This window comes from Neobacillus niacini (assembly GCF_048572935.1).
In the GTDB taxonomy this organism is placed as follows: Bacteria; Bacillota; Bacilli; order Bacillales; family Cytobacillaceae; genus Neobacillus; species Neobacillus niacini.
On record NZ_CP183883.1, the window covers coordinates 865,001 to 922,671 of the forward strand.

Sequence of the window (57,671 nt, forward strand, 5' to 3'; positions counted from 1 at the left end):
TTTTAATTCAGCAATTAGCTTTACTAAACTTTGATATTCTTCCTCAATTTTCTCCCTTTCTAAACCAGTTAAACGCTGCAAGCGCATATCAAGAATCGCTTGTGCTTGTTTTTCGGAGAGGTTAAATTGCGTCATTAAACCCTCGCGTGCAATATCCGTTGTCTGTGAGCTTCTAATTAAGCTTATGACGGCATCGAGGTTATCCAAAGCAATCCTTAAACCATCCAAAATATGAGCCCGTGCTTCTGCTTTACGCAGCTCAAATTCTGTTCTTCTGCGAATAACAACTATTTGATGGTCTAAATAATGGACTAAACATTGTTTTAAATTTAATACTTTTGGATGTCCATTTACAAGGGCTAGTGTATTGATACCAAAGCTAGTTTGAAGTGATGTTTGTTTATATAAGTTATTTAAAAGAACATTCGCATTAGCGTCTTTACGAACCTCAATTACAATACGCATTCCATTACGGTCAGATTCATCCCGTAAATCGGTGATGCCTTCAATTTTTTTATCACGATGTAATTCCGCAATTCTTTCAACTAATTTAGCTTTGTTTACTTGGTATGGTAATTCATTAATAATAATAACTTCTTTACCATTTGATTTTTGTTCAATTTCGACTTTCCCGCGTATAGTTATTGATCCTCTGCCTGTTTCGTATGCCTTACGAATACCGCTTCGGCCGAGAATGATTCCCCCGGTTGGAAAGTCTGGACCAGGAATAATTTCCATTAATTCTTGAATGGTGATTTCCGGATCGCGGGTAACGGCTAATACGCCCTCAATTACTTCACCAAGCTGATGTGGCGGGATATTCGTAGCCATACCAACGGCAATCCCCATAGAACCATTGACTAATAAGTTAGGAAATCTTGCGGGAAGAACTGCAGGCTCCCTTTCCTCACCATCATAGTTATCCTGGAAATCAATCGTATCTTTGTTAATATCCCTAAGTAATTCCATAGAAATTTTGGACATTCTAGATTCTGTATAACGCATCGCTGCTGCTGAATCACCATCTACTGATCCAAAGTTTCCATGACCGTCAACTAGCATATAGCGATAGTTAAAGTCCTGTGCCATCCGTACCATCGTTTCATACACGGCAGAATCCCCATGAGGGTGATATTTACCGATTACATCTCCAACGATACGAGCAGATTTTTTATATGGTTTATCTGCATGTATTCCAAGATCATGCATTGCGTATAAAATACGGCGATGAACTGGTTTTAAACCATCTCGAACATCTGGAAGGGCACGAGAAACAATAACACTCATTGCATAGTCGAGAAACGATGTCTTCATTTCTTGACTGATATTAATATCTCTCACTTGAGAATTTGGTGTTTCGGCCATATTAGTACCTCCTATTTTGGCGACGTCTGCCTTTCATCATCATCCACTAAAATTTAGATAAACGAAAAAAGGAGGATAGTGGTCACCCCTCTATCCCTTTTTGAAAACGGAAGCGCCTTGTCCAGGGGAAAAAGAAGTTCACTTTTCCTTGGGGCGACAGCTAGACAAATCTATATATCTAAATTCTTAACGTACTGGGCATTGGCTTCAATGAAGTTACGACGCGGCTCTACTTTGTCACCCATTAACATTTCAAATGTCTCATCTGCTTCAATTGCATCTTCAAGACTTACTTGAAGCATAGTTCGATTAGAAGGATCCATTGTTGTTTCCCATAACTGTTCAGGATTCATTTCTCCTAAACCCTTATAACGCTGGATATTAGGCTTTGGCTGACTAGGGAGCTCAGCGAATATTTTTTCTAGCTCTTTGTCATCATAAGCATACCTAACTTTTTTTCCTTGTTGAACTTTATATAATGGCGGCTGTGCGATATATACGTAGCCAGCTTCTAAAATTTTTCGGATATAACGGTAGAAGAAAGTCAATAACAGTGTTCGAATGTGTGCTCCATCCACATCCGCATCGGTCATAATGACTATTTTATGGTATCTAGCTTTAGCAATATCAAAATCTTCACCAATACCTGTTCCGATCGCAGTAATCATCGAGCGAACCTCATTATTTGACAAAATTCGATCTAAGCGTGCCTTCTCTACATTAAGAATTTTCCCTCTTAATGGCAAAATAGCTTGAAAATGACGGTCCCGTCCTTGTTTTGCTGAACCCCCTGCGGAATCACCCTCAACAATGTACAGTTCGCTGATTGAAGGGTCCTTTGAAGAACAGTCAGCTAATTTCCCAGGTAAACTAGAAACTTCTAAAGCACTCTTTCGGCGTGTTAGTTCTCTAGCTTTCTTCGCAGCTAGTCTTGCTCTAGCAGCCATTAAGCCTTTTTCAACGATTTTTTTACCTACTTGTGGATTTTCCAGTAAGAACTTTTCGAAATGACTCGAAAACAATGAATCTGTTATCGTTCTAACTTCAGAATTTCCGAGCTTCGTTTTTGTTTGCCCTTCAAATTGTGGGTCCGGGTGCTTAATCGAAACAATGGCAGTTAAGCCCTCACGAACATCCTCACCAGATAGATTTGTATCATTTTCTTTAATTAAACCATTTTTTCTTGCGTAATCATTAATAACACGGGTTAATCCAGTTTTAAATCCAGATTCATGCGTTCCGCCTTCATAAGTGTGGATGTTATTCGCAAAAGAGTAAATACTGTCCGTATACCCCTCATTGTATTGAAGAGCTACTTCAACGCTAATGCCATCGCGTTCTCCCTCAATATAGATTGGTTCATCATGAATAACCTCTTTTGTGCGGTTTAAATGTTCTACATAGGATTTAATTCCGCCTTCGTAGTAATATTCATTCTGTTTATTTTCCACACGATTATCTTTAATCGTAATTTTTATTCCGCGATTTAAAAATGCCAATTCACGCAGACGGGTTGCTAGAATATCAAATTCGTATTCCAATGTTTCAGTAAAAATTTCGCCATCTGGTTTAAAGTGAGTAATCGTACCTGTTTTATCTGTGGTTCCAACAACTTTTAATTCTTGAACTACAGCCCCGCGTTCAAACTTAATAGAGTAAATATTGCCGTCACGGTGTACTAATACATCCAAGTTTGTGGAGAGGGCATTAACAACAGAGGCACCTACTCCGTGCAGTCCACCAGAAACCTTATATCCTCCGCCGCCAAATTTACCTCCGGCATGAAGAACAGTCATGATAACTTCAACTGCAGGTCTGCCCATTTTTTCCTGAATTCCAACTGGAATACCACGCCCATTATCTTTAACGGTTATACTATTATCTTCTTCAATGATTACATTGATCTCGTCACAATAACCTGCCAATGCCTCATCAATACTGTTATCTACAATTTCCCATACAAGATGATGGAGACCTTTTCCACTCGTTGAACCAATGTACATACCAGGCCTTTTTCTTACGGCTTCTAAACCTTCAAGAACCTGTATCTGATCGGCACCATATTCTTCTTCCTGGACTACTTTTTGTTCCATTGTCATATCGTTCACCCCGCACTTTCATTCAAAAAAAATCACACTATTAACCTAAATGAAAAATAATAATATCAATATTCCTGCATTTCCTTTTGATTTGAACGTTTTTTTAATGTTCCAGAAGAAATTGGGGATAAATAAACCTTGTCATATGTGATTACGACAGATTTAAAGGGGTTTTTCGATAGGTTAACAAGCTTTTCCTTATGCTGTTCTAAGAACTCTTCGACTAAATTTGAAGAATTCACGCACCCTTTGTCAAGAATGGCGATGATATCCTTCGCCCTAATATTTAGGTCTTCCCCGACATGAATATACACACTTCCCACCTCAATTTACTTTATTGATAACACCATACTCCACTTCAAAAGTTGAAGCTTCTTTTAATGTTTGATGGTGAATTCCGTCAACACTCGTTGTTGTAACGAATGTTTGGACCTTCCCCTGGATGGTATTAAGCAAATGTGACTGACGATAATCATCCAATTCTGATAAAACATCGTCAAGGAGTAAGATGGGATATTCGCGAATTTCCGAATGAATTAATTCAATTTCGGCAAGCTTAACAGAAAGTGCTGTTGTTCTTTGCTGCCCTTGTGATCCAAATGTCGAAACATCCCGACCATTAACAAAGAATAACAAATCATCACGATGTGGACCAAACAATGTTGTCCCACGTTCTATTTCCCTTGCTCGAACTTTACTGAATTTTTCCTCAAAGCTTGCTTTCATTTTCGACAAATCTTGGTCTTCTAATACATCAACCGATGGTTTATAGACAATTTCCAACGATTCCAGCCCTCTAGAGATACCTTTATGAATAGGTTTAGCCCAATTTTCAAGCAAATGGAGAAACTCAAACCTTTTCAAAACAATTTTTACAGCCATATCAATAAACTGCTCAGTTAGAATTTCTAGCATAGTTTGGTCTGTTTGTTTTTTTATTTGCATCATTTTTAGAAAATGATTTCTCTGTTGAAGTATTTTTTGATATTGACTCATATCATGTAAATAAATGGGCGATACCTGCCCAATTTCCATATCAATAAACCGCCTTCTAACTTGCGGGCTGCCTTTTACTAAATTTAAATCCTCTGGAGCGAACATGACCACATTCATGTTCCCTACATATTGGCTTAATTTCTGCTGCTCAATATGGTTGCATTTAGCCTTTTTTCCTTTTTTGGAAATAATTAATTGCAACGGCAAAGAGCTATGCTGTTTTTGAACCCTACCCTCTATTTTAGCATATTCCTGGTCCCAGCGAATAAGATCTTTATCATTTGATGTCCGGTGAGACTTTGCCATAGCTAAAACATAGATGGATTCCATTACATTTGTTTTCCCCTGAGCATTTTCCCCAAGGATCACATTGACTTTATTTTCAAATTCAACCGATAGGCTAAGATAATTTCGATAATCTCTTAGTGCTAATTGTTCAATATACATGAAAACGACACAACCTTTAGTTACTCGTAATCAAAAACTCACCAAAGCCAGGAATTTTGATTGTATCTCCTGCTCGAAGCTTTCTTCCTCTTCGTTGATCTTGTTCACCATTAATAAAAATATCGTTTTCACTTAAAAACCATTTTGCCATTCCACCAGACTGGATGACATCAGCTAATTTAAGAAATTGACCCAATGTAATAAACTCAGTATTCAGCTTAATTTCTTCCGGCAATGTTTATCACTCATTTCTAAATGGTCTCAATACTTTATTTTACTAAAAAACAAAAAATAAAGAAAGTCACCAAAAAACATGGTGACTATTTGCAAGGGTATCCTAGTAGGTTCTTACAGGTAAAATCAACTGCAATGTTGTTTCATCATGCAGTGGTTTGATAACGAACGGGCGCATTGCACCAGTAAAACTCACCCTTATATCGGTGCCTTCGAGAGCTTTTAAGGCGTCCATCATATATTTAGCACTGAAAGAAATTTTTAATTCTTCTCCATCAATGGATTGACTTTGAATTTCTTCAACAACTTTACCAACCTCAGGTGTATTGGAGGAAATTTCTATTACACCGCCGTCAATCGTTGAAAGTTTTACAACATTGTTTCTTCCTTCACGAGCAAGCAAGGAAGCACGATCGATGGCTTGAAGGAATTCTTTTGTATTTACAATAATATCGGTTTTACTTTCACTCGGAATAAGTCTAGAAGTGTCGGGATAATTTCCTTCTAGCAGCCTTGAGAAAAATAATAAATGCTTCGCCTTAAACAAAATTTGATTTTCTGTGATAACAATATCTATTAATTCGTTTGAATCATCAATGATTTTACTCAGTTCATTCAAACTCTTACCTGGAATGACCACATTGTAACTCTCGTTATTTTCAAGTTCAATTTTTGCTTTTCTTAATGCCAGACGATGGCTATCTGTTGCAATACAGTTTAGTTCGCCGTTTTCAATCTTCCAGTTTACACCTGTCAAGATGGGTCTTGTTTCAGAGGTAGATACTGCAAAAAAGGTTTGGCGAATCATCATTTTTAGGAGGTCCGTGGCAATATGAAATTTGTTGTTTTCTTCTATTTGCGGCAGGTGAGGGTACTCTTCTGCATCTAGGCCGTTTAAATTAAATTCAGATTTCCCAGAGCGAATAACCGTTTGTAAAGATCCTAGTACTTCAATTTCAACTGAATCTGTAGGTAACTTCTTTACAATTTCACTAAAAAACTTTGCTTGAAGGACGATAGAACCCGCCTGTTTGATTTCTACAATTTCATTTCCGTCTTCCTCTTTTGGTATGAAAGATTCAATCGAAATATCGGAATCACTACCTGTTAAGGTTACTCCCTCGCTGCTAGCTGTTATTTTAATACCCGTTAAAATGGGAATAGTCGTTCTTGAAGTGATAGCCTTCATAACATCTTGGACACTTTGAACAAGACGGTCCCGTTGGATGATAAATCTCATTTCATAATCCTCCCAGCAATTTTTTTCCTAAGTACGCATAAATGAATTTTCTTAAACATATAATAATAAGTTTTTTAAATAAAAAACAGTAGAAGTACTAGTAGGGCCTGTTAGTATGTGGATAACTTATCTTTTACAATGGAAATACAGTCTATCCACATGTGGACAGACTGTGCATAAACTAGTCCAAGTTATTCACAATTATTTTAAACTCTCAACAACTCATTTAGCTCTTTCATTTGCTTTTGAAGCTGGAGATCAGTCTGTAATAGCTTTGATATTTTTTCATGAGCATGGATAACGGTGGTATGATCACGTCCTCCAAACTCTTCTCCTATCTTTGGCAAAGAATAATCGGTTAATTCGCGTGATAAATACATGGCAATTTGTCTTGGGAAGGCTACAGATTTTGTTCGCTTCTTCGCTTTAAAATCTTCAAGTTTCACACTAAAATGCTCACCGACAGTTCTCTGGATGTCAAGAATGGTAATAACCTTAGGCTTTGAGCTAGGAATAATGTCCTTTAATGCTTCAGAAGCTAAATCGGCGTTAATATCTTTATTGATTAAGGAAGAATAGGCAACGACACGGATTAATGCTCCTTCAAGCTCTCTGATATTTGTATCAATCTGATTCGCGATATAGAGCATAACCTCATTTGGTATATCTAATCCTTCTGCCTTTGCCTTTTTCCGTAAAATTGCAATTCTTGTTTCTAGATCTGGAGGAGTAATATCCGTGATTAATCCCCATTCAAAACGTGAACGCAGGCGGTCCTCAAGTGTTGGAATTTCCCTTGGCGGACGGTCACTTGAGATAACGATTTGCTTGCTTTCTTCATGAAGAGTATTAAAAGTATGGAAAAATTCCTCTTGTGTTGATTCTTTTCCGGCTAAGAACTGAATATCATCAATTAGTAACACATCAACATTTCGATACTTATTGCGGAATTCGACAGCCTTATTATCACGAATAGAATTAATAAATTCGTTCGTGAATTTCTCAGAGGACAAATAAACTACCTTGGCGTTAGGTTTGTGTTCTAAAACATAATGACCAATTGCATGCATTAAGTGTGTTTTGCCTAAACCAACGCCCCCATAAATAAATAAGGGATTGTATGCTTTTGCGGGTGCCTCAGCTACTGCTAGAGATGCAGCATGAGCAAACCGGTTACCCGAACCAATAACAAACGTATCAAAAAGATACTTTGGATTTAAAATGTTTTGCGGAAAATCATGTTGATCATCCTCTTTTTTGGCCTTTTTAGCAGGCAATAGTAAATCAGGGTCTTCCTCTTTTTGATTTTGCGGAATAATGAACTTAACAGAAAGCTCTTCTCCAGTAATTTCATACAGGATGCCTGCAATTAACTGGGAGTATCGCTCCTCGAGCCAATCTCGTGCAAATTCATTTGGAGCAGTGATCACAAGTAGATTGCCTTGAAGGGAATGGGCCTTTGTGGACTTCAGCCAGGTGTCAAAACTGGGCTTGCTAATCTTCTTCTCAATATTGGCTAGAGCAGCATTCCAAAGATCCGCAATATTCTCCAACGGGTTGTCCCTCCTTTTTTTATCTATCTATTATTCAAATGCATTTGCAGGTTCGTTTCTGTCTAAACTCCATATATATAGATATTTTTTCACAAAGAGTTATGAAGTATCCTCATGAAGCCACATAACAAATTCGATAACAGTTCCGTGAAAAAACAATGTTATACAAGCTGTACAACCTACTAATTTATAAATATACGAAACAATGGTTGTGGAAAAACATATTATAGGAAATAAAGTGGAGTTTCGACAATATCCACGGCTTGTGGACAAGTTTCTGCAGTATGCTAGAATAACTTGTCCACACCTTATCCACAATTTGTGGATAACATATTTTAGAGACGAAGTTATTCAGAGTGAAAACACAAATATAATATCAGATAAAAGACAGGTGTGCAATGCCTTTTCGCCGTTTATCCACAACTGTAACAATATGTGGTTAAAACTTGTCCACAAGTAGTGGCTCCTGTGCAAAAACTGTCAATATCTTGTGAAACGATGGAAAAAAAGTCGAAAAAAATATCCACAGGTAATTTTAAAAACGAAGATTGCGATTACCAAGTTTAATTCATGAAAGTGGATCTAGGCGTAAAGATTTTTTGACTGGGGAACAATATAGTAAGGGTAGTTGACAATATGAGGGTCCGTCTTTATAATAAATTAGACTGTCTTTAACAGCTATTCCTCAGGGAGGTGTCATATATGAAAAGAACGTATCAACCAAATAAACGTAAGCATAGTAAAGTTCACGGTTTCCGTAGTCGTATGAGCAGTGCAAATGGACGTAAAGTTCTAGCACGCCGTCGTCAAAAGGGAAGAAAAGTATTATCAGCTTAGGCCACTGAAACATCAGTGGTCTTTTTTCTAATAAAATCTTTCTAATGTAGATGGAAGGTGTTTTCTATGAAGAAAGAATTACGGGTAAAGAAAAATAAAGAATTTCAAGATGCATTTCAAAAAGGTCAGTCATTCGCTAATCGGCAATTCGTTGTCTATAGTCTAAAGAAAGAAGAACAAGACTATTTTAGAATTGGTCTGTCCGTGAGTAAGAAGATAGGAAATGCTGTGATGAGAAATCAAATAAAAAGATACATAAGACAAGCTGTTTTTGAACTATCTGATCAACTGGTTCCGGGGAATGATTACGTGATTATTGCGAGAAAACCTGCAGCGGAAATGGATTTTTTTGAAATTAAAAAGAGTTTAACCCATGTTTTTAAGGTTGGAAAAGTTTTAAAGAAAAAATAATTTGCAAAAATAATCATGAGCACTCCTAATTTAGAGGAAAATTATGATAAAAGATGGTAAAATACCTATGAAAAATACCACAGAGATATCATTACTATAAAAACTATTCATACTTAACTAGTATATCTATTGTTCAAGGAGGAAAATTCGGTTGAAGAAACGAATATTACTTTTACTTGGCATTGTTTCTGTGTTTTTGTTTTTATCAGGATGTACAGAAATTAATAAGCCAATTAATGCTGAAAGTACTGGATTTTGGAATGAATACATTGTTTATCCACTTTCCTGGGTCATTGTAAAAGGTGCAGAAATATTAGGTGGAAGTTTTGGATTATCACTGATTGTAGTTACGATATTAATTCGTTTGGCAATTTTGCCACTGATGATTAAACAAACTAGAAGCTCGAAAGCAATGCAGGCGTTGCAGCCAGAAATGAAGGCGCTTCGAGAAAAGTACAGCTCTAAGGACCAGAAGACACAGCAGAAATTACAACAGGAAACGATGGCTCTTTTCCAAAAGCACGGAGTAAATCCAATGGCTGGATGTTTTCCATTAATCGTCCAAATGCCTATCCTAATTGGATTTTATCATGCGATTTCACGAACAAGAGAGATTGCAGATCATAGCTTTCTTTGGTTCGACCTTGGTGATAAAGATCCATTTTATCTTCTGCCGATCATTGCTGGTATCACAACATTTATTCAGCAAAAATTGATGATGGCCGGACAAGAGCATAACCCGCAAATGGCGATGATGCTTTGGATGATGCCGATTATGATTGTCGTTTTTGCTTTTAATTTCCCTGCAGCTCTTTCTTTGTATTGGGTAGTAGGTAATATTTTTATGATTGTGCAGACCTATTTCATTAAAGGACCGGACTTGAGAAAGACCCAAGAATCCGGTAAAGCGGGAGGAGCAAAAAAGTGAAACAAGTAACTGCTACCGGACAAACAGTCGAAGAAGCAGTGGAATCAGCTTTAGCTCAATTAAAGACAACAAAAGACCGCACAGATGTTGCTATAATCGATGAAGGTAAAAAAGGCATTTTTGGGATTTTTGGTTCACGTCCAGCAGTCGTTAAGGTTACGGTTATTATTGACCCAATTGATGAGGCAAAAAAGTTTCTGCTTCAGGTTAGTGAACAAATGGGAGCGCCTATCGACATCGAAATTAAACGTGATGGCAAACAAGTTCTATTTGTTATGACCGGAGAAAAGATTGCTCTTTTAATTGGAAAAAGAGGACAAACATTAAATTCGCTGCAATATTTAACACAGCTAATTATTAACCGTTTTTCTAACCAATACTTAACCGTTATTTTAGATGCTGAAGATTATCGAAATCGAAGAAATGATACGCTGATCCAATTAGCCCATCGTCTTGCACTTAAGGCGATAAAAACAGGCAAGGATGTTGCTTTGGAGCCGATGCCTTCATACGAGCGTAAAGTCATTCACACAGCTTTATCCGATAATAAACGGGTAAAAACATTTTCAGATGGTTCAGATCCACATAGACATATCGTAATCTCGCCGGTTAAATAAGATGAATGAAAGACATCCTTTTCGAAGGATGTCTTTTTTTGCCTTGTCGAAATTTAAAATTAAAAGTCTTTTGTTAACAATAATATGAAATCTCTTGTTTTATTGTTATTCACATGTGGATAAGTTAAAATAATAGGTAGACATTTTACAGGTTGTGGATAAATAAACTCAGGGATTTCTAGTTTTTCAGACGAGACTAGATGTGGTATTCTAATAATTTGGAGTAAAATACTTCGTTTTTATATAGATTAATTTTATAAAGAGTGGTGAAAGTAATGGAATTCGATACGATAGCTGCCATATCTACACCGATGGGTGAGGGAGCAATTGCAATAGTACGGTTGAGTGGCGATGATTCCATTAAAATCGCTGATCAAATTTTTCGAAGCATCTCGGGTAAAAGGTTAACAGAGGTTCCAACCCATACGATCCATTATGGTCATTTAGTTGACCCCAAGACGGAGCAAGTAATAGAGGAAGTAATGGTATCGATTATGAAGGGCCCAAAAACTTTTACAAAAGAGGATGTAGTTGAAATAAATTGTCACGGTGGGATTGTTTCTGTTAATCGGGTTTTGCAGCATGTATTGGCCTACGGTGCCAGGCTGGCTGAACCAGGTGAATTCACCAAACGAGCGTTTTTAAATGGCCGGATTGATTTATCCCAAGCAGAGGCAGTAATGGATTTGATCAGAGCCAAAACGGATCGTGCAATGAATGTGGCTTTAGGACAAATGGAAGGCCGGTTATCAAAGTTAATTAGGGGCTTGCGTCAGGAAATTTTAGAAATACTTGCGCATGTCGAAGTAAATATAGATTATCCCGAATATGACGATGTTGAAGAAATGACACATAAAATGTTGTTAGAAAAAGCCATCTATGTTCGTGATGAGTTAAAAAAGCTGCTGCAAACTTCTCAGCAAGGAAAAATACTGCGTGAAGGTCTTTCAACGGTAATTGTTGGGCGCCCAAACGTCGGAAAATCATCGTTATTAAATAGTCTGGTTCAAGAAAATAAAGCGATTGTTACCGATATTCCTGGGACAACCCGTGATGTGATTGAAGAATATGTCAATGTTCGCGGAGTACCGCTAAGACTATTAGATACAGCGGGTATAAGAGAGACGGAAGATATTGTTGAACGAATTGGAGTAGAAAAGTCTAGACAGGTTTTAAAGGAAGCAGATTTAATATTGTTAGTGCTAAATTATGCTGATCAATTTACAAAAGAGGATGAAAATCTGTTTGAGGCTGTTAAAGGAATGGATGTTATAGTCATCGTTAATAAGACAGACCTAGCGCAGCAAATAGATATGGAACGTGTAAAGCAACTGGCGGCAGAGCATAAAATTGTTACGACTTCATTATTGGAGGAGAGCGGGGTTGATGAGCTTGAAGAAGCTATATCCTCCTTATTCTTTGCAGGGTCAATTGAGACAGGCGATATGACCTACTTATCCAACAGCCGCCACATTGCGTTGATTGGACAAAGCTTGCATACGATAGAGGAAGCAATTAATGGAGTAGAAATGGGGACTCCAATTGATATCGTCCAAATAGATGTTACGAGAACATGGGAGATTCTAGGGGAAATTATTGGTGATAGTGTGCACGAAAGCCTAATTGACCAGTTATTTTCACAGTTCTGTTTAGGAAAATAAGAACAGCAAAAGCCCTCGTTCAGCCTCGACAAACGCTGGACTAAAGTGACCTCGAGGGGCTAAGTGCTGGAACTAGACGGTAGAGTTAGAAAGAGGAGGAAAGAGATGTCATACGAAGCAGGTAATTTTGACGTTGTCGTCATTGGAGCTGGTCATGCAGGATGTGAGGCTGGCCTCGCGGCGGCACGTATGGGTGCCAAAACACTAATGATCACCATTAACCTCGATATGGTGGCCTTTATGCCATGTAATCCATCCATAGGAGGACCGGCAAAAGGAATTGTTGTCCGGGAAATAGATGCATTGGGCGGCGAAATGGGCAGAAATATCGATAAAACATATATACAGATGAGAATGTTGAATACAGGGAAGGGTCCAGCAGTGCGTGCATTGCGGGCACAGGCGGATAAAGTCGACTACCAGTATGAAATGAAGAAAACAATTGAAGAAACACCTAATTTAACGCTCCTTCAAGGGATGGTTGAAAGACTTATTGTTGAGGACGGCGTCTGTGTTGGGGTAATTACGAAAACAGGTGCAATTTACCGTGCCAAAACAGTCGTCATAACAACTGGGACGTACCTCCGCGGTGAAATCATTCTCGGAGAATTAAAGTATTCAAGCGGCCCCAATAACCAACAGCCATCGATTAAGTTATCAGAGCATTTAGAGGAGCTGGGATTTGACCTCGTTCGTTTTAAGACAGGAACTCCTCCGCGGGTTAATAGTCATACAATTGATTACAGTAAAACGGAAATTCAGCCTGGGGATGAAGTTCCGAGAGCTTTTTCATATGAAACAACTAAGTATATCACTGACCAGTTACCTTGTTGGTTGACGTATACAAATGAACAAACACATACCTTAATTGATCAAAATCTTCACCGTTCACCAATGTATTCCGGAATGATTAAAGGAACAGGTCCGCGATATTGCCCATCCATTGAAGATAAAGTGGTTCGTTTTAATGATAAGCCGCGCCACCAAATTTTCCTTGAACCAGAAGGAAGAAAAACGCAAGAGGTGTATGTACAGGGTTTATCAACGAGCTTACCTGAAGATGTTCAGCAGCAAATACTCAAAACCATTCCAGGTCTAGAGAATGTGCAAATGATGAGATCTGGATATGCGATTGAGTATGATGCCATTGACCCGACTCAGCTTTGGCCGACACTTGAAACAAAGGTGATAAAGAACCTCTTTACTGCTGGTCAAATTAATGGAACTTCAGGATATGAAGAAGCAGCGGGTCAAGGAATTATTGCTGGAATTAATGCCGGGCTGAATGCACTTGGAAAAGAACCATTAATCTTAAGTCGTTCAGATGCTTATATTGGTGTGTTAATTGACGATCTAATTACAAAAGGAACAAATGAACCGTATCGTCTGCTGACTTCAAGAGCAGAATATCGCCTTCTTTTACGCCATGATAATGCAGACTTACGATTAACAGATATTGGTTATTCCATTGGATTAATAACGGAAGAACGATATCAAAGGTTTTTAGCTAAAAAAGCGGCTGTCGAAGCGGAAAAGGAAAGACTTTCATCTGTCAGATTGAAACCTTCCACCGAAGTTCAGGAACTTATTCGAAGCACTGGCGGCAGTGAGCTTAAGGATGGGATTCTTGCTTCTGATTTATTGAAACGGCCTGAAATGACCTATGAACACATCCAAAGTCTAGTACCGAGTGAAGTGGAATTAGATCAAGATATAAAAGAGCAGGTTGAAATTCAAGTTAAGTATGAAGGATATATTGAAAAATCACTTCAGCAGGTTGAACGCTTAAAGAAAATGGAAAATAAGAAAATCCCTGAGAATATTGATTATGATGCGATATCAAGTCTTGCAACGGAAGCAAAACAAAAGTTAAAACAAATCAAACCATTATCACTTGCCCAAGCCTCTAGAATCTCTGGTGTAAACCCAGCCGATATATCGATTCTACTTGTGTATTTGGAACAAGGTAAAGTGTCTAGAACGAGTAATCTATAAGTAGGCTATGTTAAAGCTAAAATTCATTTTGGCACTCTGTTGATTGGAGCGGAAGGCACGAAGACTCCTCGAAAATGCTATCGCATTTTCTTCGTGCGTGGGCGAATTCGAGGAGGAAATTCAATGTTCTGTGGGAGTACGGGGCTGGGGAGACCCCACAGGCGCTTAAGCGCCGAGGAGGCTCCCCGGCACGCCCGCGGAAAGCGAAGTGCCGGGAGCAGAAATCAACAGAAACCTTTAATAAAGCTTATAATTTTTACAAAAAGAGGAAGTTTTGCGGATGAACATCGAACAATTCAAAGCCATGCTTCTAGAGAAGGGGATTGCCCTTAGCGATGAGCAGCTAGATCAATTTGATAAATACTTTCACACTTTAGTAGAGTGGAATGAAAAAATGAACTTAACTGCCATCACAGATCAAGAGGATGTCTACTTAAAACATTTTTATGATTCCATTTCTGCTGCATTTTACTTTGACTTCACACAGCACCTTCATCTTTGTGATGTAGGTGCAGGTGCGGGATTTCCGAGTATCCCATTAAAAATTGCATTTCCTCATTTAGAGGTAACCATCGTGGATTCATTAAATAAACGCATTACTTTTTTAAATCATTTAGCAAATGTATTAAAATTGGAAAAGGTTCATTTCATTCACGACCGCGCTGAGACCTTCGGTGTAAATCCAGCTCACCGTGAGTCATATGACCTTGTAACGGCTAGGGCTGTTGCAAGAATGTCTGTTCTTAGTGAACTTTGCCTTCCTCTTGCAAAAGTAGGGGGACATTTTATCGCGATGAAGGCCGCACATGCAAACGATGAGTTAACTGTCGGTCAAAAGGCGATAAAAACTCTAGGAGGAAAATTAGAGCAAATGCATACTTTCACGCTGCCTATGGAAGAAAGTGAAAGAAACATTCTTGTGATTAAAAAGGAAAAACAAACGCCGAAAAAGTATCCACGAAAACCAGGGACACCTGGTAAAATGCCAATCGAATAGTGAAGGAAATTTTTGTATAAATAAAACTGCAGGTTTGGCAGGAAGAAAACGATATAATAGAGAATAAGTAATAGGGAGTTTCGTAAAGGTGGTGTTGGGGATGAAGAATTCGTTTTCACGCTTTTTTGGCCTCGGCGAAAAGGGAGATCAAAAGGTTGAGTTAGAAAAAGAGCTTGAAACAGAGCTAGAACAAGATCTAGATATTGTTAAAAATGAAGAAATTAAAAAGATTCCGATTGAATCTATTGTTCCTAACCGTTTTCAACCTCGAACCGTATTCGACGATGAAAAAATAGAGGAGTTATCACGAACAATCCATACACACGGAATCATTCAGCCAATTGTGGTCCGACAGTTTGATGGAAATTATGAAATTATTGCCGGTGAGCGCCGCTGGCGTGCGATGAAGAAGCTGGGCTGGGATGAAGCACCAGCCATTATAAAAAATTATTCTGATACCGAAACTGCTTCCGTGGCATTAATTGAAAATTTACAACGGGAAGAGCTGTCTCCGATTGAAGAGGCTATCGCCTATGGCAAGCTGCTCGAGCTGCATAACTTAACGCAAGAAGCTCTTGCTCAGCGTCTTGGAAAAGGTCAATCGACAGTGGCCAATAAGCTCCGGCTTCTAAAGCTGCCTCAGCCTATCCAAGAATCCTTGTTAAACAAAGAAATCACAGAACGGCATGCCCGAGCACTTATTCCACTTAAAAACCCAGAGAAACAGGTATTGCTTTTACAGGATATTATCGAAAGAAATCTTAATGTAAAGCAAACGGAGGATCGAGTGGCCCGGCTGCTAGAAGAAAAGAACCAAAAACCAAAACCAAAAAGAAAAGCTTTTAGCAAAGATATGAGAATTGCTGTAAATACCATAAGGCAATCGCTAACAATGGTGTCAGATAATGGAATCACCCTCGACTCACAAGAAGAAGAATTCGAAGAGTACTATCAATTTACAATAAAAATTCCAAAGAAAAAATAATATATTCTTAAAATGGAACCAGACTATAAGCAGTTTGGTTTTTATTTTTGTATTTATCTGTGTAGATTTAGAATAAATTGTAAAATTGTGTTAATGATTACTTTGATTCGCCATTAATATTTTATGAAAAAAAATAACAACAAATCAGTTTCATGTTAAAATAAATAGCATGGAAATTTAATGTTTGCTAGAAAACAAGTTTAATTTATGTTTACATTTACGTAACTATTTATATTTGTATCGGCTATTTGTGTAGAATGTAAGTAATTTATTTGAAACAAGGTAGGTGACATCGTGGGCAAAACGATTGCAATCGCGAATCAAAAGGGCGGAGTTGGAAAGACAACTACCTCTGTCAATCTAGGCGCCTGCTTAGCATACATTGGGAAAAAGGTTTTATTAGTAGACATTGATCCACAGGGGAATGCAACGAGCGGAATTGGGATCGAAAAGGCAGATGTAGCACAGTGTATATATGATGTTTTAGTAGACGATGTGGAAGCAATGGATGTTATTAAGCCAACATCTGTTGAAAATTTATATGCGATTCCAGCTACTATACAGCTTGCAGGAGCGGAGATTGAACTCGTTCCAACTATCTCAAGGGAAGTTCGATTAAAGCGTGCACTTGAAGAAGTGAAAGATCAATTTGATTATATAATTATTGATTGTCCGCCTTCATTAGGATTGTTAACACTTAATTCCTTAACAGCTTCTGACTCTGTGTTAATCCCTGTCCAATGTGAATATTATGCTTTAGAAGGTTTGAGTCAGTTATTAAATACTGTTAGACTAGTGCAAAAACACCTAAACCAAGACTTGAAAATAGAAGGCGTGTTATTAACGATGCTCGACGCCCGAACTAATTTAGGCATTCAAGTAATCGAAGAAGTGAAGAAGTATTTTCAAGATAAAGTATATAAAACCATTATTCCAAGAAATGTACGTCTAAGTGAGGCTCCAAGCCATGGCGAACCAATTATTACGTATGATTCAAAATCACGAGGCGCAGAAGTTTATTTAGATCTAGCAAAGGAAGTGGTCTCAAATGGCTAAAGGTCTAGGAAAAAAAGGCATAAATGCATTTTTTACAACTATCGAAGCCGGTAAGGAAGAGACTGTCCAAGAAATAAGTTTGAAAGAATTGCGTCCCAACCCTTACCAGCCTAGGAAAACCTTCCAACAAGAGGCCATTGATGAATTAAAAGACTCTATTTTAGAGCATGGAATTCTTCAGCCTATTGTTGTTAGGAAAAGTATTAAAGGGTATGAAATTGTTGTAGGTGAAAGACGTTTCCGAGCAGCCAAAGAAGCAAAGTTAACAACTGTCCCAGCTGTTGTCAGAGAATTAACAGAACAGCAGATGATGGAATTAGCGGTTTTAGAAAATTTGCAGCGTGAAGATTTGAATCCAATTGAAGAGGGACAAGCTTACCAAACTTTAATGGAAAAGTTGAAATTCACTCAAGAAGAAGTAGCAAAGCGTTTAGGGAAAAGTCGTCCACATGTAGCAAATCATATCAGGCTGCTCTCTCTTCCTGCTAAAATTCAGGAGCTGATTTCAGATGGGAAAATCTCGATGGGCCATGGCCGTGCGCTTTTAGGATTACGTCAAAAGGCGAAGCTGCCAGCTTTAGTAGATAAAATTATTCAGGAATCATTGAATGTTCGTCAATTGGAAAAAATCATTCAACATCTAAATGAAAATGTTCCACGTGAAACAAAAAAGCCTGAAAAGAAAAGGGATATATTCATCCAGGAACGTGAACACTCCCTTCGAGAACGATTTGGAACGACTGTAAACATTAAACAGTCTAAAAATAAAGGTAAGATTGAAATTGAATTCTTTTCTAAAGAGGATTTAGAACGTATTTTAGAAATGTTAGGTCAAGAAGAATCACTTTAAACCATCAATGGATGGTTTATTTTTTTATAAAAAGGCTGTGTTAAAGCTGAATTTTGAGTTAGCACCCTGTTGGTTGGAGCGGAAATCAGCAGGCCTATATAACACAGTCATATTAAAAAATAGCTTTCCAATTTTACTGAAAAATGATAGTTTAATACTATTATTAATTTCGAGATTCGAAGAATAGGTGAATAACAGATGTTTTTATTAGGGACGCTTGTGAATGGGTTGTTAATTATTATTGGTGTGCTAATTGGAAAGCTCTTAAACCGAATTCCGGAAAGCATGAAAACAACGGTTATGTATGCAATAGGTTTATCAGTAATTGTTTTAGGACTGCAAATGGGGTTGAAAAGTGAAAACTTTCTTATTGTCATCATTAGTTTAGTCATGGGAGCTGTTTTAGGAGAGCTCATGCAATTGGAAGAAAAGCTGAATCAACTGGGTCTTTGGCTGGAAAATAAACTCGGTTCTAGCAAAATGGGCTCAAATGGAAAAGGCAGTATAGCAGAAGGTTTTGTTACGGCTACCTTAATCTTTGTGATTGGGGCTATGGCAATCATCGGAGCACTTGATAGCGGGATCCGTGGTGACCATGACGTCTTGTATACCAAAGGGCTCATTGATGGTTTTACGTCCATTATATTAACAACAACCCTTGGAGTGGGTGTCATTTTTTCTGCAATTCCAGTCATGCTCTATCAAGGGTTGATTGCTTTATTCGCCACCCAAATAAATACCTTTATCCCCCAAGTGTTGATGGACCAATTTATTGTTGAAATGACAGCAACCGGCGGGGTTATGATTTTTGCTATCGGGCTAAATTTAACTGGATTAGTAAAAATAAAGGTTGCTAACCTCCTCCCTGCTATTGTTGTGACAGGTTTTATTGTGACTGTTCTGTATTTATACAATGTATTTATGTGAAAATATACAATATTTGTAAGTGAAAAAGAGCAACTTGGCTTATTCCGGCTGCTCTTTTAATTCGTCTTTTTTTGCTCCTCTTGAATCAATTCCTGCAGTCTTCCTTTGGAATGGAGAATACTTGCCTGATAAATCCCATTTGCAATGGTTTTTGCCATTTTCATTACCAGGTTTAATCGGGTATTTTGTAAGACAAAAAACTCCATAAAGCCACTCACGTTGACAATCCCTGTTATGTGGATATCACCGACTGCCGGAAGCTCTTTGTTTACACCCGCTCCAGGTTTAACAGGTCCGTCACAAACCTGAATCACGCCAACATTCTTCATTCGGCCTAAACAAGCATCGATACCAATAATATAGGGATTATGATGTTTTAATGCTATTTCCTTTAGCCGATCCCCCAAATTTACCGCATGAACGGGTTCATCTAACGTACCGTAAACATGAAATGATGGTACGTCCTTCTCCTCTAAAAATGATCCAACAAGTGGTCCTAATGAATCTCCGGTCGAGCGGTCTGTTCCGATACAAACAAATACGATTGGACGATGAGAAGCTGGAGGCAGGAACTTAAGCAATTCCATAGCTAAATTTTCAACAGCCTGAAAATCATCATGGGGTATCCGCCCAGCATTGGCCCTCCTATCAAAGAAACTAGGTTTCAGATTCATACGTACACTCCTTAATTGTGATCATTATTTGTTTGCATATTTTTACTATTATACGGAAAATTCCGAAAATCTATACATGGGTTCTCAAAGATATTCCCGTTGAAAAAGGAAATAAATCACAATACTATGAACTATAAGGGAAAATTGATAAAATAAGTGTGATTCACCAGGGTCAGAGGAAAGGATGTTATTATGACTTCTACACAAAGGATTATTCAAAGATATACGGATAAATTCCAAAATGAAGATACATGGATGGCCATAGGGGAAGGTTTATTAAAAATAATTGTGATTATGATTGTGGCTAAAATCTTAATTAAATTGGGAAGTATGGCCATTGATAATGTTTTTAAACTAAGAACTCGATCTCCGCTTAAGACATCAGAACGAAGGGAAGAAACATTAGCAAAACTTCTTGATAATGTTCTTACATATGTGGTTTATTTTATTGCTATTATGATGATCCTCTCTGTCCTAACGATTGATGTAAAAGCTTTAATTGCAGGTGCAGGGGTTGTTGGGCTCGCCGTTGGTTTTGGCGCACAGAGTCTTGTAAAAGATGTCATTACTGGTTTCTTTATTATTTTTGAAGATCAGTTTTCAGTAGGGGACCATGTAAGAATTGACCAGTTTGAAGGAACTGTTCAAGCTATTGGTTTAAGAACAACAAAGTTAAAAAGTTGGACGGGAGAAGTTCACATCCTTCCGAATGGAAGTATCATTCAGGTGACGAATTTCTCTCTAAATAACAGCCTTGCAATTATCGATATATCCGTTGCTTATGAAGAGGATATAGAAAAAACGCAGAGGATTATAAGGGATTTACTTGAAAAAATGCCCGAACAATACGAGGCCTTAACAAAGACACCTGAGCTTTTAGGCATTCAAACGTTAGGACCATCAGAGATTGTATTACGAGTTGTTGCAGAAACATTGCCAATGAAGCATGCAGCTGTTTCTAGGGATATAAAAAGAGATATCAAACAATGTTTAGATGAGCATGGAATTGAAATTCCATATCCACGTATGGTCATGTACTCAAAGAATTCTGGAAATATCAATGAACCTAGTGTTTAAAAGGAGAGGTATTCAATGGAAGAAAAAGAATTTGGGTTAAATGATGTCGTAGAAATGAAAAAACAGCATCCATGCGGAACCAATCGCTGGAAGATTATTCGTATGGGAATGGACATTCGGATCAAATGTGAGGGATGCGAACATAGCGTAATGATTCCAAGACGTGAATTTTCAAGGAAAATGAAGAAAATATTGGTGAAGCATGAACAATAGTTTATGCTTCTTTTTTTTGGTTAACTGTATTATTCTAGTTAAAAAGTAGAGATTGTTCTGGGGGTGGAGTAGTGGCAAGTATAGTGAAATCGGCGTGTCCGTTGAATTGCTGGGACAGCTGTGGTTTTCATGTAACGGTAGAGAACGATAAAGTAATAAAAGTTGAAGGTGATCCCTCCCACCCCATTACTAAGGGGAAAATTTGCGGCAGGGGCAGAATGCTAGAAACAAGGACGAATTCACCTGAACGGATTCTATATCCTTTAAAAAAGGTGAACGGAGAATTTAAGCAAATTCCATGGGAACAGGCTCTTGATGAGATTGCCTTACAGTTGAAGGAAATAAAAGAAGAATATGGTTCAACAGCTGTCCTCCATAGTCATGACTATGCGAACAACGGGGTACTAAAAAATCTAGATCAACGTTTTTTTAATGCTTATGGCGGGGTAACAGAGCTTTATGGTTCCCTCTGTTGGGGTGCTGGAATTGAGGCGCAAAAGTGGGATTTTGGCGACGCTTATGCCCATGAACCAGAGGATGTTTTAAAAAGTAAAAACATTGTCATTTGGGGAAGAAATGTAGCGCGGACAAATATGCATTTTTATGAAAGACTCCTTGAAGCAAAGAAAAAGGGAGCAAAGATTTATGTTATTGATCCATTATTCAATGCAACTGCGAAAATAGCAGATGAATATATATCCGTAAAACCTGGAATGGATGGTTTACTGGCTGCAGGAATCATAAAGGAAATTCTACATTTAGGACTTGAAGATCGTGCATTTATTGAACACTATTCATATGGCTTTGAGGATTTAGAGAAGCTGATTGAGAGTATTTCTATAGAAAAAATTAGTAAAATGACGGAAGTGTCCGTAGAGCAGATACAGCTATTAGCAAACGTCTTTGCTGATAAACCTACCTCTACGTTTATGGGACTTGGTCTGCAGCGTTATAAAAATGGCGGGAATACAATTCGCTTGATTGACGCTCTTGCAGCGATAAGCGGCAATATTGGATTACCTGGCGGTGGTGCTAACTACGCTAACCTGCAAGTAGGGCAAAGCTTTGATATTTCAAAACTAACGCTCAGCAACCGGAGGGAGAAACATCGACAGTTTTCAATTATGAAGCAGGCCGAGGAAGTGCTTTCGGCAACGGATCCAGAAATTAAAATGATTGTGGTAACCTGTGGGAATCCTTTAACACAGGTGCCGGATTCATCAATCGTAGAAAAGGCTTTTTCATCTGTTTCAAAACTGGTTGTGATTGAGCAATTTATGACAGATACCGCTCGACTAGCAGATTATATCCTGCCAACCACCACTGTTTTTGAGGAAGAAGATCTTTATTATTCTTCTATGTATCACCATTATGTGAATTACGGACCGAAGATCGTTCCAGCTCCTGGAGAAGCGAAGTCTGATTTATGGATTTGGACACAGCTTGCTGAGAGACTAGGATTTGGGGACGATTTTCGGTTTTCAAGAGATCAGTGGCTGGAAATGTCTTTACAGTCATTATCTAAAAAAGGACTGTCACTTGATAAACTGAAGGAAAACCATAACATAGAATTGCCAGTCAAACCAGTTCCGTGGGATGATTTCCAGTTTAAAACGCCATCTGGAAAATATGAGTTTACAGCTATAAATAAGGGTGCCCTGGGACAGCTGAAGTTAGCTGTACCGGAAGAATCAAAATGGAACAAACCAGAGCTAGCTAAGAAATTTCCTTATAACTTATTAACCATTCATCCACTAAGATCAAACCATTCGCAAAACTACCATCTTTTTTCCAAATCAACTCAGCTAAAGGTTGAGGTTGCTAGAAATATTGCGGATGAACATCACCTGATGGATGGTGATTCGGTACGAGTTTGGAATGATCGCGGTGAAGTTAAAGGATATCTTTCAATTCTGCCAAAGGCACATCCTAACACTATAAACATTGATGAAGGAATTTGGAAAAGGTTCGGCGGTTCTGTCAATAATCTGACCTCAAGTGGAGAGTCTGATAACGGTCTTGGCAGCACTTTGTATGATTGCCTTGTGAATATTGAAAAAATAACGAAACTGTCGCAGTAGGCGGCAGTTTTTGTTTGTCCAGCTCCAGCGACTAGGGACTTGTCTTATGCTTATCGCCCCTGACCAGTCGCTTCCGCTTTCCTTATTCCCTTGTCTTTTTCGCTAGTTATCTCTATAATTGTGAGAGGCTTTTTAATAATTTATGGACGTTATTTCTATTAATAGATATATATCTTGAGGAGTGAAAATAAATGGCATTAACAGCTGGAATCGTAGGTTTGCCTAACGTTGGTAAATCCACATTATTTAATGCAATTACACAGGCGGGGGCTGAATCAGCCAATTACCCATTCTGTACCATTGATCCTAACGTAGGAATCGTAGAAGTACCTGATCACCGCTTAACAAAACTAACTGAACTTGTGCAGCCGAAAAAAACAGTTCCCACCGCTTTTGAATTTACGGATATTGCAGGAATTGTAAAAGGCGCAAGTAAAGGTGAAGGACTCGGTAATAAGTTTTTATCACACATCCGTCAAGTGGACGCTATTTGTCAGGTTGTCCGCTGTTTTGCAGACGATAACATTACCCACGTATCAGGAAAAGTAGATCCTATTTCCGATATCGAAGTCATTAACTTAGAGTTAATTCTTGCTGACATGGAGTCTGTTGAAAAAAGAATTAGCCGTGTTGAAAAATTAGCGAAGCAAAAAGATAAAGAAGCTGCAGCGGAATTTGAAGTGCTTTCTATGCTACGCGAAGCTTTTGAAGCTGAAAAGCCAGCTCGTACGGTTGAATTTACCGATGAACAAATGAAAATTGCCAAAATGCTTCATCTTTTAACCATTAAGCCTGTTCTATATGTAGCAAATGTTGGTGAGGACGATGTCGCGGATCCATCTGGAAACGAATATGTACAAAAGGTTCGTGAATTTGCAGCAGCAGATAATGCTGAAGTAATCGTAGTTTGTGCAAAGATTGAGGAAGAAATTGCTGAGCTAGAAGGCGAAGAAAAGCAAATGTTCCTTGAAGAGCTTGGAATTGAAGAATCAGGTCTTGATCAATTAATTCGTGCTGCCTACAACTTGCTTGGATTAGCAACGTATTTCACAGCTGGTGTGCAGGAAGTTCGTGCATGGACATTCAGACATGGCATGAAAGCTCCACAATGTGCGGGAATTATTCACTCTGATTTTGAACGTGGATTTATTCGTGCCGAAACAGTTTCATACGAGGATTTATTAGCTGCAGGAAGCCATAATGCTGCTAAAGAAGCTGGGAAAGTCCGTTTAGAAGGAAAAGAGTATATAGTAAAAGATGGAGATGTTATTCACTTCCGTTTTAATGTGTAGAATTGTCAGCCTTGCGTTTGCAAGGCTTTTTATATGGGAAGAATTCTAACGTGTAGGCTGTGTAAAAGCAAAATCTATTATTAGCACTCTGTTGATTTGCGTGGAAGGCACGAAGACTCCTGCGGGAGACCCCACAGGCGCTTTTGCGCCGAGGAGGCTCCCCGGACCGCCCGCAGAAAGCGAAGTGCCTCGTGACAGGCAAAGACCGCCTGTCCCTGCGAAGATTATCCAAGAAGCATTCCTTAGTGGAGCGCAAATCAACAGACCTATTAACACAGCCAGGAGGAAAATATAGAAATAGTGAACAGCCTTGCTTTTCATCATTAACTATGATAAAATCTTAACTTGTGAGTAATGAATAATTGCTCCTTGCCCAAAGTGGGCCGTTTAGACCAAAAGGAGGTGACTGTGATGAATAAGTACGAAATCATGTACATCATCCGCCCAAACATTGAAGACGAAGCGAAAAAGGCTCTTGTAGAGCGTTTCAACGGAATTCTTCTTGAAAACGGTGCGGAAACTGCTGAAACAAAAGATTGGGGTAAGCGTCGTTTAGCTTACGAAATCAACGATTTCCGTGATGGTTATTACGAAATCGTAAAAACGAACTCTTCAGCTGACGCGGTACAAGAATTTTCTCGTCTTGCGAAAATCAGCGAAGATATCATTCGCCATTTAGTAATTAAAGAAGAAGCTTAATATAAATACATTTTGGTTGAATGTTTCACATGAAACATTCTCCGAAAAGAAAAGGAGTTGATTCTGATGATGAATCGTGTCGTGCTTGTTGGCCGTTTAACGAAAGATCCTGATTTGCGTTATACACCAAACGGGGTTCCTGTTGCTACCTTTACTTTAGCTGTTAACCGTCCGTTTTCTAGTCAGTCAGGTGAGCGTGAAGCAGACTTTATTAATTGTGTTGTTTGGCGTAAACCTGCTGAAAATGTGGCAAACTTCTTGAAAAAGGGCAGTCTCGCAGGAGTGGATGGCCGCATTCAAACTCGCAACTATGAAGGACAAGATGGTAAGCGTGTTTACGTTACTGAAGTTCAGGCAGAAAGTGTTCAATTTCTTGAACCGAAAAATGCGTCTGGCGGCGGTGGCGGAAGAAGCGACAATGATTACTTCGGCGCTCCTCCTAGGGAACCGCAAGGAAATCCTTATGGCGGCGGCAATCAGAATCAACGACAGTATCAAAACAATAACAATAACAATAATAAGGGTTTTACAAAAGTGGATGATGATCCGTTCTCAGGTAACGGTCAGATAGACATCTCCGATGATGATCTACCATTTTAATGTAAACTTTTAAAAATCGTTAATCATTTAATAAAGGAGGGAATTTTCATGGCAGGTGGAGGACGTAAAGGCGGACGCGCGAAGCGCCGTAAAGTGTGCTATTTCACAGCAAATGGCATCTCACGCATCGATTATAAAGATGTAGATTTACTTAAAAAATTCATCTCTGAACGTGGAAAGATTTTACCACGTCGTGTAACTGGTACAAGCGCTAAATATCAGCGTAAACTAACTGTTGCAATCAAACGTGCACGTCAAATGGCATTATTACCATTCGTTGCAGGTGAATAATAAAGCGTTAGCGCCTAGGCGCTGGAGCTAGAATAAGAAATGACTAAAGGCAGCTGGGGTTTCCCTTGCTGTCTTTTTATTTTATCTTGCAGATTTGTTGAATAGGAGAGCGGAACTGGCTAAAATTAAGGAATAGGCTTTTTGAAATAATTGGGGTGAAGTAGTGAAAAATGTTCGAAAACTTACTGAAGGGGCTATTCTATTAGCTGCCTTTGCTGTTTTATTATTACTAACGATTTATGTCCCGTTTCTTGGGATGATTGTAAATTTATTTTTAGCAGTACCATTCATGCTATTTGGGGCGAAGAATGATGGGAAGAGTATCGTTGTTTTTATTATTGCCTCCCTTCTCCTTTCGTTTATTGTAGGAACCATTATGTCACTGCCATTAACACTTGCATATGGGACAACTGGTGTCGTAATTGGCTACTTAATTCAGAAACAGAAGAACATGGGTGTATTATTCATCACGGGGTCTCTAGTCTTTTTAGTTAATTTAATTATTATTTACGTGGCAAGTATCGTTCTTTTTAAGGTCAATATGATTACTGAAATGATTGAAATGATGCGAGAATCACTTAACGTTTCAGCTGACTTACTAAAGAATTTCGGGAATACACAGGACGCGGAGAAAGTGATGGAACAATTTAATAATGGATTAAACCTAGTTAAAACTTTAATCCCAACTTTATTTGTTCTCTCTTCCTTTTTTATTGTGTTCGTTATGCAGCTTATATCCTTCCCCATCATAAAAAGATTCGGGGTTAAGGTGGAAAAGTGGAAAAGTTTTAAAGAGATAACCTTACCAAAAAGCATATTATATTACTTTCTTCTTACTTTGCTCGTTAGTATGGTGATGAAACCAGAAGAGGGCACATTCTGGTATATGGCGATTATTAATTTGACCTATATCCTACAATTCTTGATGATCCTGCAGGGCTATACATTTATCTTTTATTACTTCGACAAAAAGGGTTTTTCGAAAGCCATTTCTATTACAATAGCGATTGTCTCTTTTCTCATTCCAATTTTCCTTTATATTGTAGGGATATTAGGTATAATTGATTTAGGCTTTGATTTACGAAAAAGCTTTAATAAAAAAGAGTGATGACTACTGTTTAGGAGCTGAAAAAATTGCCTGCATTTATTGAAAAACGCTCGATTCGATACCCTTTTTACGGGCTGATAGGCATTACAGTAGTGCTGCTCATTGTCCTGGCCTACTATAATTGGATACTTAGTTTGGTGGGATTGTTTCTTATCATTCCGACGCTGTACTATATGATAGTCATTGAATCCAGCCAAAGGAAAGAGATGGAAGAATATATCTCAACCCTTTCATACAGAGTGAAAAGGGTTGGCGAAGAAGCACTAATGGAAATGCCGATTGGGATTATGCTCATAAATGATGAGTATTCTATAGAGTGGACAAATCCTTTTTTATCTTCTTATTTCGATGAAGATACCCTTATTGGGAAATCTCTATATGAAATAGCTGATACGCTGATACCGTTAATTAAACAGGAAGTAGAAACAGAAATTATTACTCTTCATGAACGAAAGTTTCGAGTCATTCTTAAAAGTGAGGAAAAGCTCCTTTACTTCTTTGATGTCACAGAACAAAAGGAAATTGAAAAACTTTATCATGATGAACGGACTGTAATTGCGACTATCTTTTTAGACAATTATGATGAGTTAACGCAAGGCATGGATGACCAAATGCGTGGAAGCATTAACAACATGGTTACTTCAACTCTAAATAAATGGGCCCAGGAAAATGGTATTTTTATTAAAAGGGTTTCATCTGAACGATTTATTGCTGTCTTTAATGAAGCAATTCTGCAAATATTGGAAAAGGGCAAATTTACTGTTCTTGATGAAGTCAGAGAAATGACTTCAAAGCAGAATATATCCTTTACATTAAGTATTGGCGTAGGAGCTGGAACCCCTTCGTTGCCTGAATTAGGCGTATTAGCGCAATCAAGCTTGGACCTGGCTCTAGGTAGAGGCGGCGATCAGGTTGCGATCAAACATCCTAACGGCAAAGTGAAGTTCTTTGGCGGCAAAACCAATCCAGTTGAAAAACGGACAAGGGTCCGTGCCCGCGTCATTTCCCATGCACTAAAGGATTTAATTACTGCTAGTGATAAGGTAATTATTATGGGACATAAAAATCCCGATATGGATTCAATAGGGTCCTCTATTGGAATCTACAAGGTTGCTCAAATGAACCAAAAAGATGCCTACATAGTTTTAAACTCACAAGAAATGGATGGTGCTGTCCATAGGCTGATGGATGAAATCCGCCATCAAGAGCAATTATTTTCTCGATTTATTGGTCCGGAAGAGGCATTGGAAATTTCAACAGAAAAAACATTATTAGTGGTCGTTGATACCCATAAACCTGCCTTAGTGATTGAAGAACGACTACTGAATAGAATTGATAATGTGGTTGTAATCGACCATCACCGCCGCGGGGAAGAATTTATTGAAAATCCAGTCCTTGTTTATATGGAGCCATACGCCTCTTCTACAGCAGAGCTAGTTACTGAATTTCTTGAATATCAGCCAAAACGCGGTAAAATAGAAATGATAGAAGCAACTGCACTGCTTGCAGGAATTGTGGTGGATACGAAAAGTTTCACCTTACGAACAGGTGCTAGAACCTTTGACGCAGCTTCCTATTTAAGAGGTCAAGGGGCAGATACCATTCTCGTTCAAAAGTTCCTAAAGGAAAGTGTTAATACGTATATAAAAAGGGCTAAATTAATTGAATCGGTTGCATTTTACCGGGACGGAATTGCCATTGCCAAAGGCGGCGAAGATGAGCTTCATGACCAAGTCCTTCTAGCCCAAGCGGCAGATACGCTCCTGACTATGGATGGGGTAGCAGCCTCGTTTGTCATTGCAAGGCGTAATGAAGGGCTAATTGGAATTAGTGCCAGGTCGCTCGGCAATGTCAACGTTCAAGTAATCATGGAAAAACTCCAAGGCGGCGGACATCTGACAAACGCAGCCACCCAGCTGATGGGGATTTCCATAACAGAAGCAGATAGACAATTAAAGCTGGCAATTGAAGATTATTTTGAAGGTGGGAAAAAGGAATGAAGGTAATTTTTCTAAAGGATGTAAAAGGAAAAGGAAAAAAAGGTGAAATTAAGAACGTTGCTGATGGTTATGCACATAATTTCTTAATTAAGCAAGGCCTAGCGATCGAAGCAAACAATACGAACATCAGCACGCTTGAGGGACAAAAGAAAAAAGAAGACAAACGTGCGGCTGAGGAACTTGCTGAGGCAAAAAAGCTTGGTGAGCAGTTAGATAAAATAACTGTAGAGTTATCCGCGAAGGCCGGTGAAGGTGGCCGCCTATTTGGATCGATTACAACAAAGCAAATTGCAGAAGAACTTCAAAAGAAACACGGAATTAAAATCGATAAACGAAAAATGGAATTAGCAGATGCCATTCGTACCTTAGGTCATACAAAGGTTCCAGTTAAACTTCACCATGAAGTTCTAGCTACGTTAACCGTTCATGTTAAAGAGGTAAAGTAATTTCCAGTTCAAATTTCAGATAAACATGTTAAAATAATAAAAGTTGATGAGGAAAAAGCGAACTGACTTTTTCCAAAGTGATGTGATCGGTCTAGACTGGTCACTTTTCTTCATTATGGACATAATTAGGTTTTTAAAACTATTAATATATTTAATTATCCTCTTCACAATAGGAGGTCTTTGATAGATGAATGATTTATATGCAGATCGTCTGCCACCGCAAAATATTGAAGCCGAACAAGCTGTCTTAGGTGCTATTTTCTTAGAGCCCGCTGCTTTAACTGTGGCTTCCGAAATCTTGATACCAGAGGATTTCTATCGTGCCTCTCACCAAAAAATATTTAATGCGATGCTGAAACTGAATGATGAAGGTAAGGTAGTTGACCTTGTAACGGTAACTGAGGAATTAGCTGCAGCGAAACTAATCGAAGATACAGGCGGAGTAAGTTATTTAAGTGAATTGGCAAGTTCTGTGCCGACAGCAGCTAATATCGAATATTATGCTAGAATCGTAGAAGAAAAATCTTTGCTCCGACGATTAATTCGGACAGCAACTGAGATTGCTTCGGACGGCTATGCTCGTGAAGACGAGGTCGAGGCACTTTTAAGTGAGGCAGAAAAAAATATCCTTGCTGTTGCACAGCGCAAAAATGCTGGAGCCTTCCACAATATTAAAGATGTCCTTGTTCGTACGTATGACAATATTGAGCAAATGCACCAGAATGCTGGGGAAATTACGGGGCTTGAGACAGGATTTATTGAGCTTGATAGAATGACAGCTGGTTTCCAGCGCAATGACTTAATCATTGTTGGTGCACGTCCTTCCGTAGGTAAAACCGCGTTTGCTTTAAATGTTGCGCAAAATGTTGCACAAAAAACAGGTGAAAATATTGCCATCTTTAGTCTTGAGATGGGCGCAGAGCAGCTAGTCATGCGTCTCTTGTGTGCCGAAGGGAATATTGATGCACAAAGACTTCGTACCGGTACACTAACAGATGATGACTGGGGCAAACTGACGATGGCGATGGGTAGCCTTTCCAACACAGGTATCTTTATTGATGATACGCCAGGGGTAAGAATAAGTGATATTCGTTCTAAGTGCCGCCGCTTAAAACAGGAGCATGGCTTAGGGATGATCCTAATCGATTACTTACAGCTTATTTTAGGTAGCGGTCGTTCTGGCGAGAACCGTCAGCAGGAAGTATCAGAAATTTCCCGTTCTCTAAAGCAATTAGCTCGTGAGCTCCAGGTCCCAGTTATCGCCTTATCACAGCTTTCTCGTGGCGTCGAGCAGCGTCAGGACAAACGTCCAATGATGTCAGATATCCGTGAATCTGGTTCGATTGAGCAGGATGCCGATATCGTTGCCTTCTTATACCGTGATGACTACTATGACAAAGAATCAGAGAATAAAAACATCATTGAAATCATTATTGCCAAGCAACGTAACGGTCCGACTGGCACAGTTTCACTGGCGTTTGTAAAGGAATATAATAAATTCGTTAACTTGGAGACGCGGTATGATCCGAGTGCTTAGTTTTTAGAGAGTCCAGCCAAGCTTTTGGCTGGGTTTTTTTATAGGGTTTTGTTCAAAAAAGGCATTCGTGACCATTTTTCATGAAAAACGAGATTAGCGGTAACGAATAGAAAAAGCTACTCCTTTAAACAGTAATAAGATGATCTACTATGTCTATTCAGGGTTAGGTGTTTCCTTAAAATACGTCTAATTGTTTTTTTTGACTTTATTATTCCACACCAATCATAAATAGAATCAACAGTAATTTTCTTATCAGGAAAAAGTAATGTAAATTCCTTTACATTCCTCAAAACTGCTGCCTCTACTTCCTCTTTGCACCCGCACTTCTGACATATCAGCTGCTCATCTGAGAAAAAGGTATTACAGTTGTTTGGGCAGATTATTCCCTTTTTTATTTTTCGTAAGAGTATTCAGGTAATCGTGTATAAGGGGACTCTTCTTGGTGCTGGTCTACTAATTGTTGCGCTAAATGATAGTATTTTTTATGAAGTTTAACAGGTTTCATATTTAATTTTTTCAAGAAGCGGTTATGCTGTGCTGGATATATAATTGTAGGGTGGATTGAGGTTGTAAATAAGAGGAATTCGGTATGATTGAAGATTAAATAGGATTCGATTGGATAGTGAAAGCCCAGAGCATTCATCAATTTTTGAAGTAAGGTCTCACAACGTTCAAGTTGGTGTAATGGGTTCTTTTGAAGGGCACCTGCGGGGTTATACCATTTATCATCTTTGATCGAGTAATCTCCTTCAAAATATTTAACATCTAAAAGGTAAATTTTTTCGTAAGCAATGATTAAGGTATCAATTTGAAATTTTGAACCATGATATTCAAATAATAAATCATGGAGAATGAGCCATTCTTCTGTTAGTCCCTTAAGCCAAATATCGCTTTTTAACTCTCCTTCGTAGCCCTTTGCAAGGTTATTGTAATTTAATGCCTGATCGTAGGAGAACTCCATTCGAGACTTTAAATATTTTAATAGGGTTAATTCTAGCTTTTCTGGCCGCGCTCTAAATAACATATAACACTTCCTCATTAATATTTTAAAAAAACTCTAATACCTATTTTATGGAAATCCCTCATCCAATACAAGCTAGTTTCATAAATTAATATTTTACGAACATATTTTAATAACTTAATAGAAATCGTTCGTGTTTTATTGACTTTTAGCAGTAAATATTGTTAAACTTGTCTGTGGGAAAAAGAAATGCGTATATAATTTGGAGGTGCCTTTATGACATCAGTAGTGGTAGTTGGTACACAGTGGGGAGACGAAGGAAAGGGTAAAATTACCGATTTTCTTTCTGAGAATGCAGAAGCAATTGCTCGTTATCAAGGTGGAAATAACGCGGGGCATACCATTAAATTTAATGGAGAAACATACAAATTACACCTTATTCCATCTGGTATTTTTTATAAAGAAAAGATCTCTGTGATTGGGAATGGAATGGTAGTAGATCCGAAAGCTCTTGTTGCTGAGCTAGCTTACTTGCATGAAAAAGGAATTACTACGGATAATCTTCGTATCAGTAATCGTGCACATGTTATCCTTCCTTACCATTTAAAGCTTGATGTTGTGGAGGAAGAAAGCAAGGGTGCCAATAAAATTGGAACAACCAAAAAAGGAATTGGGCCTGCTTATATGGATAAAGCAGCTCGTGTCGGCATCAGAATCGCTGACTTACTTGAGCGCGATGTTTTTGAAGAAAAGCTTGAACAAAATCTTGCTGAAAAAAACCGTTTATTTGAACGTATTTATGAGACTACAGGGTTCACTAAAGAGGAAATCTTAGACGAGTACTATGAATATGGACAGCAAATTAAACAATATGTTTGTGATACATCTGTCGTATTAAACGACGCTTTAGATGAAGGCAAACGCGTTTTATTTGAAGGTGCACAAGGCGTTATGTTGGATATTGACCAAGGTACTTACCCATTTGTAACTTCTTCAAACCCAGTTGCAGGCGGCGTTACGATTGGTTCAGGTGTAGGTCCTTCCAAAATCACACATGTTGTCGGAGTTTGTAAAGCCTATACCTCTCGTGTAGGTGACGGACCATTTCCAACTGAATTACATGATGAAATTGGAAATCAAATCCGGGAAGTTGGCCGTGAATATGGTACAACGACAGGACGTCCACGCCGTATTGGCTGGTTTGACAGCGTAGTTGTCCGCCATGCCCGCCGTGTCAGCGGTCTTACCGACCTATCTTTGAATTCAATTGATGTATTATCAGGAATTGAAACGTTGAAGATTTGCACAGCTTACAGCTATAAAGGTGAATTAATTACTGAATATCCTGCGAGCTTAAAGGTATTAAGTCAATGTGAGCCAGTTTATGAAGAGCTTCCAGGCTGGACTGAGGATATTACAGGGGTTAAATCATTAGATGAATTGCCTGTTAATGCACGCCATTACGTTGAGCGTGTAACGCAGCTTACTGGAATACCATTAACAACTTTCTCTGTAGGACCAGATCGCAATCAAACGAATGTTGTTCGCAGTCCTTGGAGACAAATTTAAACATAGAAAAGCCCTCAATTTCAGAGGGCTTTATCTTTTAAAAAAACTTTTTTTAAAAAAGTATTGCACTATATGTATAAACCATGCTAATATAAAAAGCGTCGTCACGAACGAGGCACACTAGTACGAGCCATTAGCTCAGTTGGTAGAGCATCTGACTTTTAATCAGAGGGTCGAAGGTTCGAGTCCTTCATGGCTCATCAAGTTATTTTTGTAAGAAAATAACTTTCAATATATGGCCCCTTGGTCAAGTGGTTAAGACACCTCCCTTTCACGGAGGTAACACGGGTTCGAATCCCGTAGGGGTCATGGTAGTTGATTGTTGGCAAGCGACTGGCAAGTCTGGTCTCCTTGCTAACGATCAATATAAAAAATGGTCTGGTAGTTCAGTTGGTTAGAATGCCTGCCTGTCACGCAGGAGGTCGCGGGTTCGAGTCCCGTCCAGACCGCCATACATATGGCTCAGTAGCTCAGTCGGTAGAGCAAAGGACTGAAAATCCTTGTGTCGGCGGTTCGATTCCGTCCTGAGCCATTATAAAGGGGAAGCTTACAAATTGTAAGCTTCTTTTTTATTTGTAACAATTGTAACGCTTATGTAATAAAATAACCAAATATTTACAGTGTCTTATCGAAGTGTGTCTTTATTTGTAAAATATGGTCATAAACTAATACTTTTACAAAACATTGGTATAATAACTTTTACCTACTAATATAGGAGAAATATCATAGATTAGCACCTATCATTACAACTCCTATGGATGTAGTAAAATGTCAGGTATTATACAATTTTGTTACATTATCAAGACTAATCGTTATTTTTTTAAAAATTATGGTAAAGTTATAAAGTAGAAAAAGAGGGAAATTTCTTTTGTAGTGATAAAGTACTAGATTTAGAGAGTTGTTTCCGTAATTTAGGAGGATTCCAATGTTATTTTTTAATAAAGGAAGTAAATCAAGTAAATTCGTGAAAAAACAATCCTTGAAAACTGCTGTTATGACAGCGTTTACCGCTTCCACACTATTCATTAGCAGTGTTTCAGCTAGTGCTGCAGGATCAATTAAGTTAACAACGGTGTACCATGTATACCATAATCAACAATATATAGGCACTGTTTCGAATAAAGAGGTTGTTGAAAAAATTGTCGAAGAAAAAGCAGATCAGTTTCAAGAATCCACTAAGGATTTAAACCTAGAATTTGGCTCGGATATTGAGTACATAAAAGAACAGGTTTTTCATTCAACAGCAAATGATACAAAAACGATTCAAGACCTTGAGAGTGTTATCCAGCTCCAAGCTGAAGCTTCCTCCATCGTCATCGATGGACAGCCGGTTGCTTTCTTAGAAAACCAAGAAACTGCAGAAGATGTTATTAATCGGCTTAAACTTAATTATGTAACTCAAGCTCAACTAGATGAAGTAGAAGCTAGAAAATCTGCACCTATAACAGAGTTACCCGCATTGAAGGAAAATGAAACTCGTATATTAGACGTAAGAGTATCTAAAAATGTTTCATTTGATTCAGAAAAAGTAACGCCAGACAAAATTATGTCTGCTGAAGAAGCAGCTACCTTTTTACAAAAGGGGACGTTAGAAGAAAAGAAATATGCTGCCCAGCCTGGTGATGTTCTAGGAACGATTGCCAATAATCATGGCTTAACTTTAGCAGAATTTCTTGCATTGAATCCAGGTCTTACAGAGGGGTCTGTTGTAAATATTGGCCAAGAGGTTAATGTGACAGCTTTAAAGCCATATCTTGAGATTATTGTTGAGAAAGAAGAAAATCGAAAAGAAGCTATTCCGTTCGCAAATCAAGTAGTAGAAGATGGTAATATGCCAAAAGGCGAAACAAAAGTACAGCAAGAAGGTAAGAATGGAGAACGTTCTGTAAATTATCGTGTTTCAACACAAAATGGTGCAACCATCAGCAGTGTAGTCACAAGTGAGACGGTACTTGCAGAGCCCGTTAATCACATTGTTGTAAAAGGTACAAAGGTGATTCCTTCACGTGGTAGTGGCAATCTTGCATGGCCAACTGTTGGAGGTTATATATCCAGCCAGCAAGGTCAAAGATGGGGCAGAGCCCACAAAGGAATTGATATCGCTAGACCTAGCAATCGAACCATAAAGGCAGCTGATAATGGTAAGGTCGTATCTGCGGGCTTTGATAACGGCGGCTATGGCAACAAAATTGTTATTGATCACCAAAATGGTCTGCGCACCGTATATGCTCACCTGGCATCCATTAATGTTAGTGTTGGACAAACGGTTTCACAAGGCTCAGCTATTGGTGTAATGGGCTCAACTGGAAACTCAACTGGAGTACATTTGCATTTTGAAGTGTACAAAAATGGGGCCCTTCAAAATCCATTAAATTATGTTCATCAATAATTAAACAATACAAAAGAGTCTCTACTAGTACTAGAGGCTCTTTTGGTGTTAAATACTACTAATAGATGAATTACAGTTGAAACCATGGTAAAGTAAATTAGAGTAGAAATGCCATTTAACTGATTCAATAGATTATTTAAAAACAAAGGAGCAATGGGTATGGAAAAGAAAATTCTCGTAGTGGATGATGAAAAACCGATTGCGGATATTTTGCAGTTTAACTTAAAAAAAGAAGGTTACGATGTGTACAGTGCTTATGATGGAAATGAAGCACTGGCCATGGTAGAAGAAGTCCAGCCAGACTTAATTCTTTTAGATATTATGCTGCCATTAAAGGATGGAATGGAAGTTTGCCGTGAAGTCCGTAAGAAATACGATATGCCGATTATTATGCTGACAGCAAAAGACTCAGAAATCGATAAAGTATTAGGTCTCGAGCTTGGTGCAGATGATTATGTGACAAAGCCTTTCAGCACAAGAGAACTAATTGCAAGGGTAAAGGCAAATTTACGCCGTCATCAAGTGGTTGTCTCTCAAGCAGATGAAGAAGTCGAAACAAATGAAATTGAAATTGGCTCCCTTACGATTCATCCAAATGCATATGTCGTTTCAAAACGCGGTGAAACAATAGAATTAACACATCGTGAATTTGAATTGCTCTACTATTTGGCTAAACATATCGGTCAGGTTATGACAAGGGAACACCTGCTGCAAACCGTATGGGGCTATGATTATTACGGTGATGTCCGAACAGTAGACGTAACGGTTCGCCGTCTGCGTGAAAAAATCGAAGATAATCCAAGCCATCCTACATGGATCGTTACCCGCAGAGGAGTGGGCTACTATTTGCGTAACCCTGATCAGGAGTAATGCCCCACATGAATAAGGTTAGTTTTTTTCGCTCTATACACGTAAAATTTGTCATTATCTATGTCCTGCTTATTTTAGTGGCGATGCAAATCATCGGCGTTTATTTTGTCAGGCAGTTAGAAGATACATTAAGGACAAATTTTCAAAATTCCTTAAAGGAACGTGTTAATTTACTTGCCTATAATGTAGTCGAAGAGATGGAAAAGAAAAGAACGCCTGAAGACCCTACTCTTGAAGAAGAAATCAGAAAAATACTGCGTGATTTTGAATCGGCAGATATATCTGAAGTGAGTGTAATAGAGGGTAAGACTAGAAAGATTATTGGGACATCAGATCCGAATCAGGGTGTCGTAGGACAACGTACCACGGAACTCCTCATTACCCAATCCCTTAATTTAGAGGAAGATCAAAGTAATATTCGAATTGAGCCCCATAACCTTCATCGTATTTGGGTACTATCTACTCCAATTAAGTCGGGGGATAAAGTAATTGGTGCCATCTATCTTGTGGCAAAAATAGAAAATGTTTTTACCCAAATGAAAACCATTAATGGGATATTTGCCACAGGCACTGGTATTGCCTTAGCGATTACAGCGATATTAGGAATACTTCTCGCCCAGACGATCACCAGACCAATTGTTGATATGCGAAAGCAGGCATTGGCGATGGCAAAGGGGAACTTCTCGCGTAAAGTCAAAGTATACGGTCAGGATGAAATCGGTACTTTAGCGATGACCTTTAACAATTTAACAAAAAAATTGCAGGAAGCCCAGGCAATGACCGAAGGAGAAAGAAGAAAGCTTTCTTCTGTTTTATCGTATATGACAGATGGTGTTATTGCGACTGATCGTAAAGGCAGAGTGATTCTAATTAATGATCCAGCGGCAGAAATGCTGAATGTTTCACGTGAAACAGTTCTCTCACAGCCAATCGTTTCTTTATTAGGGCTAACGGATACCAATACATTTGAAGATTTATTAGAGGAAAAAGAATCGTTAATTCTTGATTATAGTACGAAAAAGGAACCTTATATCCTCCGTGCCAATTTCTCAGTCATTCAAAAAGAGACGGGTTTTGTTAATGGTTTGATTGCCGTCCTTCATGATATAACGGATCAGGAGAAAATTGATGCGGAAAGAAGAGAGTTTGTGGCCAATGTATCACATGAGTTACGAACTCCGCTTACAACGATGAGAAGTTACTTAGAGGCATTGGCAGACGGTGCATGGAAGGATGAAGAAATTGCGCCCAATTTCCTAGAAGTAACGAGGACGGAAACAGAAAGAATGATTCGATTGGTCAATGACCTCCTTCAACTCTCTAAATTGGATAGCACGGATTATCGACTTAACAAGGAATGGGTTAACTTTGTCGATTTTTATCATCGAATCATCGACCGGTTCGAAATGGCCAAGCAGCAAAATGTAAGCTTCAAAAGGCAGCTGCCGGACCATGCTATTTTTGTAGAAATAGATGAGGATAAAATGACACAAGTTCTTTACAATATCATCTCAAATGCAATGAAATATTCTCCCGAAGGCGGTCAAATCACTTTTTCGATTAAAGAGGAAGAAGAAAAAATTATTGTCAGTGTTTCGGATCAAGGTGTAGGGATTCCAAAGGAGAATATCAGCAAAATCTTTGATCGTTTTTATCGTGTTGATAAAGCAAGAACGAGAAAGTTAGGCGGTACAGGATTAGGCTTGGCCATTGCAAAAGAAATGGTAAATGTTCATGGCGGTATGATTTGGGCTGCCAGTGAAGAGGGAAAAGGAACGGAAATTTCTTTTTCACTGCCATATGAGCAAACGGAAGAGGATGAATGGTCATGAAATATGAAAATAGTAAATCAGCGATCTTAACCTTTCTCGTTCTGGTTAGTATTGTTTTAACTTGGAATCTTTGGACGTACCAGCCCAATTTTGACATTATGAAAAATAATAATTATGTGGAAGAAGTAACGTTAAAAGAAAAACTCGATCTTCACCAAATTATTAGTCCGGACCTTGTTCTTTTTCATCGAGAAGACCAGCATTTTGGGACCACAAATGCAGTAGATCTTGATAAAATTATGAGTGAAATAAGAGAATGGTCTATCTATGATGTAAAAGATTATTCGGAAAATGTAAGGGACATTAAAGAATTAGTTCATGGAAATGGAAATGCTGAACTTGTATTTCCAGCAGATGTGCCTATCGAAATCTACCGAAGTGTATTAAAATTTGAGGAGAAGAAAATTCCTGCTTTCAATTTTAATCGCATTGTTATTAATGTTGAGAATTCAGAAAAGGCAAACGGTACGGTGTACTTTGTTTCTTCTGATTATCAGCAAGTTTATATTAGTCATATTTCACCAAGTTTATTAAACGATTTTAACCGTAACTTTTTTAGAAATGCTGAGCAGTACCAGCCTTATTTCTCCTTTGACGCTTCACAACAACGGAAGGTCTTTATCCCTGATGGAAAGCTGGAAATGATGGAATTCACCTATTTACCTGTGGTGTTAAACTCAGAGGCGTTCAAAGAGGCATTGTTTAGTGACCCCAATTTCGTACAAAGGGGCACTGTCTTAGGGGTAGAAGAGTTTAGTGACGTCTCAAGTAAGATGACAGTTAATAATGATACCAATATGCTGCTCTATGTGAACCCTACAGGAGGGCCCAATTATGTGGACAACTCTTATGATTTATTAAAGAGAAGTATTGATTTCATTAATGGACATGGAGGCTGGACAGACCCTTATCGTTATGTAGCAAAGGATGAAAAAAGAAAATCTGTTAAATTCCGTTTATATAGTATCGATGGCTATCCCGTCTTCAATGAAAGCGGGATGTCAGAAATTGAAGAAGTATGGGGCAGAGATGAAATTACGAAATACGTTAGACCTAATATATCTCTAGAGCTTCCATTAACTACAGAAATGGTAAAGGTAACCCTTCCATCCGGTACTTCTGCATTGGAATTTCTCAAAAGCCGAAAGAATTTTAAACCGGAATTATTAGAACAACTCGTTTTAGGATATCGGATGTCAAAGGACACAAGCGAAAATAAACTGATTCTCCTAGAGCCGGCTTGGTTTTATCGATATAACCAAACATGGGGACAAATCACGAAGGAAGACCTGGGGGGATTGCTGCGTGGATTGGAGTAAAATAAAAACGATCTTTATCATCACGTTTTTGATTTTAGACGTCTATCTCTTGTTTCAATTTATGAAGATCCGGGACGCTAATAAATACGAATACATTACACCAACCTCCATTGAAGAAATGCTGGAGGTAGATGAAATTAGCTATAAGGAACTGCCAAAAGGTCCATTTAAGGATCAGTATCTAAGTGCAAAGCCAAAGTTGTTTACGAAGGATGATACAACGAAACTAAAGGGACAAACAACGTCTCTTAAGGAACCTAGCACGTCTTTGCATGTCAAATTAGATAAACCAATTCCTTTAAACGCAAAATTTGAGGCAGCTGATATTACTGCTTTTATAAAGGATAATGTTTTGTATGGAGACCACTATCAATTTTGGAAGAAGGATGATAAGAAAAACATCATCACCTACTTTCAACATTATGAGAATATGACGTTATATGAAAATTTAAGCGGCATGCTTACATTTCATATTGACGACAATAACCAAATTGTATCTTATGAACAAACGTATTTAGAGGATATTGAAAAAATGACAGAAAAGGAGGAAATCCTCCCTCCTTTAAAGGCATTAGAAACCTTACACCAAAAAGGTGTGCTGAAGCCAAAAAGTAAAATTACAAAGGTTGAACTGGGCTATTCCTCATTAATTCAGCTTTCAGCTTCACAAGCGTTAGCGCCAACATGGCGTTTTGTGGTGGATGATCATGAAAGTCTGTTTGTCAATGCATTAGAAGGACAGATTATAGAATTTAACAGCGATGAAAATAGGGATGTGGAGTGAAATCAAATGTCATTACGTTATAGCATTTTAGCGAGCGGAAGTACGGGGAATTCGCTTTATGTTGAATCAGACGAGCATTCCTTTTTAGTAGATGCCGGTTTTAGCGGGAAACAAATGGAGGCATTTTTTCAGCATATAGATCGTGATATAAGTAAATTATCAGGAATATTTGTTACTCATGAACACAGCGACCATATAAAAGGGATTGGCGTGTTAGCCCGTAAATATAAGCTGCCAGTTTATGCAAATGAAAATACATGGCGTGCAATGGAGCGGTTAGTCGGGGATATCCCTACTGAACAAAAAATGATTTTTAGCACAGAAAGTGTAAAAAGCTTTGGGGCAATAGATATTGAATCTTTTGGAGTATCGCATGACGCGGCAGAACCCATGTTTTATGTATTCCACCACTCGGGTAAGAAATTGGTCTTGATTACAGATACAGGCTATGTGAGCGACAGGATGAAAGGAATCATTTCAAATGCAGATGCCTATATTTTTGAATCCAATCATGATGTTCAAATGTTAAGAATGGGTAGATATCCTTGGAATATAAAACGAAGGATCCTAAGCGATCTTGGACACGTTTCAAATGAGGATGCGGCGATTGCTATGAGTGAGGTCATCGGAGACAATACCAAACGAGTGTACCTTGCCCACTTAAGTCTCGACAACAATATGAAAGACTTAGCAAGAATGTCAGTAGCCCAAACACTTCAGAGTCAGGGGCTAATCGTCGGTGAGGGGTTTGATCTCTATGACACGGACCCTAAAGTACCTACTATTTTAACTGCAGTTTAAAGAATAGCTGAAGCGCATAGGCGTTGAAGCTAGACCATTTAAAGAACAAAGATACCTCAATGTTGGTATCTTTGTTCTTTTTTTTATAAAATAGTTTTGGACAGAGTATAATTGTAACTATAAGCCAAAATATTAATTAGTTGCTTATGAAAGGGAGACGTGGTGAAAATGGGTTACTATGATGATCATTCACAAGGGCGTAACCAAAAGATGAATAGGAACAGAGGCAGTTTTCTACTTGCAAGCATTGTTGGTGCGATACTTGGGGCAATGCTAGTTGTTATTTCAATTCCGGCATTATCGAATCAAGGTTTCCTTCCTTACAATGTACAGCCCAATCAAAGTGAATCTGCAGGGACAAATGATAATCAAGACAATTTTATTCAGCAGCAAGTGTCATACGATGTAAATACGGATACGACAAAAGCCATTGATAAGGCTGCCGATGCGGTAGTTGGGATTAATAATATACAAACATCAAATTTTTGGTACGACGAGGGCGGAGACAACCAAGGACCTGCGGGTACCGGGTCAGGTGTCGTTTATAAAAAAGCAGGAAATAAAGCTTTCGTTGTAACCAACCAGCATGTGGTTGAAGGAGCTACACAGTTAGAGGTAACCTTAAATGATGGCACAAAGATACCTGCTAAACTTCTCGGTGGAGATGTTTGGACAGACTTAGCTGTACTTGAAATAGACGCAGCTAAGATTAAAAAAGTTGCTGAATTCGGCAATTCGGATGCCTTAAAGATGGGTGAGCCGGTAATGGCGATAGGAAATCCATTAGGTGCTACCTTTTCAGGATCGGTTACACAAGGCATTATCTCAGGGATTAATCGGACAATCCCTGTTGATATTAACCAAGACGGGATTATGGATTGGCAGGCAGAGGTATTGCAAACAGACGCAGCCATTAATCCTGGTAACAGTGGTGGTGCCTTAATTAATATTGCTGGACAACTTATTGGGATTAACTCAATGAAAATCGCTCAAAATGCTGTTGAGGGGATTGGCTTATCCATCCCGATTAATTACGCAAGACCCATTATTAATGACTTAGAACAATTTGGCGTGGTCAAACGGCCATACATGGGAGTCGACTTAAAGTCAGTGGCTGAAATTCCTGGTTACTATCAAGAAGAAGCATTAAAATTACCAAGGGATATTACGTATGGAGTCGCTCTTCGTCAAGTTGTACCGAATTCACCGGCTGCACAGGCTGGGTTACAAGAGCTGGATGTCATTGTAGAGATGGATGAAAAAACCATACATGACGTAATTGATCTCAGAAAGCATCTATATCAAGAGACAAAAATTGGCGATCAAATGAAAATCAAATATTATCGAGAAGGAAAGCTGCAAACGACCACGATTACCTTAGCTGAAGACAGGTCGTAAATGGGAAAGCAGAAAGGTGTGATCGCACCTTTCTGCTTTTTTATGGTATAGTGGTTGATTGTATGAAGTAGTTTGGAAAGTAAATAATAAGAGAAAAAGTATACGGGAAGGAGACGTTAAATTGATCTATTGCTGTGAGGAACATGTAGATTTGGCATTAGATAGCGTTGTGAATGAATTTGAAACGTTTCCAGTTTTATCAAAAACAACTGGGGATAACTTATCAACAGGCTGTGAATATTGCCAAAATAGAGCTGTATATATTGTGGCGAACAAATGATTCCATACAAGATGTGGATAAAAAATGTGGACATGTGGATAACTTTTGTGGATAAGTTGTTTGTAAACTGTTTGTAACATCAAAAAAGAGGGTTGTGGATTGTGAATATCTCAATTATCACGGTTGGCAAATTAAAAGAAAAATATTTAAAAATGGGAATTGATGAATATTTAAAACGATTGAATGCGTATGCGAAAGTGGAAGTCATTGAAGTAGCGGATGAAAAGGCACCTGAAGAATTAAGTGAGTCTGAAATGATTCAGGTCAAGCAAAAAGAGGGAGAGAGAATTTTAGCTAAAATTAGCCAGGATACATATGTCATTGCACTAGCAATCAATGGAAAAATGCAATCTTCTGAGGAGCTTGCCGATACATTAGATAAACTAGCCACGTACGGAAAAAGTAAGATTGCTTTTATTATCGGCGGGTCTTTAGGTCTAAGTGATGAGGTATTAAAGAGAGCAAACGAACATCTCTCTTTTTCGAAAATGACCTTTCCACATCAATTGATGAAGTTGATCCTTGTAGAGCAGATTTATCGGGCATATCGGATCAACCGGGGGGAACCTTACCACAAATAGAGGCAGTTTAAAAATATGGTTCAACTTCGGACAAGGGTGAGCATAAAAAGCTAGGTCATGTCTGAAGTTGTGTGAACTTCGGACAAGGATAAGCATAAAAGGCAAGGGTAAGTCTGAAGTCGTGTGAACTTTGGAAAGGGTAGAGCATAAAAAGCAAGGTAGAGTCCGAAGTCGTGTGAACTTCGGACAAGGATGAGCATAAAAAGCTAGGTCAAGTCTGAAGTCGTGTGACCTTCGGACAGGGTAGAGCATAAAAAGCCAGATCAAGTCCGAAGTCGTGTGAACTTCGGACAAGGAAGGGCATAAAAAGCTAGCTCATGTCTGAAGATGTGTGAACTTCGGACAAGGAAGAGCCTAAAAGGCCAGGTCAAGTCCGAAGTCGTGTGAACTTTGGACAAGGAAGAGCATAAAAGGCAAGGTCATGTCTGAAGTCGAGTGAACTTCGGACTGGGTAGAGCATAAAAAGTAAGGTCAAGTCCGAAGTCGAGTGAACTTCGGACAAGGAAGAGCATAAAAGACAAGGTCATGTCTGAAGTCGAGTGAACTTCGGACAGGGTAGAGCATAAAAAGCAAGGTAGAGTCCGAAGTCGAGTGAACTTCGGACAAGGAAGAGCATAAAAGACAAGGTCATGTCTGAAGTCGAGTGAACTTCGGACAGGGTAGAGCATAAAAAGCAAGGTAGAGTCCGAAGTCGTGTGAACTTCGGACAAGGAAGAGCATAAAAGGCAAGGTCATGTCTGAAGTCGAGTGAACTTCGAACAGGGTAGAGCCTAAAAAGCCAGGTCATGTCTGAAGATGTGTGAACTTCGGACAAGGTAGAGCTTAAAAAGCCAGGTCAAGTCCAAAGTCGTGTGAACTTCGGACAAGGATGAGCCTAAAAAGCCAGATCAAGTCCGAAGTCTTGTGAATTTCGGACAGGGAAGAAATAGTGTCAGGGAAAATACCAATCTGTTATATAAAATAGGAGTCGCTTGTTTTTCCAAAGGACGTAAGGTTTTTCTTTAATACTCTGCAAAATGTCCTTTTGGTTAAATCGACGTTGCACCACTCATAAATGTTTGTAGTAGTGACCTTTCGTTCAGGAAATAACAACTGAAACTCCTTCACATTCCGTAGAATAGCAGCTTCGACTGTTTCATGACCTCCACACTTTTCGCAAACAAAGTGATGGGTTTGTAAAGAAACCAAAAAGGAACGACAAAATTTACAATAAATGTCCTTTTTTAGCTGATCATATTGATAGTTTGGCACCTGTGTAAATGGGTTTGTAGTTTGATGTAATGAAAGTAATTGTTGAGCCAATTTTTTGTGGCCATCATTCAACTTTGATGATGTGTCATTTATACTTTTTAAAAACCGGTTCACTTGTGTGGGAAGAATAATGGGGTGGTCCACTTGCGCATTGTATAAAGTAAATTCAGGATTAATAAAAATAATGGTGGCTTCAACGAGGTAATTAAGCTTGAGGTCTTGTAGCAACTGGCGGAATTGTGCTGCGCATTTGTTTAATTGATTGATTGGATTTTTATATTCTCGGCCGGTTTTAACGAGAAAGAATCTGTCCTTATCAAGGCAAAAGTCTCCTTCAAAATTTTTAACATCTAACAAGCGAATGACTTCCTGTGATATAAGCGTTGAATCAATTTGAATATAAGAATTGTTTATTTTAAGCAGCAAGTCATTGATGAAATACCTTTCTTCTTGAATAACTTCTGCCTTCCGGTCAAATTGCACCTCACCCTCATATCCTTTTTCTAGGTTGAAATAATGGAACTTTTCTTCTTGTGTTAACTCCATACGCGTGTTTAAAGATCGCATTTTCAATAATTCATCTGATTCTCGTCGGCTTCTAAGTATCATTGGCCACTTCCTTTCTAAGCCTATTTTATATATTAACCGGACACATGTTTGTGAATTTTCTGTTAAATTTTTAAAAGGCACCTTTGAATGAATTTTTATAGTAAACTGCTGCTTACACAGGTGCGATGAACCTTACCATAAATAGAAGCAGTTTTTTATCTATTTTGGAATTTCTCTTATTAAAATAAAGCTATCTTCACCCTCGGTTTTTGTCGATAACTTGGACATTATTCGGGGTGTGGCAGACACTGTCTGAATATAGTTCAATCAATCCTATTTTTCAGCAAGGTCGGACGGTTCTCATGTTTCACTCACCCAAATATATATACTAATAGATATTTTAAATCATGGCTTTGGATAATTATGTTCATCGTAGCTGTAGCATCCTCAAAATATTTGCAGGAAATCCACTTCTATGTTGTAAGTAGGGGCCTATGATTGTTACATTATAAATAAAAATATCCTTTTTAAGGGGAAACTATTGGGGAAAGTAGGGAAAGGATGATTATTGGATTAGTAGTATTAGCAGGTTTGCTCTTAATAGGATTTGTATACGAACAGGTTTCGCGGCGCAGTGATGGGAAAAGACTCCCTATCGGTGAAATGATTGATGTTGGCGGCTATCGTCTCCATCTAACAGATGCTGGTAAAGGTGGGCCCACGGTCATCATTATTCATGGTGCAGGTGATAGCTCTTATTCATGGATACATATTCGGAAACAATTATCTAAGTTTACTAGAGTTATTACTTATGACCGTGCAGGTATGGGTTCAAGTGATCCCGGCCCCTTGCCAACTCCGGAACATACCGTCAAAGAACTTAAGAACCTACTAGACAAGATTGGTGCCCCTGGACCATATGTACTTGTAGGTCATTCCCTGGGAGGACTGATTGCCCGACTCTATGCTTTAAAATATCCTAATCAGGTGGCTGGCTTAGTGTTCTTAGATTCGTCACATGAATTTCTAAAGGATGATGTCAAGTTTAAGCAGGGTTTTGCCATCGTCGGATTTATGCTGAAGGTACTAAGACTGATGTCTCCATTTGGTATTCCTCGATTCTTTGGTAATATTCTAGGCATTATACCGATGTTTGTTAATGAACTTTCCTATTACAAACAGCAGCTTAGTGCCGAGGAATACAAGCTATGGAAAGATATCGTTTACAGTGTTTTTGCCAGAAGGACAGCGGAAGCGGAATTCAAAGGTGCATGGGCACACTTAAATCAAGCTGCGAATCAATTAAATAACGGAATGGAAAAACCACAGTTTGGTGACCTTCCAATCGCTGTTGTAAGCAACCCAGGATTTGGTCCTCAATGGACCGAGATGCAAAGAGAACTAGCCTCCCGTTCCACCAATCATATCCATAAGATTAGTGATCGAAAGGGACACAGTCTGCAAATGCCACGACCCGAATATGTTATGGAAGCAGTCCATCACGTAGTTAAACAAGCACAGGAACGTAGCGGTCAAACTCTAGCTGGATCATATCAGGAACATAAATCTTGAATATAGTTTGTCTTGGTCTTTTAAATGAGAACCATCCTGTTCATGCACATTTAAATTTACTAGATTGGGTTTCTATGGCTATCTTCGGTATTATTTAAATTTAATAGATGACTTTAGCTAAAGATCCTAAAATATCAGAAGTTTTGAATGAATCATCAAATAAAAAAAAGACTACCTGTCTTTTAGGGACAGGTAGTCTTTTGAGGTACGAGACAAATGAAGCTTATTTATTAACCGAAACCGTAAATTCGGATACATTATTGGCTTTATCCGTTGCAGTTACAATTAAATCTGTGTTAGTACTTACTACCCCGGTAAGTTGTAGGCTAAACATTCCGTCCTGGCCGACAGTCAGGTGCTAATTTGTCAATATTGGAAATCGTAACTGGAAGCTCAGTGACATTTCCCGCAAGATCTGTTGCAATAAAGGTAAATGTGCCATTTTCAGTAAAGGTATGGCTTGTTGTATTGAGTGAACCTTCTTCATTCATGCTGGCAGTAACCAGCACCCCTAATTTAATGAAGGGGTGCTGCTTTATGATTAATATTCTCCTTTAATGACAAAAAACGAGCCACGAATGGTTCCAGCCAATTTAGACTTTTGTCTGGCAAACTTAAACTTCCCTTCTAACTCTTTTGGTATCTCCATTCCCTCAGAAAGCTTAAAACCAACAGCTCGCTTCGGTTTAGGACCATCAATCGTATAAAGGACGTTGACTTCCAGACCATCTTCATAAAAGACATAGGTCCATTTGATATTTTCCACTTGAAAACTAGATGTCTCTAAAGGCTTAGCTGCGAACTCAATATCACGTTCTTCTTTTAAAAGGCGATTCACATAATCAAGGGCTTCGGAGGACTCGCTAGCTGGAACAACCGTAAATTCATGCTTGTATTTGTTCATAAAGTAACGGGCTTCATTGGCACGTAAACCGGCAAGTGTTGCTGCAACTGGTGAAGACTCTAAACCAATCGTAGACACATTTTTAAAATCAACGATATAAGACATTTCCATCCTCCGTAAAAAAACATTATTTCCTAACAACTGGAATCCACATTTCACCAAACACTAAGCCATTCCGCTTCCCCATTTCGACTGATGCATTTGGCCCGCCAACATAGGCGACATCCCTTACTTCTGGCAGAACTTGACCGAAGGCAATGCCAGTAAGCATATTACTTAACTCTTCAGACGTTTCCGCTTCTCCTTTTACAACAATGTATTCTCCTTTTGGAAATTGAATCATTCTTGTTGCGTCTGGTAGTGTTTTCTCTGTCATGACGCCAGCATAATGCATCATCTTGTTATTCACCGCTTCGTTCACGACAAAAATATAGTCATTTGTGGCTACAGTTTTTAAGGCATCAAGTGTTCCATCTTGTTGGACTGCATGCCAAAAGTCTGACTTTTCCTTCATAATGCCAGCATAATCTGTGTAATCGCTCTTAAGTTCTGTTCCAAAGCCTAATACAGTAAATTCATCTTTTTCTTCTAAAGTATAATTTGTCATATTCAAAACCTTCCTTTTTTTAAAAATTGAATCAAATCATTTGTCTTTCCACTTGATGAGTTTATAATAACTTTAAATCATGTCAAAAAGTGAAACTGTTTAGGAAGTGTGCAGCTGAATGAAAAAAGTTGAACGAATTAATACCATTATGCGGTATATCAACAATCGCGCCCAATTTACCATTTCTGAAATTATGCGGGAATTTGACATCTCCCGTTCGACAGCTATTAGAGATATCAAAGAAATTGAAGCCATGGGGATGCCGCTTGTCGCTGAAGTAGGAAGGGATGGGGGTTATTTTGTCATGCACAACTCTGTCCTGCCCACTGTTCGCTTTACCGATAATGAGATTAAAGCTCTATTTATCGCCTTTATGGCCACAAGGAATCAACAACTACCTTATCTAAAAAGTCGTCAGTCTTTAGCTGAAAAATTACTAGGTCTCATCTCAGAAAACCAGCAAGATGACCTGATTCTTTTAAATCAAATCTTGCTTTTTGAAGGGACCAACCCAAATAATCCCGACCTGCTTGAGCTTTCAGACCTTCCCCATCCCATGTTAGAAAAACTCATTCATATCCTTCTTGTGGATCGGTATTTATGGATCACGATTAATGAAGAGAAGGAAATAAAGTCTTATCCCATTTATCTCTTGAACCTTTACCGTGAAAAAAGCCTGTGGCTGATTGAAGGTTTTGACTTAAAGGAAGAAAAGAAGCAAATCTTTCACGTCGACAATCTCACCGATGTCAAACCCTATCCAACGAAAAAAAGAATAAGTAAGAAAAAGATTTTAGAAAATCTGAGTAAGCAGGAAGAAGTTATCAACCTTGTTCTTGAACTCGGTCCAAAAGCAATTGCGCAGTTTAAAAAATACCACCCTTTAAAAGTATCATTATCCTATACGAATCCCTACCAAGCCACAGCTATTCTAAAGACTTTTATCAATGTTAATAATCCAGAAGAATTGAATGAAATGACAAGTTGGCTGCTTTTCTTAGGTGGGGATATTAAGGTCAGGGAAGTGCCAAAAGAAGTCTTAGAAGGTTTACAAGAGAGATTATTTCTATATTGCCCATAAGCCGTGCCAGTTAAAACCGATTTTGGAAAACTGTGGTGGTGGATGGGTTCATTTGATGGGGCGAACCGATTCCATATACGGAGTGCTGTGACCAAACGGGGCAGGCAAAAGAAAATGTGGAGCAATAGTATGACTCCACATTTTTAAACATACTAACATTAGTAGCACAAACCAAGGCCATGGTTTGTGCTCAGGTACATTTTTTTATCAATCTATACTGTTATTTTGACACGGCTATTTCAAAGTCATTTGAGAATCGGCGACTGGCAGTTTCAAAGAATACTTTCCAGAGCCGGTTGCAGTTTCGCTGATAAATTTAATCCCGCTTTTAGGTGAAATCGCATTTTGTGCGTTTAGAGAAGATTCAAATACAACCTTTACTTCACTTGCGACAGGGGCAAAGGTCCAGTTTTCATCCGCAGAAGGGTCAATGGTTTGTTGTTCCTGAATATAATCAATGATCGCCTGGCGGTTTTCATCTGGGTACATTTCGACTGCTGTTTGATTTCTTACGCCAGGGAAATTCCCGCCTGCCCGATAGTTGTTTGTCGCAACAAGGAATTCCTGTTCAAGGTCAATTGGCCGGCCGTTGTACTGTAAATTTTTAATACGATTTGCCTCAGCATGAATCAGATTGCCATTTCTGTCATACTTAGCCGGCTCAGTTACATCTATTTCATATGTTACTCCATCTATCACGTCATAGTTATAGGTTGGATAGCTGTTATTAATTAATGGCTGCTCGTTATCTGAAGTTGAGTCAATTTGATTAAACTGACCGGCGGACATTTCAAGCCATTCTTTTACATCCGCACCGGTAATTTTAATCGCAGCAACCGTGTTTGGATAAAGATAAAGATCTGCCACATTTTTAATCGCAATCGTTCCTGCTGGAATATACGTATAGTCGCCTCCGAAGCCTGCTTTAAATGGTGCACCAGCAGAAAGAATTGGCAGATTTTCATCAGAGGTACCCTTCACTTTTTTCTCCACATACCACTTTTGCGCGTTTGTCACAATCTGAATGGAAGGGTCATCCTGAGCAAGGGCAAAATAGCTGTGAATATCTGCTGTCGTAGTTCCCACCGGCTGGCGGATATACTTAATCGTTTCTTCGTGTGCTTCTTTAACCGCTTCTAATACTTCGAAATCAGGTTCAGCCAAGCTTGTTTTCGTTGTTTTATCATATATAGCTCGTAATTCTGACTCAGAATCTTTAACTAGCCATTTCCCTTTTTCTTTCGCAATTTTTAAATCAATGACACCAAGGTGGCTTCCCCAGCTCCCTGCCATTACAACAGGTACTCCGTTGATTGTCCCTTTTTCTGTATCTACTCCCGGAAGATTTCCATAGTTTCCTGGGAATGTGGAATGACTATGACCGGAAATAATGGCGTCAATGCCTTCTACCTTTGTCAGGTCGTAGGTGGCATTTTCCTCCATCTCATTGATTTTTTCATCACCAATTCCAGTGTGGGCCAAGGCAATAATTAGATCAGCGCCTTCTTTTTTCATTTTCGGGATTTGTGCTTCGACTGATTTTACAATATCCTTCGTGGTTACTTTACCAGCAAGATGGGCCTTATCCCACTGAGTGATTTGCGGAGCGACAGCCCCGACTACGCCAACTTTGATCACTTGCGTTTTCCCTCTGTTGTCTACTACTTTCTTCTTTAAAATAGTATAAGGTTTGAAGTAATGTTCATCATTGGTTGGGTCGTTATCGTGATCATCCTTAAATACATTGGCACTAACATAAGGCATTGGAGCATCGTCCAATACTTCATCAAGGAAATCTAATCCATAATTAAACTCATGGTTTCCAACAGTTGCTGCATCATAGTCTAATTGTTTCATTGCTTGAAAGACTGGATGAAGTTCTCCCTCCTCAAGCTTGTCCACTCTTGCTTTATAATCGCCAAGCGGGTTTCCTTGAATCAAGTCACCATTGTCAAAAAGGAGAGTGTTTTTCGCTTCCTCTCTTGCTTCTTTGATCAAGGCAGCTGTTTTGGCAAGACCAAATTCCAGCGTCCCAGCATCCTTATAATAATCATAGTTATAAAGATTGGTGTGAATATCTGTCGTTCCAAGAATCCTTATGGATACCTCGTGTTTGCCAGTCTGGTCTGGCTTTGCCGCCATTACAGACTGATACGAAAGGGGAGCGGCTAAGACCGATAATGCCATAGTAGCTGCTGCTAATCTTTTCCCTGCTTGAACGAACGGTTTTTTCAATGGATACAGCTCCTTATAAATGTTTTGTTTCAAACCAATATAAATTATAAAGAGAAGTTCCAATGCTTAAATGCGCCTATAGACTGAAGTATTCTTAAGAGTTTGTAAATTCAGTGTAAATAATTAGGTCTAAATTCCTGAATAGGTAAGATAATAAAAACTATACATCTACTTAACATTTCCTTAACAATTATCTTGTTTAATTGAACTGTAAACTATTAATCCATTAGGAGGATTTATTAGATGATTAATAAGAAACTTGTGAAAAAGGGGTCTGCCTTAGCACTTGCTTTAGCGATTACGATTCCAGCCGTAACACCGGCATTTGCGGCTTCTCAAAATAACAATAAAATAGAGTCTGTTAGATTTAATGGAATGCAAGCACCTGCAACGATTGATGAAATGGTAAAAACATATACAAATGCAACCGTTGATGTGAAATATATCAATGGAAAAGTAAAAACATTTCCACTGACTTACAACTACCTATTTAAATCAGAAGATAAGGTAGCAACCGTTAAAGGTGAAAAAGTTCCTGCTGGTACACCTATTGATGTAAATGGAAATCCAATTAAGGATCCAAGCGGCACAAACGGAGAATACTTTGTCTCTGACGCTCCGGATTCAAACAGCTTATTAATGCCTATTAACGGCAAACTTTATATGGTTACACACTATGAATACCAAACGATTGATGCTGCTGGTAAATCAGCATACGGTTTAGTTCCAGCATCTATGTCTTTAACTGAGGTGGAACAAGACAAAAAAACAGGTGAACTTACACCTGTAAATGTAGAAAAAATTGATTTTTCAGCTGTAAATGGACTTTGGATTCCATGTAACGGATCACTATCTCCATGGAATACACATTTAGGTTCTGAAGAGTACGAACCAGATGCACGTCTTTTCTTAGATCCAACTTCGAAAGTAAGAAGTCAAGTTGAAACATTTGCTCAATTCTATTTCGGAGATAAAGCAAAGGCTAATCCTTATTTCTATGGCTACACTCCTGAAATTACAGTAGGTAAAAATGGTAAAACATCCGTTGAAAAACATTACAGTACAGGACGTTTCTCTCATGAGTTAGCTAAAGTAATGCCTGATAATAAAACTGTTTTCTATGGTGATGACGGTGGCAATACAGGTATGTTTATGTATGTAGCTGACAAGGCAAAAGATTTATCAGCAGGTACACTTTATGCAGCAACATTCAAACAAACAGGTACTGAAAACGGCGGATCAGGAGATTTACAATGGATTAATTTGGGACATGCAACAGATAAAGAAGTGAAGGATATTATTGATAGCGGCATTACATTCAATGATATATTTGAAACTTCAGATGTTCCTAAAGAAGGATTTACAGCTATTAAACAATATTCATATGGTAAAGTTGAGTACTTAAAACTGAAGCCTGGTAAGGAAAAGGCAGCAGCTTTCCTTGAAACACGCCGCTGGGCAGCCATGCTTGGTGCGACTACTGAATTTAACAAAATGGAAGGTTTAGCACTAAACGAAAAGGATAAAAAGGTATATGTTGCCATCTCCGATCAAAGTAAGGCAATGGAAAAGGATTCAACTGGTAAAGATCCAGCAGATCATATTCAATTACCAAAAATTAAAGCTGGTGTAACCTATCAATTAGACTTGCAAGGCGGCCAAAAAGATAGTAATGGAAATGCAATTAACAGCTCGTATGTAGCACCATCCATGTCTGGTTTGGTAGTAGGGGAAGACCTCCCTGCAGCTGATGCATATGGAAATACTGCAAATGTAGATAAAGTAGCGAATCCGGATAACTTAAGCTACTCTGAAGCAATGAGAACACTCTTTATTGGTGAAGATAGTGGTAACCACACAAATAACTTCGTTTGGGCTTATAATGTTGATACGAAAGAATTAGAGCGTATTTTATCTGTTCCAGCAGTGGCGGAAGCAACTGGATTATTTGCTGCTGATGACCGCAATGGCTTCTCATACATTTTCAGTAATTTCCAGCATCCTGGTGATGAAGTAGAAGGTAAGTCCATTACCGCTGTTAATAAAGAAGAACTACTTAAAGCTGTTGACGAACAAATTGGTATTAATAAAACAGGCGGTATTGGTTATATCTCTGGTATGCCATCTGTAACAAAAATGCCAAAAAATAAATAAGATAACTGATTCTACAACATCGATTATTGGTAAAACAGAAGCTAATTCAGTAATGAAATTGTTAATTAATATTAATGGAAAAGGAAATAGACTACCTGTCTTTTTTGGACGGGTAGTCTATTTTAGTTTAATGTAGCAACCCCATCTTCTTCAAATCTTGGAGTAACATTGGTGTTATAAGCAAACCCATTAATTACATTCATTACTATTGGTGATGTTTTATCCATATTCTTGTTGATTTTGGTTTAGGGTTGAGAATTCATAAGCGGAGAATTTCCGACTATTGTATAGAGGAAGCTTAGGAAGCAGATATAAGCGGAGATATTCCGGTTAACTGCTTTAAAAGAGACAATATCCAAGGATTTGGATAAAATAAGCGGAAAAACTCCGCCTATTTTTAAGGAAATATGGTTATTTCCCAATTTAAGCGGAAATTAGCCGCTTATTTTCCAAACACATTGAAAATCAACATTCCATCCATTTTTTCATTCCATTTCCTCCTTTCAATTCTTGGATTCAGTATAATCAGGAAGTCTGGAATGAAACTGAAAAATGCAATAAAGTATGTAGTTAATTCCAAAACTTTAAAAAAAGTTCGATGTCCTTTTTTACAGCTAAAAAACCTGCAGACTAGTCTACAGGCTTTTTGGTTCAATTATTTTAATAGTTTTTGAATCACGAGATGTGTTAGATTTGGTACTACTTCAAATGAGTACGTCATTTCCAGTCTTTCAAGTTTCTTGTGAGCATCTAAACCATAAGGGCCAATATTGATTACTGGTACATTGATATCGCGAATGTCTTGATATTCTACAAAGTGCTTGGTGCCCCAGCCAGGATTGTTGTTCGATACGGCACTGATACCGGCTTCGTCATCACTAAGAGCTACAAAACTCATATCAGAGATATAAGGGAAAAAGTTGCGTGTTACAATCGGATATTGATAGTATGGCTGGAGTTCTTCCACTGCTTCATCCAATGAAGTAATTAAAGCAAGCTCATTAGTTGTTTTCCCTGTCAATTCAATTCGTGGAGAGTACAGGGAGGAATAAAACAGAATAATGGCTGGATTTTTATCCTTCATCCATTTCCAAGCTTCCTCTACCACTTTTGCGGCAAACATGCGCGTATCTAGTTCCGTATTTTTTAAAAGCTTTTCTTTAAATTGACTCATATGTGCCGTGAACGCTTCGCCGTTCTCATCGACCAATAATTGTTCCATTTCCTCGTAGGTCAACACTTTAGGTTTCCAAGAATGCGGTACATATGGTTCACCGCTTATTGTGCTGTATTGTTTATACCTTTCTTCGAAGGAAGTCAGGGCATTGGTAAAAGCAATCATAGCTTGTTCCTTTAACTTTTCAAGCACGTCCTTTGGAGACCAGGAATGAATAAAGAAATTGTAATAAACATAAGCAGCTAAGGCAGTTTGAACGGTATAAGACGGCTTTAAATCCGTTTGTTTTAACGAAACAGGAGGCACGGTCGTCTCACCAAACGCTTCGTTACAAAGCTCCGGATTGTAATTAATTTGCCTGGTCAGCTCGGCTGCAATAAAGTTTGGATCGAGTCCTTCAAAGGCTGAACCCACATGCGTTTCTGCTCCCGTAATAAAGAAAGATGGCAGCAGCTTTCCGACGGTCCCTTTGTAGATATAACGATTTTCATCACCTTCATATCTTGGTGAAACGAAATCCGCATTAATCGCGGCAACATAATCAAAACCATGTTCACTTCTCCAGCATTTCAATGTTTTCAAAGCGGAAAGAACACCATGTGAACTATCCTCCTCGTCACATTCCGCTAAGAGGACAATGTTTCCTTCTAATTCTTCAGGACGCTGAGAATAATAGTTTAAGAGATATACGTTACTGGCAACCCCGCTTTTCATATCAAGGACGCCGCGGCCAAATAACCAATCTCCCGAATCTAAATGTTCTTTCGCAGCAGCTGGCAGCTGTTCCATTTTTAGTGATTCCATCAGTTCATCTGGGAAGCAAGCTTGGTCTTTTAAATGGGTAAAATCTTCAATCCCCACCGTGTCCATATGGCCCATCAAAATCACAGTACGGTTGCTAGTTCCCTTTGTTCCTTTCACAAAAGCCAGAACATTATAACGTTCTTGATCATCATTTAGTGTTTGTTCTAAAACAAGGTGGCTGGGGTTTTGTGAAAAATAGGGCATAGAGGAAATCATAGAATATAAAGATTGAGCAATATCCTTTTCGCCACTGGTATTAACGACACTTTCAATGTTTACGAGCTGTTTCGTGAATGTCAGTACATCCTCACGACATTGCAACATAGTTTTGACCTTCTTTTCTAGTAATTTAGTATTTTAAAAAAATGTATCTCAGAAGATAAAGCCCGTCAAGCCTTTTAATTTGGGGATAAATTCCATTAAGAACATTATTGCAATTGTGGGAATATTTTTATATAATGAAATTGCTTCGTTAAACTAAATATAAATCCTCATTTTAAGCATTAGATGGGGTAGAGGTCGCGTTTGTTATTAGTATCCTATTAGAGATTCAGTGAAATCTATGAAAATAGGAAAAAGGATCAATCGCCGAAGCTTCTGAAATCACTTCTTTCAGAAAGCTGGGTCTGCACTCGAATAGGGGCAGAACTGTCACAGTTCCTTGGAATTGTGGAGAACTATCTTCACCAGTGCTAATCGATGAGGGTGTGCAGAACACCGTCATATTCATCCAGACGGTGTTTTTTTATTAACAAGGGGGAATATTTATGAAAAAATTTGCATTTTTATTAGCAGCAATGATGTTGATTTTATCTGCTTGCGGCACTGAGAAGACAGATGGGGAAAAGGCAGAAAAGGCAAACGGGGGAAAGCATGAGTTAGTGAAAAAAGGTGCGTTAACATTCTCGATGACAGGACAATATCCACCGTTAAACTTTAAGAAAGACGATAAATTGACTGGATTTGATGTTGAAATTGGAACAGAAATTGCTAAGAGGATCGGACTTGAAGCAAACCCTGTAACGAATCAATGGGAAACGATTATCCAAGGTTTGAAGGCAAAGAAATATGATGCCATTATTGGAAGTATGACTGCTACACCTGAACGTGATAAGCAAGTTGATTTCACTAATCCATATTATCTATCCGGTGCACAGATCTTTGTAGCGGAAGGCAATACGGATATTCAATCAAAGGATGATTTGAAGGGTAAATCGATTGGGGTCATTCAAGCCAGCACATGGAAGGATATGGCTGAAGAATTATCTGATCAAGTAAAAGGCTATCCAACAGACGTAAACGCACTTCAAGATTTGGAGCTTGGCCGTTTAGATGCC

The 57,671-nt window shown here is 38.6% G+C and carries 52 protein-coding genes, 4 tRNA genes and 1 riboswitch (2 of these 57 running past the window's edge); of the genes, 40 read left to right on the plus strand and 16 right to left on the minus strand.

Features of this window, described 5'->3' with window-relative positions; translation table 11 throughout:
- From gyrA to dnaA, 7 genes are all read right to left on the minus strand, one after another.
- Window positions 1–1,365: the 5' portion of a DNA gyrase subunit A gene (gene gyrA, locus ACN6MT_RS04120; protein WP_419954848.1), read on the minus strand. 1,197 nt of this gene lie to the left of the window's left edge; 1,365 of the gene's 2,562 nt are visible here — the first part of the coding sequence; it begins with the start codon at window positions 1,363–1,365; its stop codon lies beyond the left edge, outside the window.
- Between the two features lie 170 nt (window positions 1,366–1,535).
- A complete protein-coding gene (gyrB, locus tag ACN6MT_RS04125) occupies window positions 1,536–3,458 on the minus strand; it encodes a DNA topoisomerase (ATP-hydrolyzing) subunit B (RefSeq protein ID WP_419956376.1) in 1,923 nt (640 codons plus the stop codon).
- A gap of 71 nt (window positions 3,459–3,529) precedes the next feature.
- The gene (gene remB / locus ACN6MT_RS04130; protein ID WP_063255145.1) at window positions 3,530–3,778 is read right to left on the minus strand and encodes an extracellular matrix regulator RemB; all 249 of its coding nucleotides are present in this window, start codon (window positions 3,776–3,778) and stop codon (window positions 3,530–3,532) included.
- Between the two features lie 10 nt (window positions 3,779–3,788).
- Entirely contained in the window at window positions 3,789–4,907 is a 1,119-nt protein-coding gene (gene recF / locus ACN6MT_RS04135) for a DNA replication/repair protein RecF (protein WP_063255147.1), read from the minus strand.
- A 16-nt stretch (window positions 4,908–4,923) separates the two neighbouring features.
- A complete protein-coding gene (yaaA, locus tag ACN6MT_RS04140; protein WP_419954849.1) occupies window positions 4,924–5,142 on the minus strand; it encodes a S4 domain-containing protein YaaA in 219 nt (72 codons plus the stop codon).
- A 102-nt stretch (window positions 5,143–5,244) separates the two neighbouring features.
- The gene (gene dnaN / locus ACN6MT_RS04145; RefSeq protein ID WP_063255150.1) at window positions 5,245–6,381 is read right to left on the minus strand and encodes a DNA polymerase III subunit beta; all 1,137 of its coding nucleotides are present in this window, start codon (window positions 6,379–6,381) and stop codon (window positions 5,245–5,247) included.
- A gap of 206 nt (window positions 6,382–6,587) precedes the next feature.
- Window positions 6,588–7,934 carry a chromosomal replication initiator protein DnaA gene (gene dnaA, locus ACN6MT_RS04150; protein WP_063255151.1) on the minus strand — a complete coding sequence of 449 codons (1,347 nt, stop codon included), beginning with the start codon at window positions 7,932–7,934 and terminating at the stop codon, window positions 6,588–6,590.
- 702 nt (window positions 7,935–8,636) lie between these two features.
- Here dnaA and rpmH point away from each other — a divergent pair.
- The 11 genes from rpmH (at window position 8,637) to ACN6MT_RS04205 (ending at window position 19,198) form a co-directional block, all read left to right on the plus strand.
- Window positions 8,637–8,771 carry a 50S ribosomal protein L34 gene (gene rpmH / locus ACN6MT_RS04155; protein ID WP_063255153.1) on the plus strand — a complete coding sequence of 45 codons (135 nt, stop codon included), beginning with the start codon at window positions 8,637–8,639 and terminating at the stop codon, window positions 8,769–8,771.
- 66 nt (window positions 8,772–8,837) lie between these two features.
- Window positions 8,838–9,182, plus strand: coding sequence for a ribonuclease P protein component (gene rnpA / locus ACN6MT_RS04160; protein WP_419954850.1), 345 nt, complete (start codon window positions 8,838–8,840; stop codon window positions 9,180–9,182).
- A gap of 151 nt (window positions 9,183–9,333) precedes the next feature.
- On the plus strand, window positions 9,334–10,110 hold the full coding sequence (spoIIIJ, locus tag ACN6MT_RS04165) for a YidC family membrane integrase SpoIIIJ (protein ID WP_063255155.1): 777 nt from the start codon (window positions 9,334–9,336) through the stop codon (window positions 10,108–10,110).
- Window positions 10,107–10,727 (plus strand): RNA-binding cell elongation regulator Jag/EloR, encoded by a 621-nt coding sequence (gene jag, locus ACN6MT_RS04170; RefSeq protein ID WP_419954851.1) that lies wholly within the window; start codon window positions 10,107–10,109, stop codon window positions 10,725–10,727. The genes spoIIIJ and jag overlap by 4 nt, the downstream gene beginning before the upstream one ends.
- 275 nt (window positions 10,728–11,002) lie before the next feature.
- The gene (gene mnmE / locus ACN6MT_RS04175; protein WP_063255158.1) at window positions 11,003–12,388 is read left to right on the plus strand and encodes a tRNA uridine-5-carboxymethylaminomethyl(34) synthesis GTPase MnmE; all 1,386 of its coding nucleotides are present in this window, start codon (window positions 11,003–11,005) and stop codon (window positions 12,386–12,388) included.
- Between the two features lie 105 nt (window positions 12,389–12,493).
- On the plus strand, window positions 12,494–14,383 hold the full coding sequence (gene mnmG, locus ACN6MT_RS04180) for a tRNA uridine-5-carboxymethylaminomethyl(34) synthesis enzyme MnmG (protein WP_419954852.1): 1,890 nt from the start codon (window positions 12,494–12,496) through the stop codon (window positions 14,381–14,383).
- Between the two features lie 280 nt (window positions 14,384–14,663).
- Entirely contained in the window at window positions 14,664–15,380 is a 717-nt protein-coding gene (gene rsmG, locus ACN6MT_RS04185) for a 16S rRNA (guanine(527)-N(7))-methyltransferase RsmG (protein ID WP_063255161.1), read from the plus strand.
- Window positions 15,381–15,480: 100 nt separating this feature from the next.
- Window positions 15,481–16,365, plus strand: a complete 885-nt coding sequence (gene noc, locus ACN6MT_RS04190) for a nucleoid occlusion protein (RefSeq protein WP_419954853.1) — start codon at window positions 15,481–15,483, stop codon at window positions 16,363–16,365.
- Window positions 16,366–16,659: 294 nt separating this feature from the next.
- A complete protein-coding gene (locus ACN6MT_RS04195) occupies window positions 16,660–17,421 on the plus strand; it encodes a ParA family protein (protein ID WP_419954854.1) in 762 nt (253 codons plus the stop codon).
- Entirely contained in the window at window positions 17,414–18,271 is an 858-nt protein-coding gene (locus ACN6MT_RS04200; protein WP_063255165.1) for a ParB/RepB/Spo0J family partition protein, read from the plus strand. Before ACN6MT_RS04195 ends, ACN6MT_RS04200 begins: the two co-directional genes overlap by 8 nt.
- Before the next feature lie 198 nt (window positions 18,272–18,469).
- Window positions 18,470–19,198, plus strand: a complete 729-nt coding sequence (locus tag ACN6MT_RS04205; protein ID WP_063255166.1) for a DUF554 domain-containing protein — start codon at window positions 18,470–18,472, stop codon at window positions 19,196–19,198.
- Between the two features lie 56 nt (window positions 19,199–19,254).
- Here ACN6MT_RS04205 and yyaC read toward each other — a convergent pair whose 3' ends face one another.
- A complete protein-coding gene (yyaC, locus tag ACN6MT_RS04210; RefSeq protein ID WP_419954855.1) occupies window positions 19,255–19,872 on the minus strand; it encodes a spore protease YyaC in 618 nt (205 codons plus the stop codon).
- A 192-nt stretch (window positions 19,873–20,064) separates the two neighbouring features.
- On the opposite strand from yyaC, the gene ACN6MT_RS04215 reads away from it, so the two are divergent.
- From ACN6MT_RS04215 to dnaB, 11 genes are all read left to right on the plus strand, one after another.
- Complete coding sequence (locus ACN6MT_RS04215; RefSeq protein WP_063255169.1) at window positions 20,065–20,949, plus strand: mechanosensitive ion channel family protein; 885 nt, start codon at window positions 20,065–20,067, stop codon at window positions 20,947–20,949.
- A 15-nt stretch (window positions 20,950–20,964) separates the two neighbouring features.
- Complete coding sequence (locus ACN6MT_RS04220; RefSeq protein ID WP_045519309.1) at window positions 20,965–21,162, plus strand: DUF951 domain-containing protein; 198 nt, start codon at window positions 20,965–20,967, stop codon at window positions 21,160–21,162.
- A 71-nt stretch (window positions 21,163–21,233) separates the two neighbouring features.
- Window positions 21,234–23,243: a molybdopterin-dependent oxidoreductase gene (locus ACN6MT_RS04225; protein WP_419954856.1), complete on the plus strand. Its 2,010-nt coding sequence runs from the start codon at window positions 21,234–21,236 to the stop codon at window positions 23,241–23,243.
- A 191-nt stretch (window positions 23,244–23,434) separates the two neighbouring features.
- A complete protein-coding gene (gene ychF / locus ACN6MT_RS04230) occupies window positions 23,435–24,535 on the plus strand; it encodes a redox-regulated ATPase YchF (RefSeq protein ID WP_063255171.1) in 1,101 nt (366 codons plus the stop codon).
- A gap of 411 nt (window positions 24,536–24,946) precedes the next feature.
- Window positions 24,947–25,234 (plus strand): 30S ribosomal protein S6, encoded by a 288-nt coding sequence (gene rpsF / locus ACN6MT_RS04235; protein WP_063255172.1) that lies wholly within the window; start codon window positions 24,947–24,949, stop codon window positions 25,232–25,234.
- Between the two features lie 66 nt (window positions 25,235–25,300).
- Window positions 25,301–25,834 carry a single-stranded DNA-binding protein gene (ssb, locus tag ACN6MT_RS04240; RefSeq protein ID WP_063255174.1) on the plus strand — a complete coding sequence of 178 codons (534 nt, stop codon included), beginning with the start codon at window positions 25,301–25,303 and terminating at the stop codon, window positions 25,832–25,834.
- A gap of 48 nt (window positions 25,835–25,882) precedes the next feature.
- Window positions 25,883–26,125, plus strand: a complete 243-nt coding sequence (rpsR, locus tag ACN6MT_RS04245; RefSeq protein ID WP_063255175.1) for a 30S ribosomal protein S18 — start codon at window positions 25,883–25,885, stop codon at window positions 26,123–26,125.
- 163 nt (window positions 26,126–26,288) lie between these two features.
- Window positions 26,289–27,233: a YybS family protein gene (locus tag ACN6MT_RS04250; RefSeq protein ID WP_063255176.1), complete on the plus strand. Its 945-nt coding sequence runs from the start codon at window positions 26,289–26,291 to the stop codon at window positions 27,231–27,233.
- Window positions 27,234–27,259: 26 nt separating this feature from the next.
- Window positions 27,260–29,233 (plus strand): DHH family phosphoesterase, encoded by a 1,974-nt coding sequence (locus tag ACN6MT_RS04255; protein ID WP_419954857.1) that lies wholly within the window; start codon window positions 27,260–27,262, stop codon window positions 29,231–29,233.
- On the plus strand, window positions 29,230–29,679 hold the full coding sequence (rplI, locus tag ACN6MT_RS04260) for a 50S ribosomal protein L9 (protein WP_063255178.1): 450 nt from the start codon (window positions 29,230–29,232) through the stop codon (window positions 29,677–29,679). Before ACN6MT_RS04255 ends, rplI begins: the two co-directional genes overlap by 4 nt.
- A 187-nt stretch (window positions 29,680–29,866) precedes the next feature.
- Window positions 29,867–31,216, plus strand: a complete 1,350-nt coding sequence (dnaB, locus tag ACN6MT_RS04265; RefSeq protein ID WP_419954858.1) for a replicative DNA helicase — start codon at window positions 29,867–29,869, stop codon at window positions 31,214–31,216.
- 391 nt (window positions 31,217–31,607) lie between these two features.
- Here the strand turns inward: dnaB and ACN6MT_RS04270 are convergent, their stop codons facing one another.
- Window positions 31,608–32,240, minus strand: a complete 633-nt coding sequence (locus ACN6MT_RS04270; protein ID WP_419954859.1) for a nuclease-related domain-containing protein — start codon at window positions 32,238–32,240, stop codon at window positions 31,608–31,610.
- Window positions 32,241–32,453: 213 nt separating this feature from the next.
- Between ACN6MT_RS04270 and ACN6MT_RS04275 the strand changes: the two genes are divergently transcribed.
- The 14 genes from ACN6MT_RS04275 to rlmH all read left to right on the plus strand — a co-directional run bounded on the left by ACN6MT_RS04275 (window position 32,454) and on the right by rlmH (window position 44,000).
- Window positions 32,454–33,746 carry an adenylosuccinate synthase gene (locus tag ACN6MT_RS04275; RefSeq protein WP_063255182.1) on the plus strand — a complete coding sequence of 431 codons (1,293 nt, stop codon included), beginning with the start codon at window positions 32,454–32,456 and terminating at the stop codon, window positions 33,744–33,746.
- Window positions 33,747–33,873: 127 nt separating this feature from the next.
- A tRNA-Lys gene (locus ACN6MT_RS04280) sits at window positions 33,874–33,946 on the plus strand.
- 37 nt (window positions 33,947–33,983) lie between these two features.
- Window positions 33,984–34,055: transfer RNA gene (locus tag ACN6MT_RS04285), tRNA-Glu, on the plus strand.
- Between the two features lie 66 nt (window positions 34,056–34,121).
- Window positions 34,122–34,198 (plus strand) — tRNA-Asp (locus ACN6MT_RS04290).
- Window positions 34,199–34,205: 7 nt separating this feature from the next.
- Window positions 34,206–34,278: transfer RNA gene (locus ACN6MT_RS04295), tRNA-Phe, on the plus strand.
- A 393-nt stretch (window positions 34,279–34,671) separates the two neighbouring features.
- Window positions 34,672–36,135, plus strand: a complete 1,464-nt coding sequence (locus ACN6MT_RS04300; RefSeq protein WP_419954860.1) for a peptidoglycan DD-metalloendopeptidase family protein — start codon at window positions 34,672–34,674, stop codon at window positions 36,133–36,135.
- A gap of 159 nt (window positions 36,136–36,294) precedes the next feature.
- Window positions 36,295–37,005: a response regulator YycF gene (yycF, locus tag ACN6MT_RS04305; RefSeq protein WP_063253923.1), complete on the plus strand. Its 711-nt coding sequence runs from the start codon at window positions 36,295–36,297 to the stop codon at window positions 37,003–37,005.
- An 8-nt stretch (window positions 37,006–37,013) separates the two neighbouring features.
- The gene (walK, locus tag ACN6MT_RS04310) at window positions 37,014–38,837 is read left to right on the plus strand and encodes a cell wall metabolism sensor histidine kinase WalK (RefSeq protein ID WP_063253924.1); all 1,824 of its coding nucleotides are present in this window, start codon (window positions 37,014–37,016) and stop codon (window positions 38,835–38,837) included.
- Window positions 38,834–40,156: a YycH family regulatory protein gene (locus ACN6MT_RS04315; RefSeq protein ID WP_419954861.1), complete on the plus strand. Its 1,323-nt coding sequence runs from the start codon at window positions 38,834–38,836 to the stop codon at window positions 40,154–40,156. The genes walK and ACN6MT_RS04315 overlap by 4 nt, the downstream gene beginning before the upstream one ends.
- Window positions 40,143–40,940: a two-component system regulatory protein YycI gene (locus ACN6MT_RS04320; protein ID WP_063253926.1), complete on the plus strand. Its 798-nt coding sequence runs from the start codon at window positions 40,143–40,145 to the stop codon at window positions 40,938–40,940. The genes ACN6MT_RS04315 and ACN6MT_RS04320 overlap by 14 nt, the downstream gene beginning before the upstream one ends.
- A gap of 6 nt (window positions 40,941–40,946) precedes the next feature.
- Entirely contained in the window at window positions 40,947–41,741 is a 795-nt protein-coding gene (locus tag ACN6MT_RS04325) for an MBL fold metallo-hydrolase (RefSeq protein ID WP_063253927.1), read from the plus strand.
- A gap of 168 nt (window positions 41,742–41,909) precedes the next feature.
- Window positions 41,910–43,139 (plus strand): S1C family serine protease, encoded by a 1,230-nt coding sequence (locus ACN6MT_RS04330; protein ID WP_419954862.1) that lies wholly within the window; start codon window positions 41,910–41,912, stop codon window positions 43,137–43,139.
- Between the two features lie 121 nt (window positions 43,140–43,260).
- Window positions 43,261–43,419: a CxxH/CxxC protein gene (locus ACN6MT_RS04335; RefSeq protein WP_082799560.1), complete on the plus strand. Its 159-nt coding sequence runs from the start codon at window positions 43,261–43,263 to the stop codon at window positions 43,417–43,419.
- A gap of 101 nt (window positions 43,420–43,520) precedes the next feature.
- A complete protein-coding gene (rlmH, locus tag ACN6MT_RS04340) occupies window positions 43,521–44,000 on the plus strand; it encodes a 23S rRNA (pseudouridine(1915)-N(3))-methyltransferase RlmH (RefSeq protein ID WP_419954863.1) in 480 nt (159 codons plus the stop codon).
- A 951-nt stretch (window positions 44,001–44,951) separates the two neighbouring features.
- On the opposite strand, the gene ACN6MT_RS04345 is transcribed toward rlmH, so the two are convergent.
- On the minus strand, window positions 44,952–45,860 hold the full coding sequence (locus ACN6MT_RS04345; RefSeq protein ID WP_419954864.1) for a nuclease-related domain-containing protein: 909 nt from the start codon (window positions 45,858–45,860) through the stop codon (window positions 44,952–44,954).
- Between the two features lie 501 nt (window positions 45,861–46,361).
- Between ACN6MT_RS04345 and ACN6MT_RS04350 the strand changes: the two genes are divergently transcribed.
- Entirely contained in the window at window positions 46,362–47,372 is a 1,011-nt protein-coding gene (locus ACN6MT_RS04350; protein WP_419954865.1) for an alpha/beta fold hydrolase, read from the plus strand.
- A 223-nt stretch (window positions 47,373–47,595) separates the two neighbouring features.
- On the opposite strand, the gene ACN6MT_RS04355 is transcribed toward ACN6MT_RS04350, so the two are convergent.
- Genes ACN6MT_RS04355 through ACN6MT_RS04370 form a run of 4 tightly spaced genes read right to left on the minus strand, consistent with a single transcriptional unit; the run spans window position 47,596 to window position 48,883 of the window.
- The gene (locus ACN6MT_RS04355) at window positions 47,596–47,706 is read right to left on the minus strand and encodes a hypothetical protein (protein ID WP_419954866.1); all 111 of its coding nucleotides are present in this window, start codon (window positions 47,704–47,706) and stop codon (window positions 47,596–47,598) included.
- Window positions 47,699–47,863, minus strand: a complete 165-nt coding sequence (locus ACN6MT_RS04360) for a hypothetical protein (protein WP_419954867.1) — start codon at window positions 47,861–47,863, stop codon at window positions 47,699–47,701. The genes ACN6MT_RS04355 and ACN6MT_RS04360 overlap by 8 nt, the downstream gene beginning before the upstream one ends.
- Before the next feature lie 50 nt (window positions 47,864–47,913).
- Window positions 47,914–48,381, minus strand: a complete 468-nt coding sequence (locus ACN6MT_RS04365; RefSeq protein WP_419954868.1) for a phage tail protein — start codon at window positions 48,379–48,381, stop codon at window positions 47,914–47,916.
- A gap of 22 nt (window positions 48,382–48,403) precedes the next feature.
- Window positions 48,404–48,883, minus strand: coding sequence for a GyrI-like domain-containing protein (locus ACN6MT_RS04370; protein ID WP_419954869.1), 480 nt, complete (start codon window positions 48,881–48,883; stop codon window positions 48,404–48,406).
- A gap of 118 nt (window positions 48,884–49,001) precedes the next feature.
- Between ACN6MT_RS04370 and ACN6MT_RS04375 the strand changes: the two genes are divergently transcribed.
- Complete coding sequence (locus ACN6MT_RS04375) at window positions 49,002–49,964, plus strand: helix-turn-helix transcriptional regulator (protein WP_419954870.1); 963 nt, start codon at window positions 49,002–49,004, stop codon at window positions 49,962–49,964.
- A 234-nt stretch (window positions 49,965–50,198) separates the two neighbouring features.
- Here the strand turns inward: ACN6MT_RS04375 and ACN6MT_RS04380 are convergent, their stop codons facing one another.
- Window positions 50,199–52,199: a bifunctional 2',3'-cyclic-nucleotide 2'-phosphodiesterase/3'-nucleotidase gene (locus tag ACN6MT_RS04380; protein WP_419954871.1), complete on the minus strand. Its 2,001-nt coding sequence runs from the start codon at window positions 52,197–52,199 to the stop codon at window positions 50,199–50,201.
- Between the two features lie 243 nt (window positions 52,200–52,442).
- Between ACN6MT_RS04380 and ACN6MT_RS04385 the strand changes: the two genes are divergently transcribed.
- A complete protein-coding gene (locus tag ACN6MT_RS04385; RefSeq protein ID WP_419954872.1) occupies window positions 52,443–54,353 on the plus strand; it encodes a PhoX family protein in 1,911 nt (636 codons plus the stop codon).
- A 655-nt stretch (window positions 54,354–55,008) separates the two neighbouring features.
- On the opposite strand, the gene ACN6MT_RS04390 is transcribed toward ACN6MT_RS04385, so the two are convergent.
- On the minus strand, window positions 55,009–56,658 hold the full coding sequence (locus tag ACN6MT_RS04390; RefSeq protein ID WP_419954873.1) for a M20/M25/M40 family metallo-hydrolase: 1,650 nt from the start codon (window positions 56,656–56,658) through the stop codon (window positions 55,009–55,011).
- Between the two features lie 181 nt (window positions 56,659–56,839).
- Window positions 56,840–57,022, plus strand: a riboswitch (Lysine riboswitch).
- A gap of 79 nt (window positions 57,023–57,101) precedes the next feature.
- Here ACN6MT_RS04390 and ACN6MT_RS04395 point away from each other — a divergent pair.
- Window positions 57,102–57,671: the 5' portion of an ABC transporter substrate-binding protein gene (locus ACN6MT_RS04395; protein WP_419954874.1), read on the plus strand. 225 nt of this gene lie beyond the right edge of the window; 570 of the gene's 795 nt are visible here — the first part of the coding sequence; the start codon lies at window positions 57,102–57,104; its stop codon lies beyond the right edge, outside the window.

What these genes read in the sequence shown, in the direction of transcription:
- ssb (WP_063255174.1), top strand. Translation starts at nt 25,301, where the DNA reads ATGATGAATCGTGTCGTGCTTGTTGGCCGTTTAACGAAAGATCCTGAT.
- ACN6MT_RS04220 (WP_045519309.1), top strand. Translation starts at nt 20,965, where the DNA reads ATGGAAGAAAAAGAATTTGGGTTAAATGATGTCGTAGAAATGAAAAAA.
- yycF (WP_063253923.1), top strand. Translation starts at nt 36,295, where the DNA reads ATGGAAAAGAAAATTCTCGTAGTGGATGATGAAAAACCGATTGCGGAT.
- ACN6MT_RS04270 (WP_419954859.1), bottom strand. Translation starts at nt 32,240, where the DNA reads ATGTTATTTAGAGCGCGGCCAGAAAAGCTAGAATTAACCCTATTAAAA.
- mnmE (WP_063255158.1), top strand. Translation starts at nt 11,003, where the DNA reads ATGGAATTCGATACGATAGCTGCCATATCTACACCGATGGGTGAGGGA.
- ACN6MT_RS04365 (WP_419954868.1), bottom strand. Translation starts at nt 48,381, where the DNA reads ATGTCTTATATCGTTGATTTTAAAAATGTGTCTACGATTGGTTTAGAG.
- ACN6MT_RS04370 (WP_419954869.1), bottom strand. Translation starts at nt 48,883, where the DNA reads ATGACAAATTATACTTTAGAAGAAAAAGATGAATTTACTGTATTAGGC.
- ACN6MT_RS04205 (WP_063255166.1), top strand. Translation starts at nt 18,470, where the DNA reads ATGTTTTTATTAGGGACGCTTGTGAATGGGTTGTTAATTATTATTGGT.
- rnpA (WP_419954850.1), top strand. Translation starts at nt 8,838, where the DNA reads ATGAAGAAAGAATTACGGGTAAAGAAAAATAAAGAATTTCAAGATGCA.
- dnaB (WP_419954858.1), top strand. Translation starts at nt 29,867, where the DNA reads ATGAATGATTTATATGCAGATCGTCTGCCACCGCAAAATATTGAAGCC.
- ACN6MT_RS04315 (WP_419954861.1), top strand. Translation starts at nt 38,834, where the DNA reads ATGAAATATGAAAATAGTAAATCAGCGATCTTAACCTTTCTCGTTCTG.
- walK (WP_063253924.1), top strand. Translation starts at nt 37,014, where the DNA reads ATGAATAAGGTTAGTTTTTTTCGCTCTATACACGTAAAATTTGTCATT.
- ACN6MT_RS04300 (WP_419954860.1), top strand. Translation starts at nt 34,672, where the DNA reads ATGTTATTTTTTAATAAAGGAAGTAAATCAAGTAAATTCGTGAAAAAA.
- ACN6MT_RS04215 (WP_063255169.1), top strand. Translation starts at nt 20,065, where the DNA reads ATGACTTCTACACAAAGGATTATTCAAAGATATACGGATAAATTCCAA.
- rplI (WP_063255178.1), top strand. Translation starts at nt 29,230, where the DNA reads ATGAAGGTAATTTTTCTAAAGGATGTAAAAGGAAAAGGAAAAAAAGGT.
- yyaC (WP_419954855.1), bottom strand. Translation starts at nt 19,872, where the DNA reads ATGAATCTGAAACCTAGTTTCTTTGATAGGAGGGCCAATGCTGGGCGG.
- rpmH (WP_063255153.1), top strand. Translation starts at nt 8,637, where the DNA reads ATGAAAAGAACGTATCAACCAAATAAACGTAAGCATAGTAAAGTTCAC.
- ACN6MT_RS04375 (WP_419954870.1), top strand. Translation starts at nt 49,002, where the DNA reads ATGAAAAAAGTTGAACGAATTAATACCATTATGCGGTATATCAACAAT.
- ychF (WP_063255171.1), top strand. Translation starts at nt 23,435, where the DNA reads ATGGCATTAACAGCTGGAATCGTAGGTTTGCCTAACGTTGGTAAATCC.
- ACN6MT_RS04275 (WP_063255182.1), top strand. Translation starts at nt 32,454, where the DNA reads ATGACATCAGTAGTGGTAGTTGGTACACAGTGGGGAGACGAAGGAAAG.
- ACN6MT_RS04345 (WP_419954864.1), bottom strand. Translation starts at nt 45,860, where the DNA reads ATGATACTTAGAAGCCGACGAGAATCAGATGAATTATTGAAAATGCGA.
- ACN6MT_RS04385 (WP_419954872.1), top strand. Translation starts at nt 52,443, where the DNA reads ATGATTAATAAGAAACTTGTGAAAAAGGGGTCTGCCTTAGCACTTGCT.
- ACN6MT_RS04200 (WP_063255165.1), top strand. Translation starts at nt 17,414, where the DNA reads ATGGCTAAAGGTCTAGGAAAAAAAGGCATAAATGCATTTTTTACAACT.
- dnaN (WP_063255150.1), bottom strand. Translation starts at nt 6,381, where the DNA reads ATGAGATTTATCATCCAACGGGACCGTCTTGTTCAAAGTGTCCAAGAT.
- ACN6MT_RS04355 (WP_419954866.1), bottom strand. Translation starts at nt 47,706, where the DNA reads ATGTTTAGCCTACAACTTACCGGGGTAGTAAGTACTAACACAGATTTA.
- mnmG (WP_419954852.1), top strand. Translation starts at nt 12,494, where the DNA reads ATGTCATACGAAGCAGGTAATTTTGACGTTGTCGTCATTGGAGCTGGT.
- rpsF (WP_063255172.1), top strand. Translation starts at nt 24,947, where the DNA reads ATGAATAAGTACGAAATCATGTACATCATCCGCCCAAACATTGAAGAC.
- ACN6MT_RS04360 (WP_419954867.1), bottom strand. Translation starts at nt 47,863, where the DNA reads ATGAATGAAGAAGGTTCACTCAATACAACAAGCCATACCTTTACTGAA.
- rpsR (WP_063255175.1), top strand. Translation starts at nt 25,883, where the DNA reads ATGGCAGGTGGAGGACGTAAAGGCGGACGCGCGAAGCGCCGTAAAGTG.
- ACN6MT_RS04390 (WP_419954873.1), bottom strand. Translation starts at nt 56,658, where the DNA reads ATGTTGCAATGTCGTGAGGATGTACTGACATTCACGAAACAGCTCGTA.
- ACN6MT_RS04350 (WP_419954865.1), top strand. Translation starts at nt 46,362, where the DNA reads ATGATTATTGGATTAGTAGTATTAGCAGGTTTGCTCTTAATAGGATTT.
- rsmG (WP_063255161.1), top strand. Translation starts at nt 14,664, where the DNA reads ATGAACATCGAACAATTCAAAGCCATGCTTCTAGAGAAGGGGATTGCC.
- gyrB (WP_419956376.1), bottom strand. Translation starts at nt 3,458, where the DNA reads ATGGAACAAAAAGTAGTCCAGGAAGAAGAATATGGTGCCGATCAGATA.
- ACN6MT_RS04330 (WP_419954862.1), top strand. Translation starts at nt 41,910, where the DNA reads ATGGGTTACTATGATGATCATTCACAAGGGCGTAACCAAAAGATGAAT.
- ACN6MT_RS04325 (WP_063253927.1), top strand. Translation starts at nt 40,947, where the DNA reads ATGTCATTACGTTATAGCATTTTAGCGAGCGGAAGTACGGGGAATTCG.
- noc (WP_419954853.1), top strand. Translation starts at nt 15,481, where the DNA reads ATGAAGAATTCGTTTTCACGCTTTTTTGGCCTCGGCGAAAAGGGAGAT.
- recF (WP_063255147.1), bottom strand. Translation starts at nt 4,907, where the DNA reads ATGTATATTGAACAATTAGCACTAAGAGATTATCGAAATTATCTTAGC.